This is a genomic window from Gluconacetobacter aggeris, from assembly GCF_014174395.1.
GTDB lineage: Bacteria > Pseudomonadota > Alphaproteobacteria > Acetobacterales > Acetobacteraceae > Gluconacetobacter > Gluconacetobacter aggeris.
This window is the reverse complement of sequence record NZ_JABEQD010000012.1, coordinates 1-55888: the sequence shown is the minus strand read 5'-3', so window position 1 is coordinate 55888 and position 55888 is coordinate 1. Positions and strand designations below refer to the sequence as shown.

The following is a 55888-nucleotide window of genomic DNA, read 5'->3' as shown; positions in this document are numbered from 1 at the left end:
GCGAAATCGTCAAGCAACCGGCTATCCAGCGTTTCGGCGTCCTGTCGCAGGCGACGTATGACATTGCTCACAACCATATCGGCGGCGGTGTCTGGTACGAGAATAATAGTTATATCTCGCCAATGTTCCAGTATCAGCAACCTCTTGTCGTCGACGGTGTCATTCAAGGATCGCCCCTCTATTCACTGTCTCATTACAGCAATCCATTTGCCGAGGTCTTCAACCAGAACTACAACACCAATACTTTTACGGCTTTTGTGCAGGATACGTACAGTCCAGTCCGGAATCTGGCATTGCATTTTGGGTTCAAATCGCTTCTGAATACGACCCGTGTCGGCGATGGTTATTTGAACCAATCCTATTATGGCAATGTTGGACCAATCACCTCGGGTGTCGGGCTGACTACCGCGAAGGCGTTCCTGCCGCATATTTCCGCCGATTATCATTTCCTGCAGCATCACGAGATCTATTTCGATATCTCCGAGAATGTGCATACCTACGCCCAATCCGGCTATAATCTTTCGAACTCGCCCTTCGCGGTGACTCAAGCCGCCTATAATTATTCAGCGGCGTCGATCCGTCCCGAAACGGCCTGGACCTATGCGATCGGCTATCGCTATAATGACCGTCTGCTGGCGGCGTCAGTCTATGCCTATCGGACGAACTTCAATAACCGACTGCAGCAAATCACCGCCGGCCCAGCGTTGGACCCGATTTCCGCCGTTGCAAATGTCGGTGGTGTGACTATGAACGGTGTCGACGCGCAACTGACGATCATGCCGATCGAACACCTCGCGTTGACCAACAGCATCAGTTACAATCACGCGGTATACGACAGCAACCTGACAACGGGTGGCGTAACCTATGCACTGGCCAACAAGCAGGTCGTGAACTATCCGCGCTTTATGTACAAGGCGCGCTTGTCCTATGATTGGCATGCGATCAGCGCCTATATCGACGGCAGTTATGTGGGGACGCGCAACTACGATTATACTGGAGACATCAAAGTTCCAGGCTACTGGATCTCGAATCTGGGTGTCCAATATCATTTCGGCAATCTGGGACGGTATAATCGTAATTTTGGCTTCATGAAGAAGACAACGCTGTCTTTCTCCATCAACAACCTGTCGAACGTTCGCTATATCTCTACGATGGGCGAAAATGGAAACTCCATGACCGCAGCAACCGGCGAACTTAACCAATCCATGCTGGTAGGCGCCCCACGCATGTTCTTCGGTTCGCTCCGCGTTGATTTTTAACAGAAGCGCAAACTTGCTTGGGCCGTTTCGAACGAGACGGCCCAAGTCTCGAGGGTCGGCATAACGACTTGGCAGACATAGATTCAGACAAAACCTTTGGGAAGTGTCCTTATGTCCACCGCGCAAAAAAATGTCCACCGCGCAAAAAAACGGTCACATATGCGTTAGTGCGGCATAGCCCTGATCTAATCACGACAGAGACAACGCATAGAAAGAGCAATCAGATATGGAAACGAATACAAATGATCACCACACACATCCTCTTTCAAAGAAAAAAAGATGAAGCATGCTGGATCAATCGACACTATATCAATATCTCGCAAGTGGTCGTCTGTCGCTCGTTTCTCTGACGCAGGCTCTGGTCGTTTCCGAGCAGCTCAGCTTTCACAAAGCGGGCGATATACTTGGCATCGCCCAGTCCGCCGTCAGCAACCGGGTCGCGTCACTCGAGGACGCGATTGGCTTCCCCCTCTTCGAACGGAAGCGAACCGTCCGGCTGACTCCGCACGGGAGGATCTTTCTCGAATTCATCTCTGATGCCATCGATCTGGTCGGGAAATCTCTCGAAGTCTCCGGCGCTCCAATCGAGATTCATCGCCCGGCAGTGCGTATTGGTCTTCAATCCGCCGCCGCTGCCGGCCCGTTGGCAGCCATTCTACGGCGGTTTGACGCAGCCCAGCCGGATATCGGCCTCACCCTCATGGAGACTGATGATAGTGACGTGCTAAAATGCGTGCGACGCCGAAAGCTGGATATTGCCTTCTTACCATGCCAGGCAATGACGGAGCGCCTCTCTCACGACGTTCTGGATGCGCTACCGCTTTGGGACGAACAAGTGGTCGTGGCTCTGAACCAAGACGATCCTCTCGCGACTAAATCACGCCTGCATTGGAAGGATCTTGCTGATCGCGAGTTCCTGGTGCGCTCTCATGGCATCGGCCCCCACCTGATGGATCTGGCTTTGCCATTGGTGAGACAAGTCGGAGAGCCCAGGCATATCGAACACCTGCGCCTTGGACGGGATACACTGCTGACCGAGGTGGTGCGCAAACGCGCGGTCGCGCTGACCACCGAGGCAGCTCTCGGGATCGCCCTTCCGGGCCTGACCTTTCGACCAATCGGCGAAATACCAGTCCTGGTTACCTTTTGCGCGCTCTGGTCACGACAAAACATCAACCCCTCTCTGAGGAGCCTGCTGAAAATCATCCGCGAGCTGTCGGAAGCATATCGGAACAGCCAAGCTGATGGCACGATTTGATCGATCAGTGACCTGCTCAGCAATCAGGTTTTCGCTGACGTTCTCGCTGGAAAGCGCGATCTTCCGACATGAAATGCTGAATCATGCGGACGGCCAGATGGGCCACATCTACCCGCGAGCCCCCCGCTCCTGATGCCGCCATAATATCGGCATACGCCTTCATATCCCGGAAGACATGGGCTGGCAGATCCACCGTCAGCTTTACCGGCTTCTCGTCCGGCACACTGGTGATCTTCAAGGTCGCCATCGTCACCTCTCCCTCTCATGCCAGGGCCGGAGTACCAGGTCCCGCTTCAAAAGCACGACGAACGGCAGTCCCGGCCGGTCGGTCAGGGTCGGCTGGACATTCAGGCTGCGGTCGATCAGCCGGTTGCCGACCATGGAAAAGCCGTTCGACGCCCCGCTGCGGATCGCCTGCATCAGGTTGTTCTCGCCGAAGGACGTCCCAGCCTCAGAACCGACGCTGAGCATGGTGGTCACCAAGGCCGCTTTGAATAGTTCGCCCCAATGCCGGTCGATCTGATCGGACAGCCCGGCCTGGCCGATGGCGTCGGCGCCCGGCAGGTTCTCCAGCACGACGGACTCGCCGTCCGGAAAGATCAGCCGGGTCCAGATCACCAGCGTGCGGTCCTGCCCGAAGGCGAGCGAACTGCTGTACTGGCCGACCAACGTGCTGCCCTGGGGAATCAGCAGATAGCGCCCGGTCGGACTGTCATAGACATTCTGTGTCACATGGCCGGTGAGTTGCCCCGGCAGACCGGAATTCACCGCCGTATTGAGCGCGCCGGCGATGACTGTGCCCGCCTGGAGTATATAGGGCGAAGCCGGCGCCACGATCCGTTCCAAACTGACCGTGCGGTGATCGACCGCCTGCGCCAGAAAGGCGCGGTTTCCCGCCTGCGGGTCGCTGTCGTTCGGCCGCGATGCATTTCCCGCTCCGGTCTCTGCCCCGACCATCGGAGCGGCAGCACCACCGCCCCGATCCCCCTGCCCCACTTGCACGAACAGCTTGCTGCCGATCGCGGCATCGATCTCCTGCTGGGCGCGGCGCGCGTCGTCGTTGCCGATGGCATTGACCGGGATCGACTTGCCCTGCTGCTGCGCATTGAGGATCGGTCGGCCGAGATCGCCGGGCAGCGCCGGTCCCAGCTTCGGCACACCGGTATAATCCTTCGGCAGGGCATCCAGCCCCGCCGCCGCCGGCCGCGCCGCATTATCCTGATTCGCGGATGCCGAGGGTGCATGATGGCCAGCCTGCAGGGCGTAACCCAGCGCGAAGGCCACCGCGATCGCCCCCACTCCACCCAGCGACCAGACGACGCGGCGGGACAGCCGGACCACGCGCGGCCGGTCAGCACGCAGGCGCAGGTCAGGCGGCGGCACGACCGGCTCCGCCTGTCCGTCGCGCCGCGGCTCGCCATTCATGACTGCCGCCCATCGGTACGGACAATGCGCACCCGCTGCTCGCCGGTCTTGTCGTCCAATCGCAGCTCGGCGGCGGCAAACAACCGGTCGACGATCATCCAGTTCTGCCGGACGCGATAATTGACCAGCGCCGGATTGCCGTCCGGCCCGAGCACGAAGAGCGGTGGCAATTCGCCCTGCCCGATCCCGGACGGGAAGGCGATATAGACCTTGTTCCCGTCATCGAAGGCGCGCAGCGGCTGCCATGGTGGTACGCCCCCTTTGACGTCCTGGATCACGTAGCGGAAATTGAGGGCATTGAGGTCCAGCCCGGTATCGACGGGCGCCTCATCCTCGGAGGCGGCGTCCTGGCGGTGGAGGGCAATCAGATCATCTTCGGGATAGTCCCACGACACCGAGGCCATGTAGCTGGCGGGGGTGGAGCGCAGTTCCGCCAGATAGGTGCGCCGGTCGGTGTTGACGATCAGGTTGGTGACAAGATCCGGCCGGGTCGGCTTGACCAAAATATGGACGCGCCTGGTGCCCCCTGCCCCGCTCTCGGTATCGCCGATGATCCAGCGCACCGTGTCGCCGGCCGCCACCGGCCCGCTGCCCACCAGCTTCTCGCCTTGCTGGAGCATGATATCGGTGATCTCGCCGGGCGCGGCATAGACCTGATAGAGCGCGCCGGGAGAATAGGGATACACCTGCACGGCATTGATGAATCCCGCCCGCGTCGGCTGGATCCGCGCCGCCAGATTGGCCTGGGTCACCCGCGCGGCCGGATCGACCGCCTCGGATGGCAGGGTGTGTCGAAAAGACCGGTGCGACGGCAGCGGCTTCAACTGGCCGGGCAGCGGCAGCGGTTGCGGCACCGCGACCACCTGCACCGGTTTCGGCGGATCCGGCAGGCGCGTCGCCCGCACGGCGTCGTCATAACGGATGGCCGGCGGGTGGTACTGCCCCGCGCAGGCGGACACGGCGAGCAGCATCAGCGGCAGGGCACGCATGACCATGCGGATCATTGTCCAAGCTCCTTCGACCAATTGATGGCGGAGACGTAGATGCCGAGCGGGTTGCGACGCAGCCGGTCGGCGTCATGCGGCGGGGCGATCAGCACCGAGAGGATCGCCGTCCAGTGCTCAGTGCCCGAGTAGGCGCCGTCGCGGTAATGCCGCTCGCTCCAGGCGACACGGAAACTCGCCGGCGAGGCGCGGATCACCGAGGACACATCCACCTCGACCTGCTCGCGTCCGATCCGGGAAAACGGATCGTTAAGCCGGGCCTCGTCATTCAGCGCGGCCGCGCCGGAAGTGGTGGTGAAGTCGTAAGCGCGCAGCCAATCCTGCCGGACCACCACCGGGTCGGAGGACAGGCCGCGCACGTCCTCGATGAAGCGCGCCAGAGACCAGGCGATCTGCGGATCGGTGGGCGTATAGCCGGCCGTAGCTGGGGCCACGATTTGCGCCTCGCCCAATTTGTCCACCTGCACCACCCAGGGCACGATGGTGCCGCGCGCGGATTGCCAGACCAGTCCGGCCCCCAGGCCGGCCGACAAAACCAATGAGCCGAAGGCCATGAAGCGCCAGTTACGGGCCTGGACGCGGGCCGAGCCGATACGCTCGTCCCAGAGCTGCGCCGCCTTCTGGTAGGGCGTGACGGGCTCGGGCGAGATGCCATAATTTGTGGTCGAGCGACGGAACATCGCCATCATTCTTTCTCCGACAGATCGATCGAGGAGGATCCGCCGCCGCCATCGGCCGAGCGGATGACATTGGCGGCTTCCGCCGCATGGGCGGCCGCATTGCGGCGCTTCATCTTCCGTGCCCAGCGCGGCGGCTTGCCGTCGGAAGTCGGGCCGGAGTTGTCGCCGCCATCAGGGCCGCCTCCCGAGGGGCCACCACCAGGGTTACCGCTACCGGCAGGCCCGGCACCGGGATCACCTCCGCCGGACGGGCCTGAAGACCCACCGCCACCCGACGGACCGTCGGCTTCTCCCCCGCTGCCCATTGCACCGGCGGCCCAGCGTCCGCCGGCCGCGTAGCTTTCCTTCAATGACGAGGCCGCCGCACCGACCTTGCTCTTCGCCGCGTTCATGGCAGCGCCACCAACAGCCCGGCCCATTCCGCCGATGCCGGCCGCCACACTTCCGGCGCCGCCCGCTCCCGCCGCTCCGGCGCTGTAGGCCGTCGTGGCGGCACCCGCGATCGCGGCCCCTCCCCGCGCGGCAGCAGCGGTGGCGCCAAGGGCAGCAGCGCCCCCGGACGTCAGGGCGGCAGGTGCGGCCACGGCAGCGGCCCCCATAGCGCCGACTGCCATAGCGGTCCCGGCCGCCGCCCCCGCGCCAAGCTGGGGTGCTCCGGAAATCAGCCCGTTGGCGACGCTGCCGCCGTAGATGGCGAGCCCGATCATCGCGAGGGCTGCGAGCACCACCGAGAGCGCCTGGCCGATCGTCGGCAGGCTGTCGCCGTAAGACGTGGTGAACTGGGAGAAGAGTGTGGAGGCAATGGCGCTGATCACGGCGAAGACCATGATCTTCACGCCAGACGACACCACATTGCCCAGCACCTTCTCGGCAAGGAACGCCGTGCGGTTGAACAGCGCGAACGGGATCAGGACAAACCCGGCGAGCGTGGTCAGCTTGAACTCGACGATCGCCACGAAAAGCTGGACGGCCAGCACGAAGAACGCCGCCATGACGATGAACCAGGAAATCAGGAACACCGCGATCTGGGCGAAGCCGGTAAAGAAATGGATCGGGTCGAGAAACTGGTGCATCGCATCCAGCAGCGGCTGGGCCGCGTCAAACCCCGTCGCCGCCAGCCTTCCGGGATGTACGAAATCACCCAGCGCCAGTTTACCGCCGCCCACCTTCAGGCCGAGCCCGGCGAAGCTATCGAAGACCTTCTTCGAGAGACTGTCGAAATTGTTGATGATGAACGCGAAGAAACCGATATAGAGCGTCTTCTTCACCAGACGCTGGATGATGTCCTCGTCCGCCGCCCAGGCCCAGAACAGCCCGGCGAGCGCGATGTCGAGGACGGAGAGTGATCCGGCGAGCGAGACCACATTGCCCTTCACCAGACCGAAACCGGTATCGATCGTGGTGGTGAAAATATTCAGGAAATTGTCGATGACGCCTGCATTCGTCATGCCCGTTCCCGCCATGACCGTCAGTTCCCGTCGTTGAAGACGGAGACGGCGCCGGGCACGTAGGCATCGTGCTGCGCAAAATGTTCGTATTGCGCCTGGCCTTCCGCCTCGGCCGCCGCCTCCCGTGCCCGGTCGAGTTCCTGCGCCCGGCCATTGGCCGACAGCACCGCGATCACGTCGGAGAGCTGGCGGGATTGCAGGGCGAGCAACTGGTTGCCGGCCTGGGCCGCCTGCAACGCGCCCGTCGAACTCTGGCTTGCTGAGACGAGCTGGGTCATGGCGCCGCTGTCGGACGGGATGTTGCCGACGGCGCGAGCCTGCATCTTCAGCGCGTCCTCGAACCCGCCGACGGAATTCTGCCACCGCGTCTGCGCCTGGCTGAACAGGGCGCTGTCGGACATCGACGCGGAAATTGACGTGTACGCCTGCTGATATTGCTGTTCGACCGACTGGACGCTGTAGGCGATGTTCTGCGCCTGGGAGAGCAGCGCAGTGGTCTGGGACATCGTCGATTGCAGCGTGGACAATGTCGACAATGGCAAGGATGCCAGATTTCTCGCCTGGTTGACCAGCATCTGCGCCTGGTTGGCAAGCGAGGAAATCTCGTTATCGATCTGCTGGAGTTCTCGCGCTGCGATCATCACGTTCTGGCCGAAATTGGCGCCGTCGAAGACCGCCCATTGCGCGTGGGCTGGGGTGACCGAAAGAGACAATACGCTGACGAGGCCACCAAGAAGCAGGATCCGCCTCATGGCACCCCTCCTTCGCGCAACAGGTCGGCGACCCAGGCCACACCCCGCGCCGCGAACCAGGCCGGCAGAAATCCGCTCCGCCCATGCTCGGCCAGCACCTCATCGATCAGCCTGTGATCGTCCTTGCCGGACGCGGCGCACAGCGCCAGCGCCACCGGTCCAAGCCCCAGTTCGAACAGCCGGTTGCCGCGCTGGGTCTGGCAGTAATAGTCCCGCTTCGCCGCCGCGCGGGCGATGATCCCGATCTGCCGGTCGTTGAGGCCGAAGCTGCGATAGAGGCTCATGATCTGCGGTTCGATCGCTCGTTCGTTGGGCAGGAAGATCCGCGTCGGGCAGCTTTCCACCACCGCCGGCGCAATCCGGGAATTCGCGATATCGGACAGGGACTGGGTGGCGAAAACGACCGAGGCGTTCTTCTTGCGCAGGGTCTTAAGCCATTCGCGCAGCTGGCCGGCGAAGTCGCCGTCATCCAGCACCAGCCAGCCCTCATCGATCACCAGCAGCGTCGGCCGACCGTCGAGACGGCCTTCGATGCGATGAAACAGATAAGAGAGAACCGGCGATGCCGCGCCGGAGCCGATCAGCCCTTCGGTCTCGAACACCACCACATCGGCGCTACCCAGCCGCTCGGCATCGGCATCGAGCAACCGGCCATAGGGGCCGCCGAGGCAATACGGCGCCAGCGCCTGCTTCAGCGCGTTGGACTGCAGTAGCGCGACCAGACCGGACAGGGTGCGCTCATGGGAGGGCGATGACGCGAGCGAGTTCAGCGCCGACCAGAGATGGGATTTGACGTCGGGCGTCAGAGCCATTCCCTCGCCCACCAGGATCTGACCGAGCCATTCCGTCGCCCAGGCTTGCTCGTCCGGGTCATCGATCCGGGCCAGCGGCTGGAGCGAGACGGTGGGAGAACCGCCCTCCCCATCAGCGGTATTGTCCGACAATCTCCCACCAAGGTCGTGCCAGTCCCCGCCCATGGCCAGCGTCGCCGCGCGCAGCGAGCCGCCGAAGTCGAAGGCGAAGATTTGCGCGCCCTGATAGCGGCGAAACTGCAGCACCATGAGCGCCAGCAGGACAGATTTCCCGGCCCCGGTCGGCCCGGCGATCAGGATGTGGCCGACATCGCCGACATGCAGGGAAAACCGGAACGGCGTGGCACCGGCGGTCTTGCCGTAGAACAGCGGCGGGGCACGGAAGTGGGTATCGCGATCCGGTCCCGCCCACACGGCGGAGAACGGGATCATATGCGCCAGGTTCAGGGTCGAAACCGGCGGCTGGCGCACATTGGCGTAGACATGGCCGGGTAACGACCCGAGCCAGGCTTCCACCGCGTTGAGGCTCTCGGCCATACAGGTGAAATCGCGGCCCTGGATGATCTTCTCGACCAGACGCAGCTTCTCGGCGGCGATACTGGCGCTGCCGTCCCAGACCGTAATCGTCGCGGTGACATACGCCTGCCCGACATTGTCCGCGCCGAGCGACTGCAACGCCAGATCGGCATCGGCCGCCTTGTTGGCGGCGTCGTTGTCGACCAGCGCCGACGCCTCGTTGGTCATCACCTCGCGCACGATGGCGGCGATCGATTTCCGCTTGGCGAACCACTGGCGTCGGATCTTCGTCAGCACCTTGGTGGCGTCGGTCTTGTCGAGCAGGATCGCCCGCGTCGACCAGCGATAGGGCATGGCCAGCCGATTCAGGTCATCCAGAATTCCGGGAAAGGTCCGGCTGGGGAAACCCGTGATGGTCAGGGTTTTGATAAACGCATCCCCGAGTTTGGGTTCCAGACCGCCCGCCAACGGCTGGTCTACCAGCAGCGCGTCCAAATGCATCGGGATTTCCGGCACGCGGACACGCTGCTGCCGCGTCGAGATGGTGCTATGCAGATAAGTCAGCGTTCCGGCGTCATCAAGCCACGCCGCCTCGGGCATGAAGCCGTCGAGCAGGGCCAGCAGCCGGTCGCTGCGATCCACGAACGAACTGAGCATGCCATACGGGTCCGGCCCGTCACGCTCCCTGCCCTCATAGAGAAGTCTTTCGGCGCGGCCAGATGATTCCGCCGGCGGTAGCCAGACCACGGTGAGGAAATACCGGCTCTCGAAATGCGCGCCCTCATCCTCGAACGCCTCACGCCGTTCCAGATCGACCATCTGGCTGGCGGCATCGGGAAAATCGCTCTCCGGATACAGCGTCGCCGGGACGCGCTGCGCCTCGACGAACACCGCCCAGCCGGAGCCGAGCCGGCGCAGGGCATTGTTCAGCCGGCCGGTGACACCGACCAGTTCGGCCGGGGTGGCGCTGTCGAGATCGGGACCACGGATGCGCGCCGTGCGCTGGAAGCTGCCGTCCTTGTTCAGGACGACACCCATCGCCACCAACGCCGCCCAAGGCAGGAAATCGGACAGGAGGGCAGCACGATTGCGATATTCGGAAAGAGACATCATCGCCCTGCCCTCCTCACGCTCGCAGCCAGGCCGGGTAGCGCAGATGCCGCCGCCCCACCTCGACGAACAGCGGATCGCGTTTCGCCCCCCACACCGCCAAGCTGTGCCCGACGATCCAGAACGCGGCGCCGATCAGCCACAGGCGCAGGCCCAGCGCGATCGCGGCGGCCAGCGTGCCGTTGGCGATGGCCACCGTTCTTGGGGCGCCGCCGAGCAGGATCGGCTCGGTCAGCGAACGATGCACCGGGACATGGAATCCCGGCACCGCGTCGTCCTCGTAGCCGGCGGCCATCAGATCAGCGCCCCGCCGGCGAAGGAGAAGAAGGACAGGAAGAACGAACTGGCGGCAAAGGCGATAGACAGGCCGAAGACGATCTGGATCAGCCGGCGGAATCCGCCCGAGGTCTCGCCAAAGGCCAGGGTCAGGCCGGTCACGGTGATGATGATCACCGACACGATCTTGGCCACCGGTCCCTGCACCGAGTCCAGGATCTGGGTCAGCGGCTGCTCCCACGGCATGCCGGAGCCCGACGCCCAGGCACTGGAACCGAACACCGCCGTCAGCAGGGCGGCAGACGCGATCGTGGCAACGTGCTGCCGCACACGAGGGATGGACTGGATCATCGGAATTCTCCGTCGGTCTGGACTGGATGGACGCGATAATCGCCGGCCACGGGATCAAGCCCGTCCACCATGGCGAGTTCGGACAGGCGGCGGGCGCTGCCCCGTCCGGACAGCACCGCGATGACGTCGATGGTCTCGGCGATCAGCGCACGCGGCACGGTGACCACGATCTCCTGGATCAGCTGCTCCAGCCGACGCAGCGCGCCCAAGGCAGTGCCGGCATGCAGGGTGCCGATGCCGCCGGGGTGGCCGGTACCCCACGCCTTGAGCAAGTCGAGCGCCTCGGGGCCGCGCACCTCGCCGATCGGAATCCGGTCTGGCCGCAGGCGCAGCGCCGAGCGCACCAGCTCGGACAGCGTGACGATGCCGTCCCTCGTGCGCAGGGAGACAAGGTTGGGCGCGGCGCATTGCAGTTCGCGGGTATCCTCGATCAGCACCACGCGGTCGTCGGTTTTCGCCACTTCGGCCAGCAGGGCGTTGACCAGTGTCGTCTTGCCGGTCGAGGTGCCGCCCGCGACCAGGATGTTCCGCCGCTCCGCGACCGCCCGGCGCAGGAACTTCGCCTGGCCTTCCGTCATGATCCGGGCGGCGACGTAATCATCGAGGGTGAACACCGCGACGGCGGGCTTGCGGATCGCAAAGCTCGGCGCAGCCACAACCGGAGGTAGCAGACCCTCGAACCGCTCACCGGTCGGCAGCTCGGCCGATACGCGCGGCGCGCTCTCATGCACCTCGGCGCCGACATGGTGCGCCACCAGACGGACGATGCGCTCGGCGTCGGGGGCACTCACCGTTTCGCCCGTGTCCGCCAGCCCCTCGGACAGACGGTCGACCCACAGCCGCCCGTCCGGGTTCAGCATCACCTCGACCACGGAAGGATCGGCGAGGTGTGTTGCGATAGCCGGCCCCATCGCCGTCCGCAGCATGGCCATGCCGCGTGTCCTGACACTGTTTTCGATTGCTGTGACCGGCATGCGCGTCCCCGTCCGTTCGGATCGTCCGGCGGTTCCGGACGACGACGGGGATGATTAGAAAGGGGCAGATTTATTGGCCCGCAACAACGAATTCGGTGGATGCGGCGTTCGGGTAGGACATGGACAGCTATTCGGTCGGGTCGCTGTCCGCTGCCCCTTGCCGTGCGGCGATGTCACGCGAGCGCTCGCGCAGGAATCGGTCGCCGGTCGCCAGGCGCCGCTCCAGCGCGGTCAGGAACCCCTCGAACCGCTCCAGCCCCATCGCCCGCGCCGAGGCCCGCGCGCTCTCCGGCAGCGGCGGGGTGCTGGTCAGCCAGAAGCGGATGAACAGGGTCAGGGTCTCCGCCAGGATGGAGATGTCCTCCTCCAGTCCGGCGATCTGGCGCGACATGCGGTCCAGCCGCCGCGACGTCGCGGCCTCCTGCCGTTCAGCGGCGTCATCCGTCAGGAAGGATAGCACGGCGGTCTCGACCAGCGCCGATTTCGAGAGATCCCGCCGCGCGGCGCGCGCTTCTAGTTGCTTGAGGATGTCCGGATCGAAATAGATGTTCAGGCGTCGGCTGCGCTTCTGCATGATGGCCCCCTACAAGCCCAGCCCGTCGGCCGGATCCATGCCGGCCTGGCGCGCGATACCCCGCTGCGTCCGGAGCCATTCCGCCGTCCGGCGCGCCTCGGCGTCCTGGTCGTCGTCAGGGAGATCGAATTCCCAGGCGGGGTCAGGCCGCTCCGGTGCGATATCCTCGTGCTCCGGCAGGTCCGGCTCGCGCCGGATCCCGCCGTCGGTGTCGGCGCCCTTGGTCGTTCCCTGTGTGGAAGCGGGTTCCTCGTTTGACGCGCCCACCGGATCAGGTGCCACGCTGACCCCCGCCCAGGCATCGGCGACACAAGTGGCCTCCCCTTTCCCGCAGACGGCGGGATCGGGCGGCGGCAGGATGCGCTCCCGGAAACGCGGATCGTCGTAATAGCGAGCCTTGAGCGCGCGGATCGGCGGGCAGCCGGCGAGCATGACCAGTTCCTCATTGTCGGGAAGCTGCTGCACCTCGCCCGGCGTCAACAGGGCCCGTGCCGTCTCCTGGCGGGAGACCATGAGGTGTCCCAGCCAGGGCGAGAGACGGTGGCCGGCATAATTCGTAGCATCCCGCTGCTCGGTCGCCGTGCCGAGCGCGTCGGACACCCGTTTCGCAGTCCGCTCGTCATTGGTCGCGAAGCTGACCCGGACATGGCAGTTGTCGAGGATCGCATTGTTAGGGCCATAGGCCTTCTCGATCTGGTTCAGCGACTGGGCGATCAGGAAGGCCCGGATGCGGTAACCCGCCATGAAGGCCAGCGCGCTCTCGAAGAAATCCAGCCGCCCCAGGGCGGGGAACTCGTCGAGCATCAGCAGCAGGCGCCGGCGCTTCCCCGCCGCGTCGAGATCCTCGGTCAGCCGGCGGCCGATCTGGTTCAGCACCAGCCGGATCAGCGGCTTGGTCCGGCTGATGTCCGAGGGCGGCACGACGAGGTAGAGTGAGGCAGGCCGGTCGCCCTGAACCAGGTCCGCGATCCACCAGTCGCAGCGGCTTGTGGCGTGAGCGACCACGGGGTCGCGATAGAGGCCGAGGAACGACATGGCGGTGGACAGCACGCCGGAGCGCTCATTGTCCGACTTGTTCAGCAATTCCCGTGCCGCCGAGGCGACGACGGGATGCGGCCCCTTTGTCCCGAGATGATTTGTGCGCATCATCACCGCCAGGGTAGCTTCGATCGAGCGCTGCGGGTCGGACAGGAATTTGGCCACCCCGGCCAGCGTCTTGTCCGCTTCGGCATAGAGGACATGCAGGATCGCGCCGACCAGCAGGGAATGGGAGGTCTTCTCCCAATGGTTGCGCCGCTCCAGCGCCCCCTCGGGATCGACCAGGATGTCGGCGATGTTCTGGACGTCACGGACCTCGTATTCGCCCGGCCGGACCTCCAGCAGCGGGTTATAGGCGGCGGACGCCCTGTTGGTCGGATCGAACAGCAGCACGCGGCCGAAGGTGGCGCGGAAACCGGCGGTCAGCTCCCAGTTCTCCCCCTTGATGTCATGGACGATCGCCGAGCCGGGCCAGGTCAGCAGGGTCGGGATCACCAGCCCGACGCCCTTGCCGCTGCGCGTCGGCGCGAAACACAGCACATGGTCGGGGCCGTCATGGCGCAGGTAGGCGCGGCGATACCGTCCCAGCACCAGTCCGTCAGGGCCGAGCAGCCCGGCCCCGGCAACCTCCTGCCGGCTGGCCCAGCGGGCGGAACCGTAGGTTTCCACCCGCCGCCGTTCCCGCGCCCGCCAGATCGACAGCGCGAACGCGACGATGACCGCGAGGATGACGCCGGCAACGCCAATCCGCGCGCCCCGCACGAACACCGAGGGCGCGTAGGCATCGAATTCGTACCACCACCAGAAGAACAGCGGCGGGGCATAGACCGGCCAGCGCTGGTCCAGCAGGAACCAGGGCCGCCCCAGCGCGGGCTGGAAGCCCAGCCGCCAGGCGGTCCATTCCGTCGCGGCCCACCAGAACAGGAGGACAATCGTCAGGACCAGGATCACCTGGCCCCAGAGCACGCGCGTGGCGGACATGCTTCCCTCCCTGACAGGACACCTCTCCGTCAGCGAAGGAAAGGCGGGGATTTCCGCAAGCGGATTCCGCGCCTGTGCGGCAACCGGCGGCGAAAGGATAGGGAATAGGACGGGCGCGCTCAGTGCGCCGTTCGACCACCCGGTATGGTCAGCAGCTGGCGGTAACCGACATCGCGCATCCAGCGCGCCCGCGCCATGTGCGAGTCCCAGCAGCGGCGCGCGCCGGGCTCGTCCGCAGCCGCATCGCGGCCGAGCACGATCCGCGCGACCTCGCGCCAGTCCGCGCCGTCCGCCTCCGCGTCGAGTAGGCGCAGGTAGGTCACGTGATGGAGATGGTCGTAGGCAGTCAGCGCCGGGCCGCCAGGGGCCTCGGCGGCGATCGCGGGATCAGGCCTATCCTGGGTCGGCGTGATATCCTGCACGAGGGGCACCCCATGGTCGACTGGTCGCTCTACGCATCGTGCGGTCAAAGTTCCCGCGGCGCAAGACGAATAGGAACGATCGTTCCTAGAATGATCGTTCCCCTACCCGCACCCATGGGGCATGGACCTCAAGGACGTCATGGCGGCCAATCTGCGGCGCATCCGCCATGACCGCGATCTGACGCAGGAAGAGCTTGCCGAGATGACCGGTCTCAGCGCCCGCTATATCGGCTCGATCGAGCGCGCGCGTGTTTCGGCCAGTGTCACCATCCTCGGCAAGATCGCCGACGCCCTGGCGGTCGCCCCTGGAGATCTGCTCCGGTAGCGACCTATCGACGACCGGTTCGGTCCTGGGCCGCATGCCACACGCGCAGGATTCGCACCGTCTCCGCAGCCTCATCGACTTCGTAGACCAGCACATAAGGCGGGACGGTCACCAATTCGCGCGTGCCGTCCTCGCCGACACGGGCCAGCAGCGGGAAATCCGCCAGCGAGTCGACTGCCTCGATCAGACGCAGCAGCAGCGCTTCGGCGACATAGGGATTACGGACGATCAGGTAGTCGATGACGAGTAATCCCGGGAGCATGAACCCGTCGTGACGGAGCTGGCCGGCGCTGCTATGGATTGGATCATCAACAGCCCAGATCGGTTCAGCAATGAGCAAAGCCTTTCTCGCCGCCGTCCTCCAGGATTCTCTGCACTGCACCGGTGTCGCTGCGGTCAAGGCCGCCGACGACCTGGTCACCGCCATCGTCGCGGAACTCAAGACGGAAGGCGGCTTTACGCTGCCATCGTTCGGGACCTTCACGGTCCACAAGACCAAGGCCCGCAGAGCCCTCAATCCCCGTACCGGCGAGCCAGTCAAGGTCAAGGCGGGGAAGACCGTGCGGTTCAAGGCCAGTCCGGTACTCAAGAAGGCGGTCTGAAACCGCCTCTCGTCACCTCGCCGCAGACTTGTCCCGCGTGCGCCCGAGAGAGCCGCCATTGAAGAATGAAATTGTCGTAAAAGAACAACGCCCGGTTCGTCTCCAATATGGCGCCTTGCCATACCGGTTCAGCGATGAACGCGACCTCGAAATATTGCTTGTCACGTCTCGTGGCCGGGGACGCTGGATCATCCCGAAGGGATGGCCGATCAAGGGTATGAACCCGGCGAAATCCGCTGCCCGCGAAGCCTATGAAGAAGCTGGGGTGCGCGGATCCGTTGGTAGCAAGGCAATCGGACGGATCCGATATGACAAGATCCTGAGCGATGGCGAAACCTATGTGCTTTGTGAATTGGTCGTCTTTCCGCTCAAGGTGAAGCAACAACTCAAGAAGTGGCCGGAGGCGGGCGAACGGGAATTGCGCTGGCTGCCGGCTCTTCAGGCCCTCGAGCTGGCGGATGACGAGGGCCTCCGAGACCTGATCAGGCATTTCACTCCGAAAACAGGACGCAAGCGCGCGTCTCCCGGCGACACAATCAGAAAGTCAGGCAAAGCACGCAAAAAGTCGAAGTAACCACGCTACCTACCTCCGGCGATCCTGGGCTGCATGCCGTACGCGCAGGATCCGCATTATCTCCGCGGCCGCATTACTGAGAACCGACCTGCAAGGTAGTAAGACTAACGCCACCGTATGGCGTATCGTTAATGGATGTCTTGGATCGACCGTTCGTCGATAGGCGGAATCGAGTCACGTCATCGGACGCGAGGAGGTCGACGACTGTCCTGCGACGTTCCTCAATGACCCCGCTTCTGTTGCCAGTACAGAGTCAGCGGTAGGAAAAGGCCGATTGCGACCATCAGCACACACCATGTGAGCCCAAAAGCCAACACGGCAAGCCAGGGTTCTCCGTTCAGGTATAATGTTATTCCTCCGGCGACGGCCGCCAGGACCAGAATAACAATATGTCCGATCCAGGGCATTATCAGACTCCGTCACGTTCGAGAAAAATGCCCGTTGTCGATCACCTGATCAGGTTACGGTTCCGCACGAGCGCATCTCGCATAGGAGAGTTCCCCGTCTCCACAGGACGTGAGCGCGCGAGGTACGGTATGGCATCGTCCAGCGTCCAGCCGAAGAAGAACAATCGCTTCCATCGCGTCGGAATCGGGCCAACAGCCCACCCCGAATAGAAGCCGGTTACTGGCCGGCGGCGCGCAGCGGCGGCTCCGCGGGCACGTCCTTGAGGTTCATCCCCTGATACTTTCCCGTCAGGGTTTTGAGGAAAGCAGCGATGTCGGCCACATCCTGATCCCCGATATGACTGTCCGGCGTCTGGTAGCGCGCCATGACCCGGATCGCCTGCTCCAGGGTCTTGGCACTGCCATCATGGAAGTATGGCGCGGTCAGCTCGACATTCCGCAGGTTCGGTACCTTGAAGCGCTGCAGATCAGCCTTCGATTGAGTGACCGCGAAGCGGCCCAGGTCGACCGGCGTCATCGGTTTGTCGCGATCCTGGAAATAGGGTCCTTCAAGCCCCAGGATTTCGAACGCGTCACCACCAACGGCGACGCCACTATGACAACCCGAGCAGCCAATTTGCTTGAAACGTTCGTAGCCGCGCCGTTCCTGCGCGGTCAGGGCCTGTGTGTCGCCCTTCAGGTACAGATCGAAGCGGCCGTTCGGTGTGATCAGGGTCTTTTCATATTCCGCGATCGCGTTGGTGACGGTTTTCTCGGTCACCGAATTGGGTCCATACAGGCTTTCGAAAGCCGTCGCATATTCCGGCACCGCGGCGATGGCAGCGGCGACGCTCGCCCAATCATGCGATCCCATTTCTACGGGGTTGGTCACGGGGCCGGCGGCCTGGGCCGCCAGATCGGCGGCGCGGCCGTTCCAGAACTGCGCCAGATTGAAGACCGCATTATAGACTGTCGGGGTATTGATCGGCCCCTTCTGGCCATTGATCCCGGTGGCGGTCACCATGCGATCGACCCCGCCTTCGTTCAGGCCATGGCAACTGGCACAGTTCAACTGGCCGTTGCCCGACAGGCGCTTGTCGAAGAACAGCGTGCGTCCGAGATCGGCCTTCTGCCAATCGACCGGCACGCTTTCGGGAATGGGCTGAATGACTTCGCCGGCGAATTGCGGGGCAACCCCCGGGGTGGCGTAGTAGCGGCGTCGCTGATCCTGGATCCAGGCCAGGATGTCCTGCCGCTGGGTCGTGCCAAGATATGCGTGCCAGTGCAGGGTCAGATAGGCCCACGGCGGCATCCGGTTCTGCGCGATCACCTCCTCGATCCGCGAGAGCTGCTCGACGGAGGGCGGCTTGCCGGCCTGGAACGCCGCGATGATCGGCTGGAACTGGAAATGACGCTGACCCTGGGTCAGGTCGCGGGCCATGATCTGATTGGCGAGCGGCAGCTTGAAGTAGAAAGGCAGATTGGTTCCCGCAACATGGCAGTAGTCACAACGTGCTTCCTGAAATGCCGCAAAGGCCTTCATGGACACGGGGTCGTGCAATGACGGACTCCCTGCGGGAATCTGCGGTGCGCCCGCATGATCGAAATGCGCGAGATAGGCGACCGCGCCGCCGTAGGCGACGACACCCAACGCCACGACACCGGCAAACGCCATCTTGACTGGACTCAGCGGCACCGCTCTACCCCCCAGAGAAAAACGTCACATCATAACCTAGCCCACCGGTTAACGGGCGAAGAAAAGACGGTCCGCGTTCAGACGCACGACAGGACCGCCCCTTCCGCCAGGCACCATCGACTTCAGTCGGACAGACCACGCCACAGGTCGATGCTGCCTTCATGGGCGTGCCGGTCGATGTGCTCCAGTTCCTTGGAACTGAAAGTCAGGTTTTTCAGTGCATCAAGCGAGTCGTCGAGCTGTTTCGTGTTTCGAGCGCCGATGAGCGCGGACGTCACGCGGGGATCGCGCAAGACCCAGGCGATTGCCATCTGGGCCAGGGACTGGCCGCGCTCGCGCGCGATGGCATTAAGCGCGCGGACATGGCTCAGGTTCTCCTCGCTCAGCATATCGCGGCTGAAGGACGTGCCCGCGGCAGCCCGGGAGGCGTCGGGAACGCCGTCCAGATATTTTCCGGTCAGCAACCCCTGGGCCAGTGGAGAAAAGGCGATACAGCCGGTACCCAATTCTTCCAGCGTGTCCAGAAGCTCGGTCTCGATCCAGCGGTTCAACAGCGAGTAGGATGGCTGATGGATCAGCAGCGGCACACCCGCGTCCTGTAGAATGCGCGCAGCCTGCCGCGTTCTCTCCGGCCCGTAGGACGAAATGCCGACATAGAGCGCCTTGCCCTGACGGTGCATCTGAATCAGCGCGCCCATCGTTTCTTCCAGCGGCACGTCCGGCGTCGGACGATGCGAATAGAAGATGTCGACGTAATCAAGCCCCATGCGCTTGAGGCTCTGATCCAGCGACGCCAGGATGTATTTGCGCGACCCGCCCTTGCCGTAGGGCCCGGGCCACATGTCCCAGCCGGCCTTGGACGAAATGATCATCTCGTCACGGTGGCTCCGGAAATCCTTTTCGAGGATCAGGCCGAAATTCTCCTCCGCCGAACCGAACGGCGGCCCGTAATTATTGGCCAGGTCGAAATGCGTGACCCCCCGGTCGAACGCGCGCCGGATCACCGCGCGGCCGGTCTCGAACACGTCCTGGCCGCCGAAATTGTGCCACATGCCGAGCGAGATCGGCGGCAGGTCTAGGCCCGAGCGGCCGCAGCGGCGAAAGGAAGCGCCGTCATATCGTTCCGGGGACGGAGTCCATGTCATGATCGAAAATTCCCTTGGAGAACAAAGCATCTATTGCGCGGTAACCGGCACGTCCGAACAGGCATCTCTGACCACCGGTCGCGCCCGGAATGACAATGATCGTAGAAATAGGCGCTTTCGCCAGCCACCAGAAGGGCGATATGATGATTCCTATTCAATGGATCGTTGAAGAAAGATCATTTCGTGAGCCGTTTCGCCCGCGCGGCTGAATGTACCGAGAGACGCGGCCCGCCTGCTCCTTGCGCCGATCTGGGAAGATTTCTTCGCACGGTTTCCATTGATCCATCTTGATATCGCCGTCGAAGACCGACTCGTCGATATCGTGGAAGAAGGGTTCGATGCCGGCATGCGGTTCATGGAACGCGTGCCGAAGGACATGATCGCGGTGCCGTTGACGGAACCGCTGCGTTGGGTGATCGCGGCCTCGCCCGGCTATCTGGAGCGGCATGGACGCCCCGTGAAGCCCCAGGACCTGCATGATCATCGCTGCATCCAGATGAGGATCAGCGATCATTCGACCTATCCGTGGGAACTCGGCAACGGCAATTCCATGCTCCGGATCGAGGGACCCGGTCCCCTGCGGGTCAACGACACCGACACCGCCGTCGATGCCGCAAAACGGGGGATCGGGCTGGTCTATTGCTTCGAACGGTGCATTGAGACGGAACTCGGCGCCGGTGTTCTGGAAATCGTCCTGCCGGAGTGGACATCCATGGGGGCGCCATACGCCATCTATTATTCCAGCCGCCGGCATCTCCCGCCCGGCCTGCGCGAACTCACGCGCGTCATTCGCGAAACCCGGAAATTATGATCCGCTATCAGCTCCTGCCGATCGCCGCGTCACACGGCCTCCTGGCCGGCCTATAGCGCCCGGAGACAGTCCGAGGATGGTCCGTGCCCGGATCAACCGGCTATGCCACCACATCGCGGGCCGTCTTACTGCGCCGCCTCGGCGACAGCAGTCGATCTTCCGAACGTGGTGTGCCTGTCTCCCCACCGTTTCAGCGCCATGATGACCGGTTCGAGGCTCCGCCCGCGCTCAGTCAGGCTGTATTCCACGCGCGGCGGGACCTGCGGATACACGGTCCGCAGCAGGAATCCGTCCCGCTCCAACTCGCGGAGTTGCATCGTCAGCATCCGCTGGGTGACGTTGGGCAGTCGCTTGCGAATGGCGTTGAAGCGCAGGGTTCCCTCCAGCAGGTGATAGAGGATCACGCCCTTCCATTTGCCATCGATAAGCTCAAGCGTGGCCTCGACGGCGCAGCCGGGGCTGCAGTCGAGTGCTGTGTGACGGATACGCGGCATGACGGTATCATTTCCGATACTATGGGCTTTATATGTGCGTTCTTGCGCATTGCGATCATAGCGCGCCATCTTCCGCCCGATCAACGATGGAGCGGAAATCATGCGTGCCGTTGGCTATCAGACGCCTCTTCCGATCGATAATCCTGAAGCATTGCGGGATATCGACCTGCCGAAGCCCGTGCCGGCCGGGCGCGACATTCTGGTCGAAATTCGGGCGGTATCCGTCAATCCGGTCGATACCAAGGTCCGGAGAAGCGCCGCGCCCGAGTCGGGGCAGTGGCGCGTGCTGGGTTGGGATGCGGCCGGCGTGGTCACAGCCGTCGGACCCGACGTCTCGAAATTTTCCGTCGGTGACGAGGTCTTCTACGCGGGTGCCTTGCAGCGTGCGGGCACCAATGCGCAATTTCATCTGGTCGATGAACGGATCGTCGGCCGCAAGCCAAGATCGCTGGATTGGGCCGAGGCCGCCGCCCTGCCGCTGACGGCGATCACGGCATGGGAAATGCTGTTCGACCGGCTCGACGTCCGCCGCGCGGTTCCCGGCGCGACGCCCTCCCTGCTGATCGTCGGCGGAGCGGGCGGCGTCGGGTCGATCGCCATCCAGCTTGCACGGGCGCTCACCGACCTGACGGTCATCGCCACGGCGTCACGGCCCGAGACCCGGGAATGGGTCCGTCAACTGGGCGCGCATCATGTAATCGATCACACGCAGTCTCTGGCCGCGCAGGTCACGCACCTGCCGACAGGCGCGCCCGGCTTCGTCTTCTCGACGACCCAGACCGACCGGCATTTTGAAGACATCGTCGCCCTGCTGGTACCACAGGGACGCTTCGGCCTGATCGATGATCCGGCGGAACTCAGCGCCCTGCCGCTGAAGCGCAAGAGCCTGTCCCTGCACTGGGAACTGATGTTCACGCGTCCCCTGTTCGAGACAGCCGACATGTCGGCCCAGGGCGCGCTCCTCGACGAGGTCGCCGCACTTGTCAACGCGGGGCGGGTCCGTACGACGCTGGCAGAGCATTACGGCCTCATCAATGCCGAAAATCTACGCCGTGCCCACGCGGTCATCGAAAGCGGACGCGCAAAGGGTAAGATCGTGCTGGAAGGCTTCGGCAACTGAAGCGGAGGGACGGTCATGACAGAAACGTCAATGGATATCGTGCGTCGCTGGTATGAAACCGGCAACACCACCCTGCTTGCCGACGATATCGATTGGCAGGTGCTGGAGAGCTTCCCGGCTGGAGGCCGCTACAAAGGACGCTCAGCCGTCGGTGACCGCTTCTTTCCAGCGGTGAAGGGGCATTTTTCGGAATACGTCACCGTGCCGGAAATTTTCCTGACAGAAGGTCCGAACGTCGCGACATTCGGCGTCTATCGCGTGCGTTCGGCAGCCGGCAAAGCCGGCGACATCTCCTTCGCCCATTTCTGGACAGTCCGGGACGGCAGGATCACCGCCTTCCGCCAGGTGGCCGACACGGCGGCATTGCGTACGCTCCTGGCCGCGGAGGACGCCGCATCATGACCGGGAACGCCATGCCCTCCGCGGATGGGCGAGGGGGGCGTTTCGATCTCAACACCATCGTCGCCGCGTTCCCCGAAACCGCCTCGACCATGCTGCGCGATACCTACCTCACGGACTCCCCGCTACGCAGCATCCGGGCGTTTCGCATCTATCGCGACGTACCGCCGCATTACCACACGCAGTGCGACGAGATCCTGCATGTCCTGTCGGGAGAGGGGACGTTCTGGATCGACGATCCCGCCGCGGAAGCCCCATTCGCCCCCGGGCACCTGCTCGTCTTCCCGAAACGCGCGGTTCATGCCGTGCCGCGTATCCTCCGTCCTCCGGTGGTCTTCCTGGCGATCGATACCCCGCGTCGCGCGCCGGACGATGTGGTCTTCATTCACCCCGCAGATGGCACGCCCGCCGGGTTTATCGCGGGGATATGACGCTGTGCGCAGACAGGTACTTGCAATGATACTCCCGCCTTATGGCAGAAAGATCCTGATGCGTGCGATGAGCCTGGTCGTCCTGGCATCAGGTGCGATGATGCATGCCCCGCCCCCTGCGCAAGGCCGGTCCCTGCGGATCGAGGCCGAAAGCCGGATCAAAGGGTGGAACGCCGTGGTGCTGGCTGACGGGCACATCTTCGTCGCGGGTCCCCGCTGGCTCGGGTTCGGAGGACCCGCGGTGGGCGAACTGGATGCGCGAGGGGAGATCCGTCCTTTTCCGGACTCGGCCTGGAACGGGTGGAAGCCGGGACGCGATACGGCGCGACGCTTCGTCAGCATCAACGCCCTGCATCTGGATCCGGAGGGAAAGATCTGGATCGTCGACACAGGCACGCCCGCTTTCGGAGCGCCGCCCGTCAGGGGCGGCGCCAAGCTCGTCCGGATCGATCCTACGACGGGAGAGGTGTTGCGGCGTCTCCCGCTCGGACCTGACATCGCGCCGGCGGGCAGCTATATCGACGACATCCGTTTCAACGGCCGCCATGCCTATCTCAGCGATGCCGGACGTGGCGCGCTCATCGTCCTGGACCTCGGAACAGGGCAGTTCCGCCGTGTGCTGGACGGTGCTCCCGCGACGATGGCACAGGCCGCCAGGCCGATCGTTGTCGACAGGCGGATTCTCCAAAATGGCGCCGGAGCGCCCCTCCTGGTCAATGTGGATCCGCTGGAAGTCAGTCCCGACGGAAAATGGCTCTATTTCGGTCCCCTGGAAGGCCCGTGGTCGAAGCTGCCGACCAGCCTGCTCGACGATCCCGCGACCTCGCCCGAACAGTTTGCGGCCGCCATCCGCCCATGGGCGGATCTGCCCGCCATCGGCGGAAGCGCCATGGACAAGGAGGGAAACCTCTATTTCACGGCCCTGAACGATGACAGCCTCTATCGGCGCGATGCATCCGGGACAATCGTGCGCCTGCTTTCCGATCCCCGCCTGCACTGGGCGGACGCGCCGTTCCTCGCCCAGGATGGCCGCCTGTGGCTTCCGGTCGCCCAGCTCGACCGCGTCGCGCGATTTCACGACGGCCAGTCACATATCCGATTACCCTTCCTCCTGTTCTCCGTCAGCACAGAGGCGCCTCATGCCGCCGATGCAGCCAGGATCAAGACGATCGGACGCGCGGTCACTGTTCCGGAGTCCCCTCCGCGCCCGTAGCCATCCAGGTTGGGATGTCGCGGCGGGCATGCAGCACGCGCCAGACATCGATGTGGCCCGCGCGCGGCAGATAGAACACGATGAAGGGATATCCCTTCACCCGGTGCACCCGGAGTTCGGGCAGGTCCAGTTCATAGGCGTAACGCAGCGATCCGGCATGGGGGTACAGACCGATGAACCCATAGGCATCCTGCAGCGCCTGGACGAAGCCGAACGCCACCTCCTCACCGCCTTCGGCCGCGTAATAATCGACGGCCTGCTCGACGTCACGCTCGGCCTGCTGACGTGGGACGATCGGGCGCGCCGTCATCCCTTCCGCGCGCCGCGCACCCGTTCGCGCAGCCGCTCGAAATATCCGGCATCCGCTGGCACCGTGGCAGGAGACGAAGCCCCCTCGATCAGCAAGGCCCGCAGGCGTTGCCGGTCCTGGTCCTTGCGGATCAGTTCGCGCACATATTCGCTGCTGGTGCCGAACCCACGTCCGGCAACCTGCTCGTCGACGAAGTGCTTGAGCCCCTCGGGCAGCGAGATGTTCATCGTGCTCATAGCGTCACGATAGGCCGCGTTGGCAAAAATTGGCAAGATTTTCTCTACAGGCCGAGGCCACGCTGCCGGCCCAGCTGCCAATCCATCGTCCCGGCCCGCATGATGCCGGAAATCTCCTGCCCGATCCGCTGATCGATCACCGGCTTCCACGGCACCAGCACGAATTCCTGCGCGTTCTCGACCAAAGCGTAGGTGCCGCTTGCCAACCGAACCTTCTCGCGGAGTGTGCCACGCATGGTCTCACCGTCCGCCAGCGCCCGGAACAACGTGCCACGCGCCGCTGCCATCTCGCCGCCGACCCGCTCCAGTTCCCGCCGCTCCAGCGTCGTCAGCAGCCCCTTGCGGTAGCGGATCTTCCCCTCTTTGTCCCGCCAGGCGTCCCCCCGTTCGACCAGCAGCTCCTGCCGCCGCTGTCGCGCCGCGATCACCTCATGCCCGAAGCCGGCATCCACCACGTTCGACGCCTCGCGCGCCACCAGCCCGCGATCCAGCCAGGTCGCGCCATCGGCGGTGACCTGGGCGTCGAGATCGAGGTTGGAGAGGACCCGGACGGAAAGCCGGCGCGCGCGGGCCGTATCGTATGCCGCCGCACGGTCGAGATAATCGCCTGGGATTTGCCACACGCCGTCCTCGATCCGCGCTGCAATGCCGGCGCGGCGCAAGGCTTCCAGGCGGCGCACATGGGAGGCGACATAGGCGTCCGCATCGCCACCCGGAATGCGCGGCATAGCCTGCGCACGGGCGAGATGGACGTCAGCACGATAGACGCCGCCCTGCCCCGCGACCGCCACGATCTCCCGGTCCGCCGACCGGGGGCCGACGACCTCCGGGCCGACCGCGACGATGCTGCCGGTGCGCATGCCCTCCAGCGCGGCCGGATCGATCCCGGTCACATGGTGCGTGCGCCCATCCACGCCGTCGATGACCAGGCCGATCGCCTCGCCCAGTTCGTCGGCCAGATGGCGGTCGATCAGGCGCCCCTCCACCGTCACGCGCGAGGCCGCGTCATGGAAGACGAACAGGCCAGGATCGGAGGCGCGGCCCTGCTCGCGCATCGCCCGGTTCATGGCGCGGATGATGTCGCCGCGCTCGCCGAGTTCCCTCAGCGTTTTCTCTGTCTCCGGCGCAAGCTGCCAGACGCCCGGCTCGGCCTGGTTGGCGAGGCCCATCCGCTCCAGCTTGGTGAGCCGCCGCAGGCGCAGAACATGATCGCCGCCCTGGTCGCCGCGCATGTCGATCGGGCCATCTTCCGCCAACGCGAGCAACTGCCGGTCGATCCGGGTGAAACGGTCCTGCTCGACCATGGCCTCCAGCTTGCGCCGCTGTTCCAGGACCGTCTCGGGGCCGAGTTCCAGCGTCACCAGTTCGCTCGCCCGCTCGCGCACGCCCTGGGTGATATAGTCGCCATTGATCACCAGATCGTCACCCTGTTCGTCGCGGCCGTTGATGACGATATGGACGTGTGGGTGGCCGGTGTTGAAATGGTTCACCGCCAGCCAGTCCAGCTTCGTGCCGAGGTCGGCTTCCATCTGGGTCATCAGATCCCGCGTGAAGGCGGTCAGGTCCTCCATCTGGTCGGCATCCTCTGGCGAGACGATGAAGCGGAACTGATGCCGGTCATTGTGCCCGCGTTCGAGGAAGGCGTCGCCATCGGCGCGATCGACCTCCGGGCCATAGAGTTCCCCCCGCGCGCCCTCGCGTGAGGTGCCGTCGCGTTGGATGTACTTCAAATGGGCACGCGCCCTGCCGTCGCGGCCGGGCGTGCGGATCATGCGCGACTTGACGATGACGCGGCGGCTACCGGGATTCTGATGGGTCCAGCCCGCGATGTGACGCGCCCGCACGAAGGAGGCGCCGCGTCCCTTCCGCACGCCGGATCGACCGCCGCGACGTGGAGCGGCACCGCCGGGACCACCAGTCATATTCGGCTCAGATGCACCATGATTCCGGAGCGGCCGAAAGCTGCCCGACCGCCGCACGGTCGCGCGCATCCGCGACAGGAAACTTCTTGTCTTCCCGCCTCCCTTGCTCCGGATACGGCCCGGCCGAACCTGGAAGCTTGTATCGTCGTCAGAAGACATGACCAACACCGCAATTCACCGCCGTTTGCCGCATAGTGCCGTGCGGAAGCGCGGAATACGGCCAGTTTCCGAAAAACAGGCGCACTCCACGCGAAAAATCGACAGTGCCGCAATGCAAGACCCCAACCCCATGTGCAGACAGACAAAACCGCAGGTTCGGGCCGGACGGAGTGCCGCGCCCTTTAATCTTGCCGTTTTCCCCTGCCCTTCTCCCCTGCCCCGTTCTCATGGTTTCATGCCTCCCGTCCGCGCATCGCCATCCTGCTCCGGCGCACTGCGGGAGACGAAAAAATCGGGACGTTGCAAAGCGTCGCGCGCCGGGAAGAATTCGGCCGGAAAGGGGGGAGCAGATGCGGCATTTCGCGACGTGGAAACCGCGACCGGCACGAGCGATTCCGAGGTTGTTTTCCCGCCGATGAAGAGCGATCCCGCACGCCAGTCCGACACGATTTTCGACGCCAGACCGGAGAGAAATACACTTGGATTTCCGATCAGAGTCTGGACGTGAGCGACATAGGAAATCGTCTCGTCGGGTAACGGACGGCCGGTCGCCAGATGCGCGTCATAACGGGCGGGACCGGCATTGTAGGCAGCGAGGAAACCTGCATCGCCATAACGGTCGTGCAGCCATCGCAGATAGGCTGTCCCGGCCGCGATATTGTCATGCGGATCGAAAGGGTCCGCACCCAGATTGAGATCATGCCGCAGCGCCTTCCAGGTATCGGGCATGAGCTGCATCAGCCCCATCGCGCCGGCACCTGACATCGCACCGTCGTCGCCCCCGCTCTCCGCAGTGATGACGGCATGAATCCATGCGGAGGGGATCGCATTCCGCTCCGCCGCTTGACGCACGAAATCATCGAGATCCTGTGTGCGGGCAACGGCCGGGGAGAGCATGAGCGCGACGGCAATAAGAGGACGGTGTCTCATGTCCGCCGTCCCTGTCCATCACTCTGCTTCGGGCAGAGCGACCGTAATGCGGACGGCGGCGCATCGTTTCCGGGCAACAGGAATTTTCGCTGCCATGCGCGCCATGCTTCAGTGACGGCGCCGCTACCAGGAAACAGATCGTCCAGTGCGTCTTCCGGACGCGCGCCGAGTACCTCGAACAGCCAGTGGCACACGGGCTCGGGCTTGACGCCCGTCAGTCCGCGCCGTCTCGTGATGCTTTCCTGAATCCAGTCGCGCATCACGAGACGGCGGCTGACAACGGGCTTGCGCGCGGGTTTGACGATCACCGGCTCCCACGCATAGGCCACCGGCACGTTGCGCTTGAAGGCGGCAAAGCCCTTCACCCAGGCCATCCAGCGTGCCCCCGTTGTCGCGACCAGCGGTGCCAGCACGGCAAAGGATTCCGGCGTCGCACTGGCATGAAGGACCCAGCCGTCATAGTTCCGCTCCAGACGCTCGATCAGCGAGACATGATCGACCTCGCCGGAATAATTGGGCTGGTCGCGATAGCGATGCGCACAGCCGATATAGGGCGGATCGGCATAGCCGATCCGAAGCGGCCGGAGAGTCATTCCCGGTCTCCCAGACGTTTGGCCGGGCGGTTCCAGACCAGTTGCCATTCGTTCTTGCCACGTCCGGCCTGAAACAGCGTGGCGCGGATCGGCTGCGCAAGAAGCGGATCGTCCAGGGCGACGGAGACATATTCGCCTGCCCGTTCGCCGATCCGTTTCCAGCCCGCTCCGACCTCTGGTCCGGCGTTACTGTCTCCGAGATGGATGCGATAATCCGGCGCGTGTTCGGCGCCGCCGGCCTCCCCCGGAACGAAAGTCAGTTCCGCGTCGAGTGAGAGTGTGCGCAGCCGGCCGGCAAAGCCGCCGGCGACGCGCGTGAAGAAGCCGATCTGGGTCATCTCAACGTCCTTTCGAAGAGGGAGTGAAGGCAGGGGTTGCGGCATCTTCGGGTCCGGGCGGCAGCCAGAGTGGCGTCGCCCTTCCGATGACGGCCGAGACGGGAAGCGGGCCGAAATACCGCCCATCGAGGCTGCGCGGTTCGGCCGGGTTCATGACAAAGACCTGACCGGAATCGAGACGCCGGCAGCCCTGCCAGACGGGAAGCGGACGGCCACGATGATCGACGGGCTTTGCGTCGCCGGCAGGTGTCCCATCGATTATGACGTGCGGGCCGAACCGGCAGACGATCTGCCCGGTAATCGCGGCGACGGGCTTGAGCAGCGGCACGCCGAACGGCAGGTAGCCGCGCCGGGCCATCAGGTTCGCCGGGACGTCCGACAGGCGCAGGGCGACGACGTCTCCGACCTGTGGCGCTGGATCGGGACGCAGCCGATACAGGCCGACCGGAACGCTCGCCGTGGCGTTCCAGATCACGCGCGGCGCGGGATGGAACGCCAGCGAGACGCCGACGCTGAGCACGGCAAAATAGGTGGTGAAAAACCAGCCGCGCCGGGTCATGACGCCTCCCTCCGGCGCAGCCAGGCCGCGTGACGTTCCGGCGTGTACGGGCGTGGCTCCTGGCGAGCGGTCAAACGGTGATGGAGATGCCGCCAGTGATCGGGACAGGCGACGGCGGGGTCGATCCCCAGCGCCTCGACGCCGTCGATCGCCTCCAGCACGCGGCGCACCTTCGGCCAGCCGCTCTGCCGCAGCAGACTCTCGCCGCCGGGCCGCACGAAGGGCACGGTCTGGCAAGGTTCACGCGCCCCTACCACCCGCACGATGTCGATGCAGGACACGACAGTCCCGAAATCGTTCGCAGCCCAGCGGATGAAGGCGAACACGCTGCCCGGCGTGAAGCTCATCTGCCGGCGCCGCCGGTCGAGAATTCGGTCCTCGACGGGTTGGCCGAAGCGGATCCAATGTTCGATGCGCTTCTCGATCCAGGTCAGTTCGACGGTAGTCAGCGAGCCCCCGGCCGGACGGCACGAACCGACGGTCATGGGACACCTACCCGGCGATCCGCGACTGCTTCCCGAGCCATTTTCCGGGCCACCGAGATCGCGCCGCCACGCCGTCCGGAATGACCGAAATCCCCTACAATATAAGTTATTATATAAGTTATAGAAGTTAGGGCGACGATTCCGCCTTTCGAATCAACGCGTTCGGAGCGTTTTTGCACCTGTGGCAACGGTATTTCCGCACCTGCACCAACGGTATTTTCCACATCCGTAGCAACGGTATGATTCACACCATTATCCCCAGGCACTGTGGATCGACCCGTTGGAACAATGCGCAGGCTTCGCGGTTTCCCGCCGGAAACCACGCGAAGATCGTAACCGGGAACGCTCTGGCGGCGCGCGATGGTGCCGATATCGGTCATGAAGTTGCGCAGTGGCGTGAGGCTGCCGGAACGGGCATGAAGCTCCGCCACGTCGAACGTCCACCCGTCCTTCTGCCGGCCGGCATGGCGCCGCGCCAGCCGGTAGAGCCAGCGCTCCAGACCACCGGCCAGCCGGAAGTAGGCGGGATCAAGGGTGAGGACGTGAGAACGGTCGCAAATGCCTTCCATGAACCAGACGGGCAAGGTCAGCGACACCCCGTCCGCCGTGGAGATCCGCAGATCGCTCACCCAGGCGAAGGGCCGTGCCGGCCAGTCCGGCACGCCGCGCAGGCTGGTTGCGACCTGCGTTGCCGCCAGGCGTGCGAGGGCCCCGTGGAGCCGCCGATACTGGTGCGCACCGTCGGCCCAGCCGAGGTCCTGGAACAACCGCCAGGGAGTGAACCGCACATGGCGGGACACCCATTGGCCGTGATTGAGCGCTTCGACGATCTGCCCTGCCAGCCACAGCAGGATGTCGGCGTCCCAGATCGTCGCCATGCCCCCGACCGCCGACGTCCGAATCATGATGTCCATCTGCCGTGAACGGTAATGGACCGGCTCGAACCGGGGACGCCTGGCCAGGGCGAAAAACGGCCGGCCCATGAGATCGCGCTGATCGCGCGGCCGGGCTGGGCCGCTGATCACGAAGCGGCGGTCAGGCTCCTTCCAGCTTTCGGCGCTGTCCATCACCGGCTCTCCCGCTCTTCAGGGGTGAGCGGGCGGGCCGGAAAGACCCGGCTGGACGTTTCTTGCGAGGGCGAGCGGCGCGCGCCCTCGGCGGTCCAGGCCATCATGTCCTCGACGGCGTAGATTACTCGCCCGCCGACCTTCCGATAGGTCGGGCCGGTGCCATAGGTGCGGTGCTTCTCCAGCGTGCGGACCGAGATTCCGAGGAACCGGGCCGCTTCGCGGACACGCATCAGACGTGGCGTCTCCGTCATGACAAAATCTCCCTCGCTCCACGCGCCGGATCGGGGAATTGGCGCGATTGGAGGGAGGCTGCTGAACAATCGGCGGCCTGGGGATGGTCGTTTTCGTACCCCCACGAAAACGACCATGGAACAGAACGGCAACCGATCCTATTTGGCCACCAAATGCCGCCCTTTCCCGCCCCGGATACGAAAACCCGTTCCATGGACGGAATTTTTCTGCTTCGTTCATGGTCGAGACATGCCGGAGGCTCGATGATGGCCAGTGCAGGATCTATGCGGCCCCAAGGCGGGACTGGACACTCAAGGCCTACGCGTAGAAAGGGGATAGCCCATGAGGTCGCGGTAGCCGCCGTCGGTCATGCGCCGAGCCAGACGGTCAAGGCGGCGGACCTGGCTGCGCACCGACAGATCCGACCAATCGGCATGATGCCTTGGCGGAAGATCGAGCAGCGATTCGGCGATCTGCCGCTCGCTGGCGCCGGCCGCGCGGGCGTCCGCCACCCGCAATGCCAGGATATATCGGTTCAACACATGAGGCGGCATCCGGCGCCATGGCCCCGGATCGGAAAGGCCGCCAAGGACGCGCCAGAAACGGATAGCCTCGTGCGCCCGCAGCGGCGTGAAGCCGTCATACGCCTGGTCGAAGGCGAAGAACTTCTGGCCGGGCAGATCTTTCTCCATCCAGAGCTGCCAGGTGACACCCCCGCAGACGCAGGAGACATAGACGCCGTCTGTCGTTTCGACGACTCGCACATCCGGCAATGTACGAATGTCAAAGACGTAAGGTGCGAGAGACTGGCCCGAAATGAGCGGCCTGACGACCAGAACGGTCGGCAAGACCAGACGCGACCAGAGCGCGGTCAAAGCACCGAACGGCTTGTCAGGATCGGCGGCGAAATCGTGGCCCCCAATGGCGGGAAAAGACCGCCTGCTGGGAATCCCCAGGCGCCAGGTCGGACCATGTGCGCTGCGCCTCGCGATAACGCCTGCTTCGGCGAAGATACTCCCAGCCCAGTTCGGCCAGCGTCGCGTCGCGCAGCCGCTCGTAATGCTTCTGGTCCCGCCAGTTTCCTCCGGGCATGACGCCCTCCCTCGTTTGCATGGGAGCGGGAGGCACGGCCTGCCCGGACGACCAGTATCCGGGCTGAACGAAAGAAATGGGAAGTCCATTTTTGAAGATCATGTGATCTCCGTAGAAGATCGAAAGGCGGCGCGGAGCGGATCCGTCGCCACCGTGGAGGAGATCCCCCTTCAGGCCGGGGGGCTCGCGCGCGCCTCGACCTCGCTGTTCCTGACCACGAATTCGGCCTCCACCCGCCGGAGTTCACGCTCGATCTGCGCGCGCTCGCGGCGGCTGATTCCGTAGCTGGTGAGTTCGGCCCGCAGCATCTGGATCTGATCGTGCAAATTGGTCATGGTCCTGCTCCTGTCGTTTGAATGAAAACAGGACCGCCCGCTCATGCGCGCGTGGACCGGGTCAAGGATCGCGGCAGGCGACCGCGCCAGCGGCGCGCGGGGGTGCCGATTTTGTTCGAGACGGCCGCCAGGCCGGCTCGGGCAAAATTGGGGGGACCGCGCGTCCTTGAGGCGGTTCACGCGCGCATGGTACAATGGGAAGACTGAGTGACAGCCCCTCTTCCTCTCTCGCGGGGTGGGCCGGGTCGCCCCAGAGCATCGTTGCCGTGCCCATGGCCCACGGCGCCGAAGCCCCGCCCGGCGGACCGGACGGGGTGTCGGGGCGGTGAGCTAATCCCCGTTGCGCCCGCGGGGGCGGTTCCAGACCAGGATGTGGCCGTCGCCCTGCTCGTCGGCGAAGAGGTTGGCGAAGATGGGCGCCGAGAAGGATGGATCGTCCAGCTTCAGGCTGAGATAGTCGCGGCCTTCGGTGGAGCGTCGCGCCCAGGCCGCCCCCAGTTCCACCCGCCCGACGATGACGCGGAAGGCCGGGGCGTTGTCGTTGGTCCGGCCGATTTCGGGCACCAGCCGGACGTCGCGGATCTGGAGCGCCAGGGTGACGATCTCGCCTTCGTATCCGCCGTTCACCTTCTTGAAGGAACCGATGTTAGCCATTGTCGTATCTCCTTGCTGCATCGGGCCGCGACCACCGTGGCCTCGATGGCGATCGTCCAGCCGGCGGCGATCGGCGGCGCATCCCGCAGGGGCCGGAGCGCAGCGGAGGATGGCGGACCGGGGCCTTTTTTGCTGCGCGAGGAATGCCGACGCAGTCGGCAGGGGAAAAAAGTTCCGGTACGCCGTTGCGCCATGGCCGATCGAGGCGGAGCCGTCTGCCGACTAGATCAGCCATTCGAAGAGGCCAGGGTGTGCGGCACCGCCAGCACCGAGGAGAGACTTGGCTGCCCGTCCGTTCCGAAAAGAGACGCAGGCTGCGAGAGGTTGGGCGGCACCCTCGAGTTACGGAATCGCTCGCTGGCTCTGTCTGCACGTATCGGCCCGACGGACGTAACCGCCCGGCTGACGCTGCACCGCCAAGACGGATGAAGCGGGCTGCCTGACTGGAACGCTCGCGCACGGCCGTCCGCCTTCTCCGTCATGCTGGCTTTCCCTCCGCACCACGGACGCTTTTGTTGCAGCCGTAGCCGGCAACATTGGCGAAGGATGCCCTCTGACCTGCAACCATCTCCCCGGTGCGACGACGGTGAGAGCATCCCGACCAGAGGCCCCGTCCGGTCCGCCGGGCGGGGCTTCGGCGCGATTCTTGCGGAAATTATGGACGCGCCATGCCCGCTGGCGATTCACTGCGTCAGGGATCGTTACCCGAAGGGCGGAGACGGGCAGGCCGAAAGCACTGCGCCGTGGCCTGCCTGGCTCCGGTGAGTTGGTTGCGAGGCTCGCGCGAAGCACCAGGCTTGCGACCTTACGAACTAGAGCCCGGTCCCGGCCCCTTGGGGCTGGGCGACGCCACAAACTAGTCACACGACCGAGTCAGTATACGCCTCTTGCTCTATGAGAAATGACCATACGGATGGGTTCCATGCTTCAATCCCTGCTGCACATACTTTCCAAAATAACGCGGCAAACATCGGTTAAGGAAAGCCCTGCTGCTGAGCCGTTGCCCATCATTATTGGGGAGATTGTTAGGAACACTATGCCTGACCGAAGATCAGAACGAGAAAAGCGGATCGGCAATTTTTTATTGGTCTTCGTTTTTTTCGGCTTATACGCGCCAATATTATTTTCGTTTTTATTGCTATGGCCATGGTTCCGAAAAGAAAGTGAAGAATATCTCATCATTCCATGGACAATTTTCGGAGTGACGATTGTCTCTTTGCTATTTGGCCTCGTCTGCGCTTTTGTATCCTTGAGGACGATTGTCGGGATCTTTCGAGACGTTCACAAATGGCCGTTGCTCTATGCAGAAGAAGAATTCAAGGCCGATCGCATATATATCGAACGTCTTAGGCGGAGCACGCTAGCCGATTTGCAAACCGCGCGGCGAACTTATGGGCGGAAATTCGACGGTCTGGCTGGGCGAGCCACCCTGCTCGGAGGCGATACCGCCAAAGTAGGGCTATTACCGCTTGCAATCGGGCCGGTATTCAGCGCATGGCAACTGACTATGAAGCCGCAGACGCTTGATAAATGGCCCTCCTATTTCTGGATGGCTATTATAGTCGCCGTAAGCTTCTATTTCCTGTCTTTTATTGTCGCCGGCTCTGCGGAGAAAAGAGTTCGAGTGCTCGATCTGCTCGACCAAACCATAGAGGAGCGCAAGACAGGTGAGGAGCCATGACACGCTACGCCTCCGACATCGGAAACGCGAGAAAGGGTGGAGCTCACGCGCCACCTCCGAATCGCAGGACCGGAATGCCGAGCTTATGCGCCTTGTCGGCCAGATTTTCCTGAATGCCGGTGCCGGGGAATACGATGACGCCGACCGGCATGACGTCGAGCATGGCGTCGTTGCGCCGAAAGGGCGCGGCCTTGCGGTGTTTCGTCCAGTCCGGCCTGAAGGCGATCTGCACGATCGCGCGGTGATCGGCCCAACGTGATGCGATAAACTCGGCCCCCTTCGGCGAGCCACCGTGAAGCAGGACCATGTCAGGATGCTTGGCGCGGACTTTGTCGAGCCGGTCCCAAATCAGAATGTGGTCGTCGAAATCAAGACCGCCGGTGACGACCACCTTCGGGCCGGGCGGGACCAGCAATTCGCCCTCGGCTCGGCGGCGGGCGTTGAGGAAGTCGCGGCTGTCAATCATGGACGCCGTCATGGTGCGCCGGGAGACCAGCGATCCCGTCTTCGGCCGCCACGCGCTCAGGGTCAGGCGCTCGAACTGCTCCTGTGCCTCGTCGCGGAAGATTTCGTAGGCGTTCCGTCGCTCGATCAGGGTCAGGCCTTCCGCGATCAGCCGCTCCAGTTCCACCGAACGGATCTCGCTGCCGTCCTGCTCCTGCTGCCCGCGCTTCTGTGCCAGCTCATTGCGGTCAAGCGCGCGTTCGACCTGCCCGACCATGCGGTGAAAAATGTTGGTCGCGGACCAGAGAAGCTCTTCCAGGTCGGGTTCCAGCCGCGTGCCCGTCAGGGTGGCAGCTATGGCGTCGAAGATATCGGCTACCGCACCGCCGATGCGCTCAGCTTCGGGGAGCGGCCTCGGGTCCGCCTCATCCTCGAATGGACGGAAACCATACATCTGGAGTTCGGTCAGCACATGGGCGGTCGGGGAAGCAGCATGCTCGGGCTCGAAATCGTCAATGCGGGTCATCGATCTGTCCTCCTGGATCGAGCCGCGCCGATCGCGGCCTTTCCGGGGGCGGACAGCGGCAGGCGAGGGCTGGTCCGGAACCGCGCGCGTGCGCGGCCGAAGCGCAGCGAAGGATGGCAGGGGGCCGGCTATTTTGCCTCGCGATGCAAAGCGCGCTCTGCGCGCGGCGGAAAATAGCCGGCTTCCGCCATTGCAGGCCCAGCCCGGCTGACGCCCGCTCCCCTCCTGAAAGGCCGTGGGCGCGACCCGCCGGGAATGGGACAGACCGGCGCCCTGGCGCGACCGAGCCATCCCGCCCTTCCCGGCCCGATTCAGACGCCGGCGCTCTCCAGAAAGCGTGCGACGTCCGACGGGGCGAGTTGGGAGTGAAGGATCGCCCGCAGCGCGCCGCAGCCCAGATACCGGAGATCGTCGTTGAAATCGCCGAACCGGGACGACAGCACGATCAGTTCGAGCCCGGCTTCCTGCGCCCGTGTGTCCAGCGTCGCCACAGCATGATCGCCCGCCGGATCGGTATCGCGCAGCACGTAGAGGCGGCGCAACAGCGGCGGGAACGCCATGGCGGCGAGATGCGCCGAGGACAGACAGGCGGCCAGCGGCAGATCGGGCAGCACCTGCCGGATCGACAGGACGGTCTCGATCCCTTCGCCGGTGCCAAGCACGTCGGACGCGACCCCGAAACGAACGGCATGACCGAGTAGATCGCCCATCGCACGGCGCGGGACATCCACCGGCGCCTTGCCGCGTCCGTCCGCCGCCAGCCAGGTGCGATGTGCGCCAGTCAGATTGCCGTCGAGGTCGGTGACGGCGGCGATCAGCGCCGGCCAGGTTTCGGTCGGGCTGCCATCCTCCGGACGATAGTAGCAGGATGGATGGAAGCGAAGGGCGGAGAGGCCGGCGAGATGCGTCAGATCACGCCGATGCAGATAGATCTCCGCCGGCGTGCCCGCGATCGGCCCGGACATGCCCCATAGCCGACGCGCGGCATGAACCGATCTGGCAGGCGCCAGGCGGCGCGCTCGCTCCGCCCCGACCTCTTGCGCAAAAGGCTGGGGATCAGAGCGCGGTAGGGCGAGGAAGGCACGGGCCTCATCGGCAACGTCCTTGAAATCGACCAGCCCAAGATTCTCGCGGATGATGTCGAGCAGGTCGCCGAATTCGCCCGTCGCGGCGTCCGTCCAGCGACCGGCTGCCCCTCGTCCATCCGAGGAACCTTGCAGGCGGACATAGAGCGAGCGGCCCGGTGTATTGCGCACGTCACCGACCAGCCAGTAATTGCCGGACCGGCGGCCGGCGGAGAGATAATGGCGGCAGACCGCTTCTGCGTTCTCCGCCAGACGGCGGGCCAATTCGCCCGCGTCCAGTCGTTCTGTCATCCGATCTTCTCCATCAGCTTGCGGGCCTTGCCTTCCAGATCGAGCCGCGTGTCCTGATTGGCCTTCGTCCGGGCGAATGCGGTGATGCCCTGGACAAAATCGAAGATGCTCGTGGGTTTTCGGCCCTCTTCATTCAGCACGGTCTCGATGATCTTCGCCGTCTCGGGCTTCGAGAAGCCCCTGCGCCGCAGGAACGCCTCCCGGTCCTCGTCGTCCCTCGCGACAAGGGCCTGCCGGGCGGACTGGATACCCGCCACGAAAGAAGCAGGGCTGGCCGTAGCGAAATTCCGCAACGCGGGCGCCGCTTGCTGCACGAAACGCGATGCCGCGAACTTACTATGCCTGATCGTGATCTGTTCGAAATTCTCCTGTCCCCATATGAGACGATTCTGGCATACCCCGCGCAAGTAAAAAGACGCGATGCCGAGACTTTTGCTGCCGACTTCGCTGTTCCAGGCATAGAATCCCCTGAAATACAGGTCGGGTTCGCCGTTTGGCAGTCGCCCTGCCTCGATCGGCCGCGTATCGTCCACAAGAAACAGGAAAACATCTCTGTCCGAGGCGTAGAGTGTCGTCGTCTCCTTGGTGATATCAACATAGGGATTGTGGGTCCGGGTCTGCCAGTCAATGGCGCCCGGAACCTTCCAGTTGGTGTCGCCTGTTCCATCGCCGGCGATCCTGCGCACGGCACCGACCAGCTCGTGGTCCCAGATCCGTCCGTAATCCGGTCCGGTCACGGCCCGCAATTCCACACGACCGTCCTCGGTTTCGAGCGTCTTGACCAGTTCGGTCCGGTGCGACAGCAACCCGTGCTGGAGATTGATTGCCGCGAGCGGGGCCGGCAGGTTGCGCAGATAGGACGACGGCGCACCGACCAGACCGCAAAGCTGGCCGAACGACCAGTGCGTGGGTGCTGCCGGTTCCGTCCGACCGGGGATGGCGAGGGTCAGGCGTTCGGCGCTGTTGCGCGACGCCTCGACATGGATCGCCCGGCTTTCGACCGTCCGGGCCTGGGCGCGCTCGGCACGGGCCAGCGTCGCCGCGTGCAGGTCTGCGAGTGAGAGATAGCGTTCGTCGTCAGGACGGGCGAACCACTCCGAGGCCACGCGGGAATCCACCCGGCCGCGCGACGGATCGACCCGGAACCCGGCTGTGGAACTGGAGGCAGGAGGAATGGTATTCATCGGAACTCTCCTTTTCCGCCGAACATTCGGCATCCAAGGCGAAGCCGCCCTCTCCCTTTCTTTCCGGCCGCTCCGACATGGAAAAAGGCGGCCCCGTTTCCCCGGAGCCGCCCGATCTCATCGGTCAGATATGGCAATCGACGACAGAAATCCGCGTTTCACCGGGCAAGTTCAGGATCAGGACGCGGATCCTGTCGGCCCATGCTGCATCATCGAGTTCATCGACCGTCATGCCGAACCACCCTATCTGGCCCTTCTCGATCCATTCGCCCTCATGCACCAAGGCGAACGGCAGCCAGGTTTGCCGGGCCTGGCAGGCAGCATACTCTTCCGGCTTGCGGGAGAGCATCGCGACAATATCTTCTGGTGAAGTGTCCCAGCCCCATGATTGCGCCTCAGACAGCGCCTGACGCAGTTCTGAGAGGCCTTTCTGTCCCCAGTATCGCGTCCGGGCTTCGTCGATACTTCCCTCCCTGCGCTGCATCTCTATCCAAATATCGTTCCAATTCCGGATGGCGTGGAGATCGTCGAGGGATATGATCTTCTGGACGATCTCTCGCGTCTGCTGCCATCGACTCATCGCGGCATCACATGCCTGGCGTTCCATCTCCTCGAAGTCGATATCCCTTCGCCGGGCTTCATTGACCAGGATCCTGCCCCGCGGAGACTGGCGGACGAGCTGATATTCGGCGGCGACATCCTCATGGATCATCAATTCGCCGGCCCACCGCCCGCCGATCACGTACCAGTCCCATTTGGCATTGGGATTTTCGAAATAGCCGTAGCGACCGGTATCATGATTGCGCCGATAGCCGAAGAACTCCCTCACGAAGCGGTCGAACGTCCTGAAGCGCTCCTTATTCGGCACACCGTTCTGGTCGACCTCCTCCCAACGGGCCTCGCACTCGTCGTGGCAGTCACAAAATGCGAGATATTCGGGCGGACAATCGCCCATGTTGTTTTCCTGGAACGGCGCGAGCTGTTCCTCGACGTCATCGCTCGTTACAAACACACTGAAATGCGACATCGGATTTCTCCATTATTGGAGACGCGCGAGACCACGACCCGCACAGGACGCGCGGGCCGGGTCGTTCGGCGATCAGGGATGTGAAATGTTATTCGGCAGCGATGTCGGCGACTGGAACGTCCGTCGGTTTGTCGACGGATGCTGGGGTCCGAAGCGCCACCGGCAACCAGCCGGAACCCTCCAGCAGCCGCTCGGCCTCCTGTGCCATATCGGGCTTCTTCAGATAGGCGATGCGGTCGGCCGCCTCGTCGCCCCGCGCCTCCCGCACGGCTTCGAGGATCCGCGTCTTGGTGACGCGGCCAAGATAATTGTCGACCGTCGGCTGCCAGCCCGCCTCGACCAAATCAAGCTGCAAGACCGTCGCCAACCGGCCGGCCCGCGCCAGCCGTTCGTCGATCATCCGCGGGGAGATGCGTCCCTGCGGCATGGCCCGGTCATACAGCGCGTTGATACCGAAGGAGAGGCAATGCGCCAGCAACGCCTGTCGACTCGTCTCATCCAACCGGTCGAGCCAGTGCCACAGCGCGTCATCGTCCTCCGGTAGCTCGCGCTGCCATTCCGCCTTCCGTCGCTTCAGCGCCTGAGCCGGGATGCTGCCCGGCAGGTCGGAGGAAAGGACCGGGAGAGAGATGTCCCGGACGTCGGCTTCGAGACTATCCGCACCGGGAACCATCCAGTAGAGGCTCCGCACCAGCGTGTGCAGCAGCTCTGTCACTGCGATATGGGGATTCAGCGCGAAGGCGTCGCGTAGAGCCAGCGTCCGCCAGGCCGACAATTCGGTCAGCAGACGGTCCGGCAGCGGCTTCAGCCCATCTTCCTCCGGCTCCTCGCCAGTCGATGTTGGGTTCTGGGCCTTCCCGGCTGCGGCCGGATGCTCCTCGCCAGGCTCGCGGTCCGACTGCCCGTCAGGATCGCCGGACGCCTGATCGCCCTCGTCGACCTGTTGCCGGAGATCCTCCGGCCGGACGAAACCGCGCTCGACCATCAGCGTGCCGTCGGTGTCGGGGCTGACGAACACACCGGCTCGCGAAATATCCGCCGGATCATAAATCACCGGCCGCGCTTCCAGGGTCTCGATTTCCACCTCGATCTCCCCAAGCCGGGCATTGACCGCGTCGGGCAGTTCGTCGGCCTGGGCGTATTCGGCTTCGATCGCCTCCCGTTCGATTTGGAGCGCCTCGATCCGGGCGGCTTCGTCCCCGGACAGTGGGACCGGCGTGGCTTCGATCGTCTGGAAGCCGCGCTTATGGTTCCAGGGGAAGGCCAGCGCCGTCTCGACCCATTTCCAGCCCTCAGCCCGGATCGCCTCGGCAGCCGCCGCAAGCTTCTCCTGCACCAGCCGGTCGAGGATGGCGACGTCCTCCAGCCAGCCGCCATCGTCGGGTGCGAACAAATCACGCATGATCCGCCCGCCGGCGGCAACATAGGCGTCCAGCCCGGCGAAGCGGACACGATAGTCCGAGGCACGGACCGTTTTTTCGGTCAGCATCCGGCGGATCAGATGCGGTTCGCGGTTATGACTGTTCGCCACCGTGTCCCAGACCTGTTCCTGCCGAGCATGGTCATCGCTGATCGAGAACGCCATAAGCTGATCAAGCCTCATGCCGTCCTCCTCATAGACGGATAGCAGCTTCTCCGAGACGGTGATCAGCCGCAGGCGCTGCCTGACCACGGCGGGCGTGACGAAGAACCGGGCTGCTATCTCCTCCTCGCATTGCCCCTTCTCCAGCAACGCCCGGAAAGCGCGGAACTGGTCCAGGGGGTGCAGATCCATGCGCCGAACATTCTCGGCCAGTGAATCCTCCTCGGCCAGGATCGGGGAATTGGCATCCCGCACGATGCAGGGAACAGGGGCCGTCTTCACCAGTTTCTTGCGCTTGACCAGCAAGGCCAGAGCACGATACCGGCGCCCGCCCGCCGGCACCTCGAATCTGCCGCTTTCCGCGCCGTCTGCGTTCAGGACCGGGCGGACGTTGAGGCTCTGCAACAGGCCGCGTCGCTCGATATCGTCGGCCAGTTCCTCGATGGACAGGCCATGCTTGATACGGCGGACGTTGGACTGCGACAGCACCAGCTTATCGAAGGCGATGTCGCGGGAACGATCGAGGGTGATTTTCTGAATGGCGATTGCCATGGCGAAAGCTCCGCGACGGGTGGGCGGAAGCCTCTCTTCCACCCCATCAACCCGTCACGGATCCCCTTCCTTCCCCCTGCCTCTCTTCCAGCCTCACACGCGGCACATCCCACCGCGCTCGTCGGCGAGCAGGTCAGGCTGTCCAGTCTTGTCCTAATCTATCAATGGCGCGTCCTTCTTCCGCGGTATTCGGGTCCTCCCCCCAGCTCCTCGGGGGGCGAGGTCGCCAGATGGTGGCATCATCTTTCGAATGCGACGTTCAATGAAAGTTTCTTGATTTTACAGAGAGCATCTCGACTGAATGATCCACGACAGCTCCACGGCCTCGGTCGAAATCGCGGTTACCGACATCGGCGAGCAACGCGGAGAGATCGGAGATCTCCAGCGCCACCAGATGCACGACTTCGCCCTCCTTCTGGAGCCGCCCCTTGATGCCGAGCATCTGCCCAGCGAGCACGACGCGGCGATATTTTTCGAAAATATCCTTCCAGATGATGACATTGAGGACGCCGCTTTCATCCTCCAGGGTCAGGAACACGACGCCTTCGGCGGAGCCGGGGCGCTGGCGGACCAGGACCAGGCCTGCGGCATCCAGCCGCTTGCCATCGCGCGCCTCATGGGCTTCACGGCAGGAGAAAAATTTCCGCTGGCGCAGATCGTCACGGAGAAAGGCGACGGGATGATCGCGCAGCGTCAGGCCGATCCGGTTATAATCGCGCGTGACCTCGGCCCCGGCGCGCATCGGCTGGAGCAGCACGTCCGGCTCCTCGGCCTCGCGGGCGACCGCCGCCGCCGCGAACAGCGGCAAAGGCTCGTCCCGCAGCGCCTTGATCGCCCATAGCGCCTCGCGCCGGGCGAGGCCGAGCGCCGGCCGGAAGGCATCGGCTTCCGCGAGATGGGTCAGTGCCGCGACCGGCACGCCGGCGCGGCGCCAGAGATCGTCCACCGATGCGAACGGCCATGCCCCGCACGCCGCTACGATGCGGGCGGCGTCGGTGTTGACCAGACCCTTGACCAGGCTCATGCCGAGCCGAACGGCGAACCGGCCGCCCGCCGTTTCCGGTCCTTCCAGCGTACTGTCCCAGCGGGAGGCATTGACGCAGATCGGCCGGATCTCGACGCCATGCTCGCGCGCGTCGCGCACCAGTTGCGCGGGCGCGTAGAAGCCCATCGGCTGGGAATTGAGCAAAGCCGCCAGAAACACGTCGGGATGATGGCATTTCAGCCAGGAGGAGGAATAAGCGAGAATCGCGAAACTAGCCGCATGGCTCTCCGGGAATCCATAGGATCCGAACCCTTCGAGCTGCTGGAAGATCCGCTCGGCGAATTCCTCCGTATAGCCGTTCGCCTTCATGCCCTCGACCAGCTTGGTCTGGAACCGGCCGATGGTGCCGGTGTTCTTGAAGGTGGCCATCGCGCGACGTAATTGATCGGCCTCGCTGGCGGTAAAATCAGCGCAGACCATGGCTACCTGCATCGCCTGTTCCTGAAACAGCGGGATGCCGAGGGTCTTTTTCAGCACCTTTTCCAGTTCCGGGGTGGGATACTCTTCCGGCTCGATGCCCTCACGCCGGCGCAAATAGGGATGGACCATATCCCCCTGAATCGGACCGGGGCGGACGATGGCGACCTCGATCACCAGGTCATAGAACACGCGCGGTTTCAGGCGCGGCAACATTGACATCTGAGCGCGAGATTCGATCTGGAAGACGCCGATCGTGTCTGCCCGGCGGATCATGGCGTACGTCCGCGGGTCCTCGGCCGGGATGGTGGCGAGCGCGAAGCGCTGCCCCTTGTGTTCGGCCAGCAGGTCGAGCCCCTTCTTCATGCAGGTAAGCATGCCCAGCGCCAGGATATCGACCTTCATGAATTTGAGAACGTCGATATCGTCCTTGTCCCATTCGATGATCTGACGATCATCCATCGCAGCGGGCTCGATCGGCACCAGCTCGTCGAGCCGGTCATGGGTCAGCACGAAGCCTCCCGGATGCTGCGAAAGGTGGCGCGGCACGCCGATCAGGCAGCACGCCAGATCCAGCGTCAGCCGGATGCGCCGATCGGACAGGTCGATGCCGGTGTCCCTGAACTGCTCCGGATCGGCATTTTTCGACCAGCCCCAGATCTGACCGGACAAGGTGCCGATCAGATCCTCCGGCAGGCCCATCACTTTACCCACATCCCTCAACGCGCCCTTGGCGCGATAGCGAATCACCACCGCGGTCAGGGCCGCGCGCTCACGGCCATAATGCCCATAGACCCATTGAATCACCCGCTCGCGCCGGGCGTGTTCGAAATCGACGTCGATATCCGGCGGCTCGCCCCGCTCCTCCGATACGAACCGCTCGAACAGCAGCGAATTGCGCGCCGGATCGATGGCGGTGATGCCCAGCACGTAGCAGACCGCGCTATTGGCCGCCGAGCCACGCCCCTGACAGAGAATGTCCTGGCTGCGCGCATAGCGGACGATGCTGTTCACAGTCAGGAAATACGGCGCGTAATTCATACGCCCGATCAGGGCGAGTTCGTGGTTCAGGCTGGCTGTTACCTCGTCGGGAATCCCTTCGGGATAGAATCTCCGCGCCCCTTCCCAGGTCAGCGCTTCGAGGGCCTGCTGCGGCGTCTGGCCAGGCACCGAGACTTCATCGGGATATTGGTAGGCCAGGTCATCGAGGCTGAAGCGACAGCGCTCCATGATCGCAATCGTGCGGTCGACCGCCTCGGGATAGCGCCCGAACAGACGCGCCATCTCCTGGGGTGGCTTGAGATAGCGATCGGCATGGCGCTCGCGCGCGAAACCCGCCTCGTCGATGGTGGTGTTATGCCGGATGCAGGTCACGACATCCTGCAGGATGCGGCGGTCGTGGGTGTGGAACAGCACATCGTTGGTCACGACGGTCGGCACGCGTGCCTGATGGGCCAGGTTCGCCAGTTCATAGAGCCGCATCTGGTCATTGGGCCGGCGCAGCAGGGTCAGCGCCATGTAGGCGCGGTCATGGAACGCATCCTTCAGCTTGCGCAGATGCAGGGCGCAGGCCTCGTCCGCGACGTCGGGGACCAGGATGGCGAGCAACCCGTCGCCCCAGGCCACCAGGTCTTCCCAGAGCAGATGGCATCTGGCCTTGCCGGCACGGCTCTTGCCCAGGCTGAGCAGCCGGCACAGGCGGCCGTAGGCTGCGCGGTCGGTCGGATAGACCAGCACCGGCGGGAAATCGGCGAGGTCGAGGCGACAGCCGACGACCAGCCGGACGCCGGAGGCCTTCGCCGCGACATGGGCCTGCACCATGCCGGCCAGGGAATTGCGGTCGGCGACACCCAGCGCCGCAATACCGAGCGCCTTCGCCTGCTCGAACAGTTCAAGCAGCGATGACGCCCCGCGCAGGAACGAGAAATAGCTCGTCACCTGCAATTCGGCGTAGCGGGTCATCCGAAGATCCCGTGCAGAAACCAGCCTTGCGAGCCGGTTTCCCCGTGCTCGCCGTCGCCCGAGCGATAGACCCAGAACCGCTCGCCGGACGTGTCTTCCAGACGGAAATAATCGCGCACCGTGGTCAGTTCGGCGTCCCCCTGCCACCATTCGCCGAACACCCGCTCCGGACCGTCGGCGCATTTCACCCGGCGGCGAATGCCGCGCCACACGAAGAACACCGGCGGATGGTCCGGCAGCACGGCCATCGTCTCGATCGGCTCCGGTCGCGGCAGCAGCCGGGTCGGCCGGGGCCAGTGATGCGGCCAGTCCTTCTGGTCGTCCGGCGCCAGCGCCGGCACCCGGCAGAAGGACCGCTCCGGCACATCGCTCTCCACCGGAGCAAAGCGGTACAAGGAATGATGGCCCACGCGATTAGCCAGGGTGTCGATCAGATCCGAGACATCGGGCTCCTCCTCCGCGATCAGCGAGGAGATCTTCTGGCGCGGCGCGATCGGCTTGGCCAGTGTTGCGGTCAGGACCATACGCTCGATGCCAAAGCCCGGATCGATGGTTTCGATCTTCTCGCACAGCAGCCTGGTCAGGCGCTTGACGTCACGCACCGGCGTCGCGGTGGCGATGCGGATCGCCTCGGTGCGGCTGTCGACGCGATGCAGCACCAGGTCGAGACGCCGGGCTCCTTGCCCGCGCTCCTCCAGTCCCTGACAGAGCGGCGGTACCAGTTTGCCGATGTAGCGGGCGATGGTCTCGGCGGCCCCGATCGGTTCGGCAAAATTCCGGCTGACCGTGACCGGGTCAACCGGCCGAACCGGCAAGATGGCCTCACTGATGCGACCATAAGCCTGGTCCAGCCGGCGCGCGACGTCCGGCCCAAAGCGGAGCGCCAGCGGCGCGCGCGGCATCGCGGCGAGCGGAGCGATGGTCGCGACGCCCAGCGCACGCAGGCCCTCGATCATACTGTCCGGCAGGCGCAGGGCCTCGATCGGCAGGTCCGCGATTGCGGCGGCCGTCTTCCCGGCCGGCACCACCAGGGTACGCGCGCGTCCATAACGCGCCAGCGCATGGGCCGCGCCCAGCGTGTCGGCGACCACAGCCTTGGCGGTGATGCCGGCTTCTCGCAGCCGCCGCACCATCTCCGCCAGCATGGCCGGCTCGCCGCCATGCAGATGATCGGCGCCAGTGGTATCCAGCACCAGACCGTCCGGCGCATCCACCGCCACCAGGGGGGCGATCCGCTGCTGGAACCACAGCGCCAGTTTCTCCAGCCCGGTCCGGTCGCCCTCCTGGTCGGCATCCATGATGATCAGATCGGGATAAAGTGCCTGCGCCTTGGCGACCGGTGTGCCAGGGCGCACGCCCGCCTTGCGGGCTGCGAGGTCGACCGACAGCACGACGCGACGTCTTCCCTCGCGGCCGACCAGCGCCAGCGGCGCGTCAGGCGCGGGTGCGTCGGCGCCCAGCCTTTTCCTGATCCGGTCCGTCGGCCACAGCGGCAGGAAGAGAGAGACGACCCTTGCCATCGCAGGCCTCCACTTCAAAATCGGCAGATTCCCCGGCCCGCGCCCGGATCAGTTCCAGCAGCCAGCGCGCCCGTCCGACGCCTGGCACCGGCAGGGTTTCGGACGGCAGGACCGAAATCCGCCAGCGGGTGACACTGGCGGTCGGCTGGCCGAAATCAGCCGCTTCGGTCTGCCGTCGCCAGCGGCGGACGGCGATCCCCAGCGCACCGGACGTCTCGGCCGCCAGTTGCAGCCGGCGGGAAGCGGTCATCGACAGGCGCGCGACCTCGGCCACGACGGCACCCAGACCGCCATGCCGTAGCCCCTCCTCGAAGCAGGCCAGGACATCCTGGTCCGCCCCGGCCTCGACATAGATCACCCGGCTTCCACCCAGTCCGACCTGTTTCAGGGCGGGGGCGAACAGATCCTGGCGGCTGACGACCCACAGCACCTTGCCCTTGGTGCGCGCGGCGATGCCGGCGGCAAACTGCCCGGCGGCCGCGCTGTTGAGGGCATCATTCCCGCCGCCTGCCATCTCGTGCAGGGCGCCGAGCGCCAGCCCGCCACCCGGCAGGCGGCGATCGATGTCACGGATGCCAAAGGGCAGCACGGCCCGCCGGCGGGTGGCCGATCCTTCGAGGCGGCGAATCTGGTCCCGTAGCGTCTCCAGCGGGGGACGGGATAGGGGTGTGGACATGATCGATCGGCTTCCGGGATGGGCTCCCAACCGGCGGTCGGGCAGTTTGTTCCCTATCTGTTCCTCACGCTGCCCAAGAGTCAACGCCGCATCGCACGTGCGGGGGGCGCACCTCGTGGAGAGGCCGGGATCGACATCGCGGCGGCGACACCGTGATTCCATTGCAGGACAGCGGGTTACATCCGCATCATGAGAGCGGCCCCTCTCGACGGCTTGAACGCGGCGCAAAGCCAGGCCGTCATGCATCGCGCCCGAGCGGGGACCGACCGCCCGCCCGAGTCCCCGACCACCTGGGTCCGGTCAGGATGGCGCAACTTCGCGAAAAATAATGTGTTCTGTGCCTTCGCTCCATGCGTTCCTGCCATTGCCGCATGTACGGAGATACCGATGCCCGACGATCTTCCCGCGGTTCGGACGCAAACCCTGGCCCGTATCATCGGGCCCTATCTCGTGGTGCTCGCTGTCGCGTTGTTCGTCCGCCTGGGCACATTGCCCATGCTGCTGCCGGTCTTCATGCAGAACGGCCCGCTGGTGCTGGCCACCGGCGCGTTCACCCTGATGGCGGGCCTCGCCATCATCGCGCTGCATCTTCGGTGGGAGAGCCCGAGCGCGATTGCGATCTCTCTGATCGGCATTGTCATCACACTCAAGGGCGCGGTGCTCATGGTCGTGCCGAGCCTCGGCGCCGCCATGACCGCCGCGGTCGTGGAAACGCCCCCGCTGCTGCTGATCGCCGCTGCGATCGTGCTGCTGTTAGGCCTTTGGCTGAGCTTCGTCGGCTGGACTTCGCGGGCGTAACCATCGCGTGCGAGACAAGGGAGGAGAAAGAGCGACCCGTGTGCAATCTGTTTTCGATGACCACCAACCAGCAGGCGATCCGCGACCTCGCGAAGGTCATGGTCGACCGCACCGGTAATCTGCCACCATTGCCTGGTGTCTATCCCAACATGATGGCGCCGATCGTCCGCAATTCGGCGGACGGGCGCGAACTGGTGATGGCGCGCTGGGGGATGCCGACGCCGCCCCGCTATCTCGTCGGCAAGACGGTGGATCGGGGCGTGACCAACATCCGCAATCCGCAGTCGCCGCATTGGCGGCCGTGGCTCGATGTCGCGCATCGCTGCGTCGTGCCCTTTACCAGCTTCGCCGAGCCCGAACCGCAACCGGACGGTTCCCGGCCGCCGGCCTGGTTCGCGTTTGGCGAGACCCGTCCACTCGCTTTCTTTGCCGGCATCTGGTGTCGGTGGACATCCGTGCGCAAGGCGAAGGACGGAGAGACGACAGATGACCTGTTCGGCTTTCTCACAACAAAGCCGAACCACGAAGTCAGAGACATTCATCCCGAGGCCATGCCGGCAATCCTGACCAGCCAGGAGGAGATCGACCTCTGGATGACTGCGCCGATCGACGATGCCCTGCGCTTGCAGCGCCCGTTGCATGACGGGACGCTGACCATCGTTGCCAGGGCGAACCCGGAAGATCCAGTACCGCCGAGAGAGCCTGCTCATCCATCGCCTCGGAACGGATGCAGCAGCGAGCGTCGATAGCTGTGCGCGCGCGGTTGTATGACGCGCGGGATTTCTGTCCCAATGTACGCTACAGAGTCCACTCTCCATGGACTGACTGTTATCGAAAGGAGATAAGGCTACCTCTCACGCCCGACAACGTATGTCCTAGCTTGACACTGTCCGCCATCAGGAATTGCACGACCCGCTTAATGGGCCTAATGGGCGCGAAGCCGTCGTGATAGTCCTTCACGTGAATGGCCGCTTCTCTCGTCACCTTGCCCAAAAGCGGGCTGCAGTCTTCCAATCTTAACTGTCCGCTCGCTCAACGAACGTGAAGCAGACAGGCAGCAATCGCCTTCATATCGGACGTAAGACGCTCCCGTCTTTATTCCAATAACGGACATTTCCCCTTAGGGTCAGGAAGACACCTTTGATTCATTCCCAAATAGATATTTTCGTATTAGCGTTCCGCATGAAAAACTTCTGAAAGTTAAGCGCGTGACCATTCTCTATCATAAAACCTCTTTCGAGAGGGCAGAGTCCATTCTGTGGAACCGAGCTATATCAGGCTGCGCGTGGGGAAATACGGTTTCTCATGAGGCCTCTCCTCATTTTTATATGGAAGGCGAAAGAGAATCTTTCAACGCGTTACCATCAGGGGTCGAGCCCGACATAACTCTGTATTTTGAATCTGATTTACCATTACAAACTTGCCCGAATCACTTTCCAAGTCCAAATGTAATCAATAAACATTATGGAATTTCAGGAGAATTTTGGCAGGCTACAATACGACCAGGACAAACAATAATTTTTAAAAAAGCACAATTTAACGAAAATAACTCTTCCAAATTTTTACAGCGTTTGGTTGAAAAACGGATGGGAGACGAAATCCGAACTGTGTGGAATTTCGAGATGAATTATCAAGACCTTCCGCGTGAAGAAAAATATGAGCATACTTATCCTGACAATATAAAAAAGCTTTTGTTTAGGTTTAATTTGTTAACTAGCTAAAAATTTAGATTATATACTGTGGCATCAAAAAAAAACAATGTCCGGTTTTAGATTGCTCCACCCCAAACTGGACCTTCCGCTTCCCCCCCTGATCTGCCTGTCCGCTCAGTGATGCAGGAGCAGACAGGCGGCAGTCGCCTCAAGGTGGACATCAAAGTGGTGATGGCGTTTGCCCGAAAGCCGACATTGTTAGGCTAACCGCGATAGACCGCGTTCGGGACGAATCTGTTATTTCCACCCAAAGCGGCTCGCTGGTCTGTCAAACGATCGCATGAAAATCATGTAATGGATGGAGTTTGGTGCCGAGGTCAGACTGGAGAAGCGCAAAGCTTGCATGATCCTGCGGGACAAACCGAGTCATCCGCCTTAGATATCGTCCTTAGGCAATATTTCCTGAGAAATGCCATCAGGCGCGGCCACGAATGGATTACCAGTGTCGGGAGAAACCACCGGTGCAACGGGAACAGCCGCTACCGTCTTGTTTATGCAGGCTAGTTTCATCGCGTAATCGACTAAGGCATCGGCACGCGCCGCAATGAACTTCTCGTAATCATCCTTGAAGAGCAAATCATCGAACATAGCGGACGTTTGGATCGCCGTGATGTCAGTGGGCATTTTGGATCGATAAACGGATGGCTTATCGCCCCCGATTTTTCGATTATCCGTTCGCGAGAGGAAGCAAAAATTAGCCAAACAGCTATCGTCGTACTTTTGGGTCTGGCTACTCTCTCGCAGGTAGGCCCGCGGCATCATATGATGAAATTCAGTGCGATTGGATTCTTTCAGGGTCTTAGCAAGATCAACTGGCGAACCAGAGATAAAGGAAAGCGGCTTCAGACCCGCCAACATTAGGATAAACGTTTTCGTATTAACGTTGGCCATACCGAAGGTGTTGCGAGTGAAAAACTCAGCATCGATGTGGAAACTGAAATCACCAAGCTTGGACGGTTTGCCGTCACGCAAATTCACCATTTCGCTAATGTCAGTGTTGAGGTTTCGCAAAACTGCTGAACTGTACCGCCGACTTAGTGATGCGCGCCAAAACCAACTGTTAACCCGCTCGCGTTGCTCGTCCGTGGTAGATGCTTCTTTGTTACCGGACACCGCAAACAGCACCGACAGAGGCACAAGCAGTGTCGAAAACGGCAGGTTGCTCAGCTTCTCAGCATGGAAGTGGCGCCGGATGTAATCGACGGCGTACTTAACCCCATTCGTGACCTGATCGAAGTTCTCGCGAACTGTCGCGCCTTTCAGTTCCATCAGAGCCTGAGGCGAGGCATCGTGCTTGAGAATAGCCGAGCAGCAACGCAGAAGGAGGTTGGTATCGACGCCGATTTCCTGAAACCCGAATGGCTGCAATTCGTCAGCCAAGTCGGAAAATTCTTCGTTAAGTTGAAAATCCTCGCTCCATGTCCATGCCGACAGGAGTTGCAGGGTGTCGAGTTCCACACCCTGCCGGTTCACGCGCTCGAAAATAATCGCGACTGTGGCCTTGTCCTCTGTCCGCGACAGCTGAAGAGGGATTTTGACCTCTTTGAAAATGGCCTGCATCTGGTCGATACGCTCAATGGTGCTGTCGTCGAAATTCGTGGTAGCTGCGCGATATTCTGCGGTGCTAAACAGAGTGGACATCGGGAAGTGGCGGGCCGGATCTACGGCCTCGGGCTTTAGCGCGACAAACTGGCTATCTTGCACCGTCTGCTCTGCCTCGAGGTCATAAAAAATTGGAAGCCAGTTAGGATCGTCAGGCCGTTCGATCTCAGTCTGAAATACACCGAAAATAGATGTAATTCTCTGCTGACCATCCAGAACATAATCGACCGGATAATCTTCCTTGGGGTCTGGAAGAACGAAAGGACCGAGCTTGCGGTCATATTTGAGCACGTTTTTCGTGCGCCAGAATAGCAGTGCGCCGAAAGGGTACTTTTTGTAGATGCTGTCCATGAGGTAGGCGACGCGATCCGAGTCCCATACGAACCCGCGCTGAAACGCCGGAATGCGGATTTGACCGCGGCCTACTTGTTCCAGTATTTCGCGGATACTCAGATCTTCCATGTGACACTCCCCGTTTTGGCGAGAGACTGCCAAGTATCCGCGCTGCCTGCAAGTGCTGATCATTTAAATATAGTTGACCGGCCGCTTCTAGGAAACCGGTCTAATCGCTGGAATGGCCGCTCATGGGGCGCCATCCTGATGGTCCGCTTCTAGCGTCCCAACGGCAGCTGCTGGAGATAGTAGCCGTTCGTGACGCTGGCGCTGAACGGCTTGGTTTGGTCGGTAGCTGTCATGAACGCGAACACTGCGAATGGCGGCTGTCGATCAACCCTTTCCGATAACCGACATTCCGCTGTCCCCCCATGACAGTCATAATGGGAGCTTTGGGTGGTCAACAGCACATCAGGACTAGGCCCGCGTGCCTAGCGGATTATGCGACGGGCGTAGCGCAGAGGCGACCCCAGGCTGCTCCACCGACACAAAGCGCGCCAAAGATCGCGAAGATATATTCGGGAATGGCGCCCATGCCGCCCAAGCCGCAGAAGCCGAGCGTCATGCTGAACCCGACCAGAGCTGCCGGCAGGGCCAAGGCGAGGGAGACGGCACCCCTGATCGCCGGATCGCGTGACGTGGCGAGCACCCCCTGGGCCATGACCAGCGCCGCAACGCCACAGACAAAACCCGCCATCAGCGCAAGTAGGCCGGGCACCCCGAGATACTCAAGCGCGGCGAACGTCATCGCACCGACATAAAGGGGTGCCGCGTAAACAGCGGCGATAAACAGCAACCAGCAGAGGAAGCCTATACCGAAAAAACCGAGCACTATGCCGAGACCGAGCATCATGGTGCACCTCCTGGCGTCTTCTGTAATGCAGCCCGAACACGACATTCTTGCGGTGCCATCTCCGGAATATCCAGTGAAATGCTTGGTGCTCGCGACATTTTAGGGCGCGGTCGAAACATCCGCCGCGCTCCCAAGCGCGCGACGGACTATCCCGCCGCTCTTTCCTCATGAAGGCTCGAAAGCCGCCGCGCCGCGGTCGCAGCATGGCCCGGATCGATATCCATACCAATCCATTCCCGTCCGAGGTCACGAGCCGCCACGAGAGAGGAACCAGAGCCGCAGAACGGGTCCAGCACCAGGCCGCCGGCCGGGCAGAATACCTCCACTAGAGTCAATAATGCCGCCACGGGCTTTTGGGTGGGATGCAGTCGGTTCCCAGAATAGGGCATGTCGATCACGTCGGGGATCGCCCGCTCGGGGGGGGTGACGTCGCCCTTGGCCAACAGGTAAGCGCACTCATGCTCATACCGAAGAAACCGGGAGGCTGAGGCATAGGATTTGCGGAAGACGATATGCCCGACCATGCGAAATCCCGCCGCTTTCCAGGCTTCGGCAAACAAATCGATCCTATTCCAGCCATAGAACGATATCGCGAAGCTGCCGGGTTTCAGGACGCGATGCATCTGATTGACTGACGGCCTGAGCCAGCGTGCATTGTCGTCATTACACACCTGCCGCCCGTCGCGGCCCCTATAACTGACCAGATAGGGCGGGTCGGTGAGAATGAAATCCACTGAATCTCGCTCCATTCGCCGCATCAGTTCGATGCTGTCTCCGTTCAGGACCACATTGCGGCGCCTCTCCAGGACGGGATCGGCAGCCGATGTTCCAGACGGTGCAGCTCTGCCCATCGCGGCAGATGGAGGGTCCGGCTGGTCCAGTCCGGCGTTCGCGCCACTTTCGGACGGAGGCAAAGCGGCTTCATACTCGTGCCCTGCCGAAAGGGGTGCCTTCATGCGGAATGGCGCCCGTCGACCCGTGACCGACGGACCACTTTCACCGAAGTATGAGACATTGCTCTCCAAACTTCCAATTTCCGATAGATCGCCTGCACCGAAAGACGCGCTGTCGTATCGACGCACCAGAGGCCCCGTTGACTGCGGGAAAGAACTACGGCCGCCATTGAATACCACGGCGCCCGGAAACGACCTGACCGGTGTAACCACGATGGGAGAAAACTTGCTCATGGGAGAAATCCTTGGAGAGATTGGAATGGATCGAGCCGGCCGCCGCACTCTCCAAAACTGCGCCGACTCATCCCCTTTCCGGCTTCCCTCTCCCTTTCCGGCCCAAGCCGAAAGAACGCCCCAGCTTCAGCGGCGCCTCACCGCCCGTCATGATCCCGCGTCGCCTGCCTCGTCTGCGGAGACGATCATCGCTTTCACCAACTCGACCTATCAAATACGCAAACACCGCCGATTGCCGCATCGCACGATTTCGCACTTTTCTGATGGATCGAGAGCATTTCAAATGTTTTCCGGAGCCATCCGGAGGAAATTATGGGCACGCCATCGAGGACCGCACGGATCGCCGTCATCCTACCTGACCCGGACGATGTATCACCACACCTCACAGATGCCGCGGTCCTTCGCCTCGCGCGTATGATCGGCCGTCAGATGGCACGCGAGGACCATGAGCGCCAGAAACGCAGCCGGCGCCGGTCCCCCCGTCAGCCCGTTCCCGCACCAAAATCGTGATCTTCGTATCGACGAATTAACTACCGCCCGGAGGGCGACCCCAGGGTAACCTCTTTCGCCTTCCCCTGTCGAAAGAACCCGCCCGGAGTCTCGCCATGGTCCGTGTTGCGCTCTATGCCCGCTATTCCTCCGACAACCAGCGGGCGGCCTCGATCGAAGATCAGTTCCGTATCTGTCGGGAGCACGCCAAGCGCGAGAAGTGGAAGGTCGCGAGCGCCTACAAGGACGCAGGCATCTCCGGGTCCAGCATGATCCTGCGTCCCGGCATCCAGACCCTCTTGCAGGACGCCCAGCGGGGTGAGTTCACCATCGTACTAGCCGAAGCCCTGGATCGCATCAGCCGCGACCAGGCCGATGTCGCCACCCTGTTCAAGCACCTGAAGTTCGCCGGCGTGACGATCGTCACCCTCGCCGAGGGCGAGATCAGCGAACTGCATGTCGGCCTCAAGGGGACGATGAACGCGCTGTTCCTCAAAGACCTGGCCGCCAAGACGCATCGGGGCCTACGCGGTCGGGTCGAGGATGGCAAATCCGGTGGCGGCCTGTGCTACGGCTACAAGGTCATCAAGAAACTGGACGCGCGGGGCGAACCTATCCGGGGCGACCGCGAGATCGACCCGAATGAGGCGACTGTGATCCGACGGATCTTCCGGGACTTCGCTGCTGGTGTCGGACCGCGTGCGATCGCACGCACTCTCAACGACGAGGGTATCCTCGGTCCCAATGGCAAACCATGGATCGACACCACGATCCGGGGCCATGCTCAACGGGGCACGGGGATCGTCAACAACGAGCTTTACGTGGGCCGCCTCATCTGGAACCGGCTCCGCTATATCAAAGATCCCTCAACCGGGAAGCGCGTATCGCGTCCCAATCCGCCGGACGCCTGGATCACGACGGAGGTGCCCGAGTTGCGCATCGTCGATGATGCGCTCTGGCAGGCCGTCCGCAACCGCCAGGCGAAGATCGCGGCGCAATATGTCAACGTCATCGCGGCCGTCAGGACGTCCGCCGCGAACCGGATGAACGGCATGCGCCGTCCGAAATCCCTGTTCTCGGGGATGATCTTCTGCGGTGTGTGCGGTGGCACCTATTCGCTCCGCGAGAAGGACCGCTATGCCTGCTCCAATCGGGTGACGAACCGTTCCTGCCATAACCCGGCGACCATTCTGCGTGCCGACCTGGAGGAACGCGTACTCGTCGGCCTCAAACACAAACTGATGACGCCCGAAGCCGCGGCAGCAGCCATGAAGGCTTATACGGAAGAGACCAACCGGCTGAACCATGAGCGACGGGCAAACAGTGCCGGCTGGAAGGCTGAACTGGCGAAGGTCGAAAAGGGCATCGCCGGCATTATGACCGCGATCGAGAACGGGATGTTTGACCTTCATATGAAGGCACGCATGCAGGAGCTTCGTGACCGCGAGGTTGAGCTGAACGCCCTGCTCGCCTCCGAACTAGAGGATACGCTCGACATTCATCCGAATGTCGCGGCGATGTTCAAAAAGAAGGTGGAGCGCCTGACCGAGAGCCTGAACCAGCCAGAAGACCGCGCGGAGGCGTCCGAAGCTGTTCGCGCGCTGGTGGAGAAGATCGTCCTGTCGCCGGGTGATAAGCGCGGCGAGATCTTCGCGACGCTCTATGGCGAGCTTGGCACGCTGCTGAGATTCGTGAACCAGAGGGACACGAAATCGGGCAAGTCCCTGAAAGGACTTGCGAAAACATCAATGTGGGAATCGGTGGTTGCGGGGGCAGGATTTGAACCTGCGGCCTTCAGGTTATGAGCCTGACGAGCTACCGGGCTGCTCCACCCCGCGTGGGTGTAGGTGGATTGGAAGACCTGGCGGCGAC

Annotated in this window: 58 protein-coding genes and 1 tRNA gene (1 of these 59 cut by a window edge); 16 read left to right on the top strand and 43 right to left on the bottom strand. The window is 63.3% G+C overall.

Annotated features, from left to right (window positions below; translation table 11 throughout):
* Nucleotides 1-1259, top strand: the 3' portion of a protein-coding gene (locus HLH36_RS15275) for a TonB-dependent receptor (RefSeq protein WP_182987197.1). The gene continues 1183 nt to the left of window position 1, outside the view; only the last 1259 of its 2442 coding nucleotides appear in the window; its start codon lies beyond the left edge, outside the window; it ends in the stop codon at nucleotides 1257-1259.
* Nucleotides 1260-1545: 286 nt separating this feature from the next.
* Nucleotides 1546-2517, top strand: a complete 972-nt coding sequence (locus HLH36_RS15270; RefSeq protein WP_182987196.1) for a LysR family transcriptional regulator — start codon at nucleotides 1546-1548, stop codon at nucleotides 2515-2517.
* Between the two features lie 16 nt (nucleotides 2518-2533).
* On the opposite strand, the gene HLH36_RS15265 is transcribed toward HLH36_RS15270, so the two are convergent.
* The 13 genes from HLH36_RS15265 to HLH36_RS15205 form a co-directional block, all read right to left on the bottom strand.
* The gene (locus HLH36_RS15265; RefSeq protein WP_182987195.1) at nucleotides 2534-2764 is read right to left on the bottom strand and encodes a DUF2274 domain-containing protein; all 231 of its coding nucleotides are present in this window, start codon (nucleotides 2762-2764) and stop codon (nucleotides 2534-2536) included.
* Between the two features lie 2 nt (nucleotides 2765-2766).
* A complete protein-coding gene (locus HLH36_RS15260) occupies nucleotides 2767-3942 on the bottom strand; it encodes a TrbI/VirB10 family protein (RefSeq protein WP_182987194.1) in 1176 nt (391 codons plus the stop codon).
* On the bottom strand, nucleotides 3939-4946 hold the full coding sequence (trbG, locus tag HLH36_RS15255; RefSeq protein ID WP_182987193.1) for a P-type conjugative transfer protein TrbG: 1008 nt from the start codon (nucleotides 4944-4946) through the stop codon (nucleotides 3939-3941). The genes HLH36_RS15260 and trbG overlap by 4 nt, the downstream gene beginning before the upstream one ends.
* Nucleotides 4943-5626, bottom strand: a complete 684-nt coding sequence (gene trbF, locus HLH36_RS15250) for a conjugal transfer protein TrbF (RefSeq protein WP_182987245.1) — start codon at nucleotides 5624-5626, stop codon at nucleotides 4943-4945. The genes trbG and trbF overlap by 4 nt, the downstream gene beginning before the upstream one ends.
* Before the next feature lie 5 nt (nucleotides 5627-5631).
* Complete coding sequence (gene trbL / locus HLH36_RS15245; RefSeq protein ID WP_182987192.1) at nucleotides 5632-7074, bottom strand: P-type conjugative transfer protein TrbL; 1443 nt, start codon at nucleotides 7072-7074, stop codon at nucleotides 5632-5634.
* Nucleotides 7075-7094: 20 nt separating this feature from the next.
* Nucleotides 7095-7826 carry a P-type conjugative transfer protein TrbJ gene (gene trbJ, locus HLH36_RS15240; protein ID WP_182987191.1) on the bottom strand — a complete coding sequence of 244 codons (732 nt, stop codon included), beginning with the start codon at nucleotides 7824-7826 and terminating at the stop codon, nucleotides 7095-7097.
* Nucleotides 7823-10267, bottom strand: coding sequence for a conjugal transfer protein TrbE (gene trbE, locus HLH36_RS15235; RefSeq protein ID WP_182987190.1), 2445 nt, complete (start codon nucleotides 10265-10267; stop codon nucleotides 7823-7825). Before trbE ends, trbJ begins: the two co-directional genes overlap by 4 nt.
* 13 nt (nucleotides 10268-10280) lie before the next feature.
* Nucleotides 10281-10559 (bottom strand): VirB3 family type IV secretion system protein, encoded by a 279-nt coding sequence (locus tag HLH36_RS15230; RefSeq protein ID WP_182987189.1) that lies wholly within the window; start codon nucleotides 10557-10559, stop codon nucleotides 10281-10283.
* Complete coding sequence (locus HLH36_RS15225; RefSeq protein WP_182987188.1) at nucleotides 10559-10891, bottom strand: TrbC/VirB2 family protein; 333 nt, start codon at nucleotides 10889-10891, stop codon at nucleotides 10559-10561. The genes HLH36_RS15230 and HLH36_RS15225 overlap by 1 nt, the downstream gene beginning before the upstream one ends.
* A complete protein-coding gene (trbB, locus tag HLH36_RS15220) occupies nucleotides 10888-11865 on the bottom strand; it encodes a P-type conjugative transfer ATPase TrbB (RefSeq protein WP_182987187.1) in 978 nt (325 codons plus the stop codon). Before trbB ends, HLH36_RS15225 begins: the two co-directional genes overlap by 4 nt.
* A 127-nt stretch (nucleotides 11866-11992) precedes the next feature.
* On the bottom strand, nucleotides 11993-12439 hold the full coding sequence (locus HLH36_RS15215; RefSeq protein WP_182987186.1) for a ribbon-helix-helix domain-containing protein: 447 nt from the start codon (nucleotides 12437-12439) through the stop codon (nucleotides 11993-11995).
* A 9-nt stretch (nucleotides 12440-12448) separates the two neighbouring features.
* Nucleotides 12449-14458 (bottom strand): conjugal transfer protein TraG, encoded by a 2010-nt coding sequence (locus HLH36_RS15210; RefSeq protein ID WP_182987185.1) that lies wholly within the window; start codon nucleotides 14456-14458, stop codon nucleotides 12449-12451.
* Nucleotides 14459-14577: 119 nt separating this feature from the next.
* Nucleotides 14578-14928, bottom strand: a complete 351-nt coding sequence (locus HLH36_RS15205; protein ID WP_220792872.1) for a DNA -binding domain-containing protein — start codon at nucleotides 14926-14928, stop codon at nucleotides 14578-14580.
* Nucleotides 14929-15001: 73 nt separating this feature from the next.
* Between HLH36_RS15205 and HLH36_RS15200 the strand changes: the two genes are divergently transcribed.
* A complete protein-coding gene (locus HLH36_RS15200) occupies nucleotides 15002-15205 on the top strand; it encodes a helix-turn-helix domain-containing protein (RefSeq protein ID WP_182987184.1) in 204 nt (67 codons plus the stop codon).
* A gap of 4 nt (nucleotides 15206-15209) precedes the next feature.
* Here HLH36_RS15200 and HLH36_RS15195 read toward each other — a convergent pair whose 3' ends face one another.
* Entirely contained in the window at nucleotides 15210-15467 is a 258-nt protein-coding gene (locus HLH36_RS15195; RefSeq protein WP_182987183.1) for a type II toxin-antitoxin system RelE/ParE family toxin, read from the bottom strand.
* Nucleotides 15468-15537: 70 nt separating this feature from the next.
* Between HLH36_RS15195 and HLH36_RS15190 the strand changes: the two genes are divergently transcribed.
* Together HLH36_RS15190 and HLH36_RS15185 are read left to right on the top strand one after the other, a co-directional pair.
* Nucleotides 15538-15807: an HU family DNA-binding protein gene (locus tag HLH36_RS15190; protein WP_182987182.1), complete on the top strand. Its 270-nt coding sequence runs from the start codon at nucleotides 15538-15540 to the stop codon at nucleotides 15805-15807.
* Nucleotides 15808-15865: 58 nt separating this feature from the next.
* Nucleotides 15866-16381 (top strand): NUDIX hydrolase, encoded by a 516-nt coding sequence (locus HLH36_RS15185; RefSeq protein WP_220792871.1) that lies wholly within the window; start codon nucleotides 15866-15868, stop codon nucleotides 16379-16381.
* A 624-nt stretch (nucleotides 16382-17005) separates the two neighbouring features.
* Here the strand turns inward: HLH36_RS15185 and HLH36_RS15180 are convergent.
* Both HLH36_RS15180 and mgrA read right to left on the bottom strand, forming a co-directional pair.
* A complete protein-coding gene (locus tag HLH36_RS15180) occupies nucleotides 17006-18442 on the bottom strand; it encodes a cytochrome-c peroxidase (RefSeq protein ID WP_182987181.1) in 1437 nt (478 codons plus the stop codon).
* 143 nt (nucleotides 18443-18585) lie between these two features.
* On the bottom strand, nucleotides 18586-19608 hold the full coding sequence (gene mgrA, locus HLH36_RS15175; protein ID WP_182987180.1) for an L-glyceraldehyde 3-phosphate reductase: 1023 nt from the start codon (nucleotides 19606-19608) through the stop codon (nucleotides 18586-18588).
* Here mgrA and HLH36_RS15170 point away from each other — a divergent pair.
* On the top strand, nucleotides 19607-19777 hold the full coding sequence (locus HLH36_RS15170) for a hypothetical protein (RefSeq protein WP_182987179.1): 171 nt from the start codon (nucleotides 19607-19609) through the stop codon (nucleotides 19775-19777). The two genes, mgrA and HLH36_RS15170, sit on opposite strands and share 2 nt — an antisense overlap.
* Before the next feature lie 36 nt (nucleotides 19778-19813).
* Nucleotides 19814-20419, top strand: coding sequence for a LysR substrate-binding domain-containing protein (locus HLH36_RS15165; RefSeq protein WP_182987242.1), 606 nt, complete (start codon nucleotides 19814-19816; stop codon nucleotides 20417-20419).
* A gap of 125 nt (nucleotides 20420-20544) precedes the next feature.
* Here the strand turns inward: HLH36_RS15165 and HLH36_RS15160 are convergent, their stop codons facing one another.
* Nucleotides 20545-20913 carry a winged helix-turn-helix transcriptional regulator gene (locus HLH36_RS15160; RefSeq protein WP_220792870.1) on the bottom strand — a complete coding sequence of 123 codons (369 nt, stop codon included), beginning with the start codon at nucleotides 20911-20913 and terminating at the stop codon, nucleotides 20545-20547.
* Nucleotides 20914-21013: 100 nt separating this feature from the next.
* On the opposite strand from HLH36_RS15160, the gene HLH36_RS15155 reads away from it, so the two are divergent.
* Genes HLH36_RS15155 through HLH36_RS15140 form a run of 4 tightly spaced genes read left to right on the top strand, consistent with a single transcriptional unit; the run spans nucleotide 21014 to nucleotide 24076 of the window.
* Complete coding sequence (locus HLH36_RS15155; RefSeq protein WP_182987177.1) at nucleotides 21014-22033, top strand: zinc-binding alcohol dehydrogenase family protein; 1020 nt, start codon at nucleotides 21014-21016, stop codon at nucleotides 22031-22033.
* A gap of 30 nt (nucleotides 22034-22063) precedes the next feature.
* Nucleotides 22064-22435 carry a nuclear transport factor 2 family protein gene (locus HLH36_RS15150; protein WP_182987176.1) on the top strand — a complete coding sequence of 124 codons (372 nt, stop codon included), beginning with the start codon at nucleotides 22064-22066 and terminating at the stop codon, nucleotides 22433-22435.
* Nucleotides 22432-22863 carry a cupin domain-containing protein gene (locus HLH36_RS15145; protein WP_246376915.1) on the top strand — a complete coding sequence of 144 codons (432 nt, stop codon included), beginning with the start codon at nucleotides 22432-22434 and terminating at the stop codon, nucleotides 22861-22863. The genes HLH36_RS15150 and HLH36_RS15145 overlap by 4 nt, the downstream gene beginning before the upstream one ends.
* A gap of 58 nt (nucleotides 22864-22921) precedes the next feature.
* Nucleotides 22922-24076, top strand: coding sequence for a major royal jelly family protein (locus tag HLH36_RS15140; RefSeq protein WP_246376914.1), 1155 nt, complete (start codon nucleotides 22922-22924; stop codon nucleotides 24074-24076).
* On the opposite strand, the gene HLH36_RS15135 is transcribed toward HLH36_RS15140, so the two are convergent.
* The 14 genes from HLH36_RS15135 to HLH36_RS15070 all read right to left on the bottom strand — a co-directional run bounded on the left by HLH36_RS15135 (nucleotide 24045) and on the right by HLH36_RS15070 (nucleotide 32990).
* Complete coding sequence (locus HLH36_RS15135) at nucleotides 24045-24386, bottom strand: type II toxin-antitoxin system RelE/ParE family toxin (RefSeq protein WP_182987174.1); 342 nt, start codon at nucleotides 24384-24386, stop codon at nucleotides 24045-24047. The genes HLH36_RS15140 and HLH36_RS15135 overlap by 32 nt on opposite strands.
* The gene (locus tag HLH36_RS15130) at nucleotides 24383-24658 is read right to left on the bottom strand and encodes a ribbon-helix-helix domain-containing protein (RefSeq protein ID WP_246376913.1); all 276 of its coding nucleotides are present in this window, start codon (nucleotides 24656-24658) and stop codon (nucleotides 24383-24385) included. Before HLH36_RS15130 ends, HLH36_RS15135 begins: the two co-directional genes overlap by 4 nt.
* Before the next feature lie 8 nt (nucleotides 24659-24666).
* Entirely contained in the window at nucleotides 24667-26493 is a 1827-nt protein-coding gene (locus tag HLH36_RS15125; RefSeq protein ID WP_338030469.1) for a DUF3363 domain-containing protein, read from the bottom strand.
* 435 nt (nucleotides 26494-26928) lie between these two features.
* Nucleotides 26929-27633: a lytic transglycosylase domain-containing protein gene (locus tag HLH36_RS15120; RefSeq protein WP_182987172.1), complete on the bottom strand. Its 705-nt coding sequence runs from the start codon at nucleotides 27631-27633 to the stop codon at nucleotides 26929-26931.
* Nucleotides 27630-28226, bottom strand: a complete 597-nt coding sequence (locus HLH36_RS15115; RefSeq protein ID WP_246376911.1) for a hypothetical protein — start codon at nucleotides 28224-28226, stop codon at nucleotides 27630-27632. The genes HLH36_RS15120 and HLH36_RS15115 overlap by 4 nt, the downstream gene beginning before the upstream one ends.
* On the bottom strand, nucleotides 28223-28564 hold the full coding sequence (locus HLH36_RS15110; protein WP_182987171.1) for a DUF736 domain-containing protein: 342 nt from the start codon (nucleotides 28562-28564) through the stop codon (nucleotides 28223-28225). The genes HLH36_RS15115 and HLH36_RS15110 overlap by 4 nt, the downstream gene beginning before the upstream one ends.
* Nucleotide 28565: 1 nt before the next feature.
* Complete coding sequence (locus HLH36_RS15105) at nucleotides 28566-29123, bottom strand: S26 family signal peptidase (protein ID WP_182987170.1); 558 nt, start codon at nucleotides 29121-29123, stop codon at nucleotides 28566-28568.
* Nucleotides 29120-29608, bottom strand: a complete 489-nt coding sequence (locus tag HLH36_RS15100; RefSeq protein ID WP_182987169.1) for a DUF2840 domain-containing protein — start codon at nucleotides 29606-29608, stop codon at nucleotides 29120-29122. The genes HLH36_RS15105 and HLH36_RS15100 overlap by 4 nt, the downstream gene beginning before the upstream one ends.
* Complete coding sequence (locus HLH36_RS15095; protein ID WP_182987168.1) at nucleotides 29605-30675, bottom strand: replication initiator protein A; 1071 nt, start codon at nucleotides 30673-30675, stop codon at nucleotides 29605-29607. Before HLH36_RS15095 ends, HLH36_RS15100 begins: the two co-directional genes overlap by 4 nt.
* Nucleotides 30675-30929 (bottom strand): helix-turn-helix transcriptional regulator, encoded by a 255-nt coding sequence (locus HLH36_RS15090; protein ID WP_182987167.1) that lies wholly within the window; start codon nucleotides 30927-30929, stop codon nucleotides 30675-30677. Before HLH36_RS15090 ends, HLH36_RS15095 begins: the two co-directional genes overlap by 1 nt.
* 291 nt (nucleotides 30930-31220) lie before the next feature.
* Complete coding sequence (locus HLH36_RS15085; RefSeq protein ID WP_182987166.1) at nucleotides 31221-31757, bottom strand: DUF2285 domain-containing protein; 537 nt, start codon at nucleotides 31755-31757, stop codon at nucleotides 31221-31223.
* 43 nt (nucleotides 31758-31800) lie between these two features.
* On the bottom strand, nucleotides 31801-32001 hold the full coding sequence (locus HLH36_RS15080) for a transcriptional regulator domain-containing protein (RefSeq protein WP_182987165.1): 201 nt from the start codon (nucleotides 31999-32001) through the stop codon (nucleotides 31801-31803).
* Between the two features lie 170 nt (nucleotides 32002-32171).
* On the bottom strand, nucleotides 32172-32336 hold the full coding sequence (locus tag HLH36_RS15075; protein ID WP_182987164.1) for a hypothetical protein: 165 nt from the start codon (nucleotides 32334-32336) through the stop codon (nucleotides 32172-32174).
* A 330-nt stretch (nucleotides 32337-32666) separates the two neighbouring features.
* Entirely contained in the window at nucleotides 32667-32990 is a 324-nt protein-coding gene (locus tag HLH36_RS15070) for a DUF736 domain-containing protein (protein WP_182987163.1), read from the bottom strand.
* Between the two features lie 922 nt (nucleotides 32991-33912).
* On the opposite strand from HLH36_RS15070, the gene HLH36_RS15065 reads away from it, so the two are divergent.
* Entirely contained in the window at nucleotides 33913-34671 is a 759-nt protein-coding gene (locus tag HLH36_RS15065) for a hypothetical protein (protein WP_182987162.1), read from the top strand.
* Between the two features lie 43 nt (nucleotides 34672-34714).
* On the opposite strand, the gene HLH36_RS15060 is transcribed toward HLH36_RS15065, so the two are convergent.
* The 8 genes from HLH36_RS15060 to HLH36_RS15025 form a co-directional block, all read right to left on the bottom strand.
* Nucleotides 34715-35641, bottom strand: coding sequence for a DUF2493 domain-containing protein (locus tag HLH36_RS15060; protein ID WP_182987161.1), 927 nt, complete (start codon nucleotides 35639-35641; stop codon nucleotides 34715-34717).
* 311 nt (nucleotides 35642-35952) lie between these two features.
* Nucleotides 35953-37017: a DUF7146 domain-containing protein gene (locus HLH36_RS15055; RefSeq protein WP_182987160.1), complete on the bottom strand. Its 1065-nt coding sequence runs from the start codon at nucleotides 37015-37017 to the stop codon at nucleotides 35953-35955.
* A complete protein-coding gene (locus HLH36_RS15050) occupies nucleotides 37014-38201 on the bottom strand; it encodes a DUF932 domain-containing protein (protein WP_182987159.1) in 1188 nt (395 codons plus the stop codon). Before HLH36_RS15050 ends, HLH36_RS15055 begins: the two co-directional genes overlap by 4 nt.
* 124 nt (nucleotides 38202-38325) lie before the next feature.
* Nucleotides 38326-39228 carry a hypothetical protein gene (locus tag HLH36_RS15045; RefSeq protein ID WP_182987158.1) on the bottom strand — a complete coding sequence of 301 codons (903 nt, stop codon included), beginning with the start codon at nucleotides 39226-39228 and terminating at the stop codon, nucleotides 38326-38328.
* A gap of 88 nt (nucleotides 39229-39316) precedes the next feature.
* Nucleotides 39317-41362 carry a ParB/RepB/Spo0J family partition protein gene (locus HLH36_RS15040; protein ID WP_182987157.1) on the bottom strand — a complete coding sequence of 682 codons (2046 nt, stop codon included), beginning with the start codon at nucleotides 41360-41362 and terminating at the stop codon, nucleotides 39317-39319.
* Nucleotides 41363-41621: 259 nt separating this feature from the next.
* Entirely contained in the window at nucleotides 41622-44786 is a 3165-nt protein-coding gene (locus HLH36_RS15035) for an error-prone DNA polymerase (RefSeq protein WP_182987156.1), read from the bottom strand.
* A complete protein-coding gene (locus tag HLH36_RS15030) occupies nucleotides 44783-46306 on the bottom strand; it encodes a Y-family DNA polymerase (protein WP_246376910.1) in 1524 nt (507 codons plus the stop codon). Before HLH36_RS15030 ends, HLH36_RS15035 begins: the two co-directional genes overlap by 4 nt.
* Entirely contained in the window at nucleotides 46221-46982 is a 762-nt protein-coding gene (locus HLH36_RS15025; RefSeq protein WP_182987155.1) for an ImuA family protein, read from the bottom strand. Before HLH36_RS15025 ends, HLH36_RS15030 begins: the two co-directional genes overlap by 86 nt.
* Before the next feature lie 387 nt (nucleotides 46983-47369).
* Here HLH36_RS15025 and HLH36_RS15020 point away from each other — a divergent pair, with 387 nt between their 5' ends.
* From HLH36_RS15020 to HLH36_RS15010, 3 genes are all read left to right on the top strand, one after another.
* Entirely contained in the window at nucleotides 47370-47780 is a 411-nt protein-coding gene (locus HLH36_RS15020) for a hypothetical protein (protein ID WP_182987154.1), read from the top strand.
* Between the two features lie 38 nt (nucleotides 47781-47818).
* Complete coding sequence (locus HLH36_RS15015; RefSeq protein ID WP_338030472.1) at nucleotides 47819-48529, top strand: SOS response-associated peptidase; 711 nt, start codon at nucleotides 47819-47821, stop codon at nucleotides 48527-48529.
* A gap of 459 nt (nucleotides 48530-48988) precedes the next feature.
* Nucleotides 48989-49501, top strand: coding sequence for a hypothetical protein (locus HLH36_RS15010; RefSeq protein ID WP_182987153.1), 513 nt, complete (start codon nucleotides 48989-48991; stop codon nucleotides 49499-49501).
* Nucleotides 49502-49867: 366 nt separating this feature from the next.
* Here HLH36_RS15010 and HLH36_RS15005 read toward each other — a convergent pair whose 3' ends face one another.
* The 3 genes from HLH36_RS15005 to HLH36_RS14995 form a co-directional block, all read right to left on the bottom strand.
* On the bottom strand, nucleotides 49868-51556 hold the full coding sequence (locus HLH36_RS15005; protein ID WP_182987152.1) for a GmrSD restriction endonuclease domain-containing protein: 1689 nt from the start codon (nucleotides 51554-51556) through the stop codon (nucleotides 49868-49870).
* A gap of 370 nt (nucleotides 51557-51926) precedes the next feature.
* Nucleotides 51927-52340, bottom strand: coding sequence for a hypothetical protein (locus HLH36_RS15000; protein WP_182987151.1), 414 nt, complete (start codon nucleotides 52338-52340; stop codon nucleotides 51927-51929).
* Nucleotides 52341-52486: 146 nt separating this feature from the next.
* Nucleotides 52487-53191, bottom strand: coding sequence for a DNA methyltransferase (locus HLH36_RS14995; RefSeq protein WP_182987238.1), 705 nt, complete (start codon nucleotides 53189-53191; stop codon nucleotides 52487-52489).
* 941 nt (nucleotides 53192-54132) lie between these two features.
* Between HLH36_RS14995 and HLH36_RS14990 the strand changes: the two genes are divergently transcribed.
* Nucleotides 54133-55821: a recombinase family protein gene (locus HLH36_RS14990; protein ID WP_182987237.1), complete on the top strand. Its 1689-nt coding sequence runs from the start codon at nucleotides 54133-54135 to the stop codon at nucleotides 55819-55821.
* On the opposite strand, the gene HLH36_RS14985 is transcribed toward HLH36_RS14990, so the two are convergent.
* Nucleotides 55778-55854: transfer RNA gene (locus HLH36_RS14985), tRNA-Met, on the bottom strand. The genes HLH36_RS14990 and HLH36_RS14985 overlap by 44 nt on opposite strands.
* Nucleotides 55855-55888: the final 34 nt, after the last annotated feature.

Bases quoted from the DNA above. Each gene is read 5' to 3' on its own strand.
- HLH36_RS15230 (WP_182987189.1), bottom strand. From the start codon at position 10,559: ATGGCCGCCGGCTACGAGGACGACGCGGTGCCGGGATTCCATGTCCCG.
- HLH36_RS15090 (WP_182987167.1), bottom strand. From the start codon at position 30,929: ATGACGGAGACGCCACGTCTGATGCGTGTCCGCGAAGCGGCCCGGTTC.
- HLH36_RS15055 (WP_182987160.1), bottom strand. From the start codon at position 37,017: ATGACAGAACGACTGGACGCGGGCGAATTGGCCCGCCGTCTGGCGGAG.
- HLH36_RS15000 (WP_182987151.1), bottom strand. From the start codon at position 52,340: ATGATGCTCGGTCTCGGCATAGTGCTCGGTTTTTTCGGTATAGGCTTC.
- trbB (WP_182987187.1), bottom strand. From the start codon at position 11,865: ATGCCGGTCACAGCAATCGAAAACAGTGTCAGGACACGCGGCATGGCC.
- mgrA (WP_182987180.1), bottom strand. From the start codon at position 19,608: ATGACATGGACTCCGTCCCCGGAACGATATGACGGCGCTTCCTTTCGC.
- HLH36_RS15120 (WP_182987172.1), bottom strand. From the start codon at position 27,633: ATGAGACACCGTCCTCTTATTGCCGTCGCGCTCATGCTCTCCCCGGCC.
- HLH36_RS15050 (WP_182987159.1), bottom strand. From the start codon at position 38,201: ATGAATACCATTCCTCCTGCCTCCAGTTCCACAGCCGGGTTCCGGGTC.
- HLH36_RS15160 (WP_220792870.1), bottom strand. From the start codon at position 20,913: ATGCCGCGTATCCGTCACACAGCACTCGACTGCAGCCCCGGCTGCGCC.
- HLH36_RS15020 (WP_182987154.1), top strand. From the start codon at position 47,370: ATGCCCGACGATCTTCCCGCGGTTCGGACGCAAACCCTGGCCCGTATC.
- HLH36_RS15190 (WP_182987182.1), top strand. From the start codon at position 15,538: ATGAGCAAAGCCTTTCTCGCCGCCGTCCTCCAGGATTCTCTGCACTGC.
- HLH36_RS15155 (WP_182987177.1), top strand. From the start codon at position 21,014: ATGCGTGCCGTTGGCTATCAGACGCCTCTTCCGATCGATAATCCTGAA.
- HLH36_RS15065 (WP_182987162.1), top strand. From the start codon at position 33,913: ATGCTTCAATCCCTGCTGCACATACTTTCCAAAATAACGCGGCAAACA.
- HLH36_RS15030 (WP_246376910.1), bottom strand. From the start codon at position 46,306: ATGGCAAGGGTCGTCTCTCTCTTCCTGCCGCTGTGGCCGACGGACCGG.
- trbE (WP_182987190.1), bottom strand. From the start codon at position 10,267: ATGATGTCTCTTTCCGAATATCGCAATCGTGCTGCCCTCCTGTCCGAT.
- HLH36_RS15105 (WP_182987170.1), bottom strand. From the start codon at position 29,123: ATGACCCGGCGCGGCTGGTTTTTCACCACCTATTTTGCCGTGCTCAGC.
- HLH36_RS15195 (WP_182987183.1), bottom strand. From the start codon at position 15,467: ATGCTCCCGGGATTACTCGTCATCGACTACCTGATCGTCCGTAATCCC.
- HLH36_RS15115 (WP_246376911.1), bottom strand. From the start codon at position 28,226: ATGACTCTCCGGCCGCTTCGGATCGGCTATGCCGATCCGCCCTATATC.
- HLH36_RS15025 (WP_182987155.1), bottom strand. From the start codon at position 46,982: ATGTCCACACCCCTATCCCGTCCCCCGCTGGAGACGCTACGGGACCAG.
- trbF (WP_182987245.1), bottom strand. From the start codon at position 5,626: ATGTTCCGTCGCTCGACCACAAATTATGGCATCTCGCCCGAGCCCGTC.
- trbJ (WP_182987191.1), bottom strand. From the start codon at position 7,826: ATGAGGCGGATCCTGCTTCTTGGTGGCCTCGTCAGCGTATTGTCTCTT.
- HLH36_RS15210 (WP_182987185.1), bottom strand. From the start codon at position 14,458: ATGTCCGCCACGCGCGTGCTCTGGGGCCAGGTGATCCTGGTCCTGACG.
- HLH36_RS15045 (WP_182987158.1), bottom strand. From the start codon at position 39,228: ATGTCGCATTTCAGTGTGTTTGTAACGAGCGATGACGTCGAGGAACAG.
- HLH36_RS15035 (WP_182987156.1), bottom strand. From the start codon at position 44,786: ATGACCCGCTACGCCGAATTGCAGGTGACGAGCTATTTCTCGTTCCTG.
- HLH36_RS14995 (WP_182987238.1), bottom strand. From the start codon at position 53,191: ATGGGCAGAGCTGCACCGTCTGGAACATCGGCTGCCGATCCCGTCCTG.
- HLH36_RS15215 (WP_182987186.1), bottom strand. From the start codon at position 12,439: ATGCAGAAGCGCAGCCGACGCCTGAACATCTATTTCGATCCGGACATC.
- HLH36_RS14990 (WP_182987237.1), top strand. From the start codon at position 54,133: ATGGTCCGTGTTGCGCTCTATGCCCGCTATTCCTCCGACAACCAGCGG.
- HLH36_RS15135 (WP_182987174.1), bottom strand. From the start codon at position 24,386: ATGACGGCGCGCCCGATCGTCCCACGTCAGCAGGCCGAGCGTGACGTC.
- HLH36_RS15080 (WP_182987165.1), bottom strand. From the start codon at position 32,001: ATGCCCGGAGGAAACTGGCGGGACCAGAAGCATTACGAGCGGCTGCGC.
- HLH36_RS15070 (WP_182987163.1), bottom strand. From the start codon at position 32,990: ATGGCTAACATCGGTTCCTTCAAGAAGGTGAACGGCGGATACGAAGGC.
- HLH36_RS15270 (WP_182987196.1), top strand. From the start codon at position 1,546: ATGCTGGATCAATCGACACTATATCAATATCTCGCAAGTGGTCGTCTG.
- HLH36_RS15265 (WP_182987195.1), bottom strand. From the start codon at position 2,764: ATGGCGACCTTGAAGATCACCAGTGTGCCGGACGAGAAGCCGGTAAAG.
- HLH36_RS15075 (WP_182987164.1), bottom strand. From the start codon at position 32,336: ATGACCAATTTGCACGATCAGATCCAGATGCTGCGGGCCGAACTCACC.
- HLH36_RS15225 (WP_182987188.1), bottom strand. From the start codon at position 10,891: ATGATCCAGTCCATCCCTCGTGTGCGGCAGCACGTTGCCACGATCGCG.
- HLH36_RS15040 (WP_182987157.1), bottom strand. From the start codon at position 41,362: ATGGCAATCGCCATTCAGAAAATCACCCTCGATCGTTCCCGCGACATC.
- HLH36_RS15200 (WP_182987184.1), top strand. From the start codon at position 15,002: ATGGACCTCAAGGACGTCATGGCGGCCAATCTGCGGCGCATCCGCCAT.
- HLH36_RS15150 (WP_182987176.1), top strand. From the start codon at position 22,064: ATGGATATCGTGCGTCGCTGGTATGAAACCGGCAACACCACCCTGCTT.
- HLH36_RS15145 (WP_246376915.1), top strand. From the start codon at position 22,432: ATGACCGGGAACGCCATGCCCTCCGCGGATGGGCGAGGGGGGCGTTTC.
- HLH36_RS15005 (WP_182987152.1), bottom strand. From the start codon at position 51,556: ATGGAAGATCTGAGTATCCGCGAAATACTGGAACAAGTAGGCCGCGGT.
- HLH36_RS15100 (WP_182987169.1), bottom strand. From the start codon at position 29,608: ATGACCGTCGGTTCGTGCCGTCCGGCCGGGGGCTCGCTGACTACCGTC.
- HLH36_RS15170 (WP_182987179.1), top strand. From the start codon at position 19,607: ATGATCGAAAATTCCCTTGGAGAACAAAGCATCTATTGCGCGGTAACC.
- HLH36_RS15140 (WP_246376914.1), top strand. From the start codon at position 22,922: ATGCGTGCGATGAGCCTGGTCGTCCTGGCATCAGGTGCGATGATGCAT.
- HLH36_RS15095 (WP_182987168.1), bottom strand. From the start codon at position 30,675: ATGGACAGCGCCGAAAGCTGGAAGGAGCCTGACCGCCGCTTCGTGATC.
- HLH36_RS15110 (WP_182987171.1), bottom strand. From the start codon at position 28,564: ATGACCCAGATCGGCTTCTTCACGCGCGTCGCCGGCGGCTTTGCCGGC.
- HLH36_RS15260 (WP_182987194.1), bottom strand. From the start codon at position 3,942: ATGAATGGCGAGCCGCGGCGCGACGGACAGGCGGAGCCGGTCGTGCCG.
- trbL (WP_182987192.1), bottom strand. From the start codon at position 7,074: ATGACGAATGCAGGCGTCATCGACAATTTCCTGAATATTTTCACCACC.
- HLH36_RS15180 (WP_182987181.1), bottom strand. From the start codon at position 18,442: ATGGCGTTTGCCGGTGTCGTGGCGTTGGGTGTCGTCGCCTACGGCGGC.
- trbG (WP_182987193.1), bottom strand. From the start codon at position 4,946: ATGATCCGCATGGTCATGCGTGCCCTGCCGCTGATGCTGCTCGCCGTG.
- HLH36_RS15060 (WP_182987161.1), bottom strand. From the start codon at position 35,641: ATGACCCGCATTGACGATTTCGAGCCCGAGCATGCTGCTTCCCCGACC.